Source organism: Streptomyces sp. GESEQ-4, from assembly GCF_017948455.1.
Lineage (GTDB): Bacteria > Actinomycetota > Actinomycetes > Streptomycetales > Streptomycetaceae > Streptomyces.
The window spans coordinates 1-57,671 of record NZ_JAFFSU010000032.1; the positions used below are offsets into that span (position 1 = coordinate 1).

At 69.4% G+C, this 57,671-nt stretch carries 47 protein-coding genes and 1 pseudogene (1 of these 48 running past the window's edge); 23 read left to right on the forward strand and 25 right to left on the reverse strand.

Annotated elements, in window-relative coordinates; genetic code table 11:
- The first annotated feature begins 260 nt into the window (after positions 1-260).
- The gene (locus KCH48_RS37065; protein ID WP_210581630.1) at positions 261-2,072 is read left to right on the forward strand and encodes a glycosyltransferase family 2 protein; all 1,812 of its coding nucleotides are present in this window, start codon (positions 261-263) and stop codon (positions 2,070-2,072) included.
- 3 nt (positions 2,073-2,075) lie between these two features.
- Entirely contained in the window at positions 2,076-4,040 is a 1,965-nt protein-coding gene (locus tag KCH48_RS37070) for a kelch motif-containing protein (protein WP_210581633.1), read from the forward strand.
- On the opposite strand, the gene KCH48_RS37075 is transcribed toward KCH48_RS37070, so the two are convergent.
- Complete coding sequence (locus KCH48_RS37075; RefSeq protein WP_210581635.1) at positions 4,037-5,041, reverse strand: glycoside hydrolase family 6 protein; 1,005 nt, start codon at positions 5,039-5,041, stop codon at positions 4,037-4,039. The genes KCH48_RS37070 and KCH48_RS37075 overlap by 4 nt on opposite strands.
- A 158-nt stretch (positions 5,042-5,199) precedes the next feature.
- On the opposite strand from KCH48_RS37075, the gene KCH48_RS37080 reads away from it, so the two are divergent.
- The 5 genes and pseudogenes from KCH48_RS37080 to KCH48_RS37100 form a co-directional block, all read left to right on the forward strand.
- Positions 5,200-5,709: a MarR family winged helix-turn-helix transcriptional regulator gene (locus tag KCH48_RS37080; RefSeq protein ID WP_210581636.1), complete on the forward strand. Its 510-nt coding sequence runs from the start codon at positions 5,200-5,202 to the stop codon at positions 5,707-5,709.
- 43 nt (positions 5,710-5,752) lie between these two features.
- Complete coding sequence (locus KCH48_RS37085; RefSeq protein WP_210581638.1) at positions 5,753-6,085, forward strand: DUF3817 domain-containing protein; 333 nt, start codon at positions 5,753-5,755, stop codon at positions 6,083-6,085.
- A 73-nt stretch (positions 6,086-6,158) separates the two neighbouring features.
- A complete protein-coding gene (locus KCH48_RS37090; protein ID WP_210581640.1) occupies positions 6,159-7,859 on the forward strand; it encodes a methylmalonyl-CoA mutase in 1,701 nt (566 codons plus the stop codon).
- A 155-nt stretch (positions 7,860-8,014) separates the two neighbouring features.
- Positions 8,015-8,539 carry a hypothetical protein gene (locus tag KCH48_RS37095; RefSeq protein ID WP_210581642.1) on the forward strand — a complete coding sequence of 175 codons (525 nt, stop codon included), beginning with the start codon at positions 8,015-8,017 and terminating at the stop codon, positions 8,537-8,539.
- Between the two features lies 1 nt (position 8,540).
- Positions 8,541-8,806 (forward strand): annotated as a pseudogene (locus KCH48_RS37100) (transposase); the annotation flags it as partial.
- Between the two features lie 87 nt (positions 8,807-8,893).
- On the opposite strand, the gene KCH48_RS37105 reads toward KCH48_RS37100, so the two are convergent.
- The 6 genes from KCH48_RS37105 to KCH48_RS37130 form a co-directional block, all read right to left on the reverse strand.
- On the reverse strand, positions 8,894-9,283 hold the full coding sequence (locus KCH48_RS37105; protein WP_210581645.1) for a hypothetical protein: 390 nt from the start codon (positions 9,281-9,283) through the stop codon (positions 8,894-8,896).
- A 17-nt stretch (positions 9,284-9,300) separates the two neighbouring features.
- On the reverse strand, positions 9,301-13,104 hold the full coding sequence (locus KCH48_RS37110) for a hypothetical protein (RefSeq protein ID WP_210581647.1): 3,804 nt from the start codon (positions 13,102-13,104) through the stop codon (positions 9,301-9,303).
- Positions 13,105-13,529: 425 nt separating this feature from the next.
- Positions 13,530-14,855: a hypothetical protein gene (locus KCH48_RS37115; RefSeq protein WP_210581649.1), complete on the reverse strand. Its 1,326-nt coding sequence runs from the start codon at positions 14,853-14,855 to the stop codon at positions 13,530-13,532.
- The gene (locus KCH48_RS37120; protein WP_210581651.1) at positions 14,845-15,390 is read right to left on the reverse strand and encodes a DUF6114 domain-containing protein; all 546 of its coding nucleotides are present in this window, start codon (positions 15,388-15,390) and stop codon (positions 14,845-14,847) included. The genes KCH48_RS37115 and KCH48_RS37120 overlap by 11 nt, the downstream gene beginning before the upstream one ends.
- Positions 15,391-15,507: 117 nt before the next feature.
- Positions 15,508-16,140, reverse strand: a complete 633-nt coding sequence (locus KCH48_RS37125) for a DUF6230 family protein (protein ID WP_210581653.1) — start codon at positions 16,138-16,140, stop codon at positions 15,508-15,510.
- A 649-nt stretch (positions 16,141-16,789) separates the two neighbouring features.
- Positions 16,790-17,773 carry a tetratricopeptide repeat protein gene (locus KCH48_RS37130; protein ID WP_210581655.1) on the reverse strand — a complete coding sequence of 328 codons (984 nt, stop codon included), beginning with the start codon at positions 17,771-17,773 and terminating at the stop codon, positions 16,790-16,792.
- Positions 17,774-17,976: 203 nt separating this feature from the next.
- On the opposite strand from KCH48_RS37130, the gene KCH48_RS37135 reads away from it, so the two are divergent.
- On the forward strand, positions 17,977-18,663 hold the full coding sequence (locus tag KCH48_RS37135) for a TetR/AcrR family transcriptional regulator (protein ID WP_210581657.1): 687 nt from the start codon (positions 17,977-17,979) through the stop codon (positions 18,661-18,663).
- On the opposite strand, the gene KCH48_RS37140 is transcribed toward KCH48_RS37135, so the two are convergent.
- Positions 18,603-19,004, reverse strand: a complete 402-nt coding sequence (locus tag KCH48_RS37140; RefSeq protein WP_210581659.1) for an ATP-binding protein — start codon at positions 19,002-19,004, stop codon at positions 18,603-18,605. The genes KCH48_RS37135 and KCH48_RS37140 overlap by 61 nt on opposite strands.
- A gap of 142 nt (positions 19,005-19,146) precedes the next feature.
- On the opposite strand from KCH48_RS37140, the gene KCH48_RS37145 reads away from it, so the two are divergent.
- The 3 genes from KCH48_RS37145 to KCH48_RS37155 all read left to right on the forward strand — a co-directional run bounded on the left by KCH48_RS37145 (position 19,147) and on the right by KCH48_RS37155 (position 20,779).
- A complete protein-coding gene (locus KCH48_RS37145) occupies positions 19,147-20,031 on the forward strand; it encodes a helix-turn-helix transcriptional regulator (protein ID WP_210581661.1) in 885 nt (294 codons plus the stop codon).
- Between the two features lie 11 nt (positions 20,032-20,042).
- Positions 20,043-20,249: a DUF397 domain-containing protein gene (locus tag KCH48_RS37150; RefSeq protein ID WP_210581663.1), complete on the forward strand. Its 207-nt coding sequence runs from the start codon at positions 20,043-20,045 to the stop codon at positions 20,247-20,249.
- Positions 20,250-20,386: 137 nt separating this feature from the next.
- Entirely contained in the window at positions 20,387-20,779 is a 393-nt protein-coding gene (locus tag KCH48_RS37155) for a hypothetical protein (RefSeq protein ID WP_210581665.1), read from the forward strand.
- A gap of 83 nt (positions 20,780-20,862) precedes the next feature.
- On the opposite strand, the gene pyk is transcribed toward KCH48_RS37155, so the two are convergent.
- The 3 genes from pyk to pta all read right to left on the reverse strand — a co-directional run bounded on the left by pyk (position 20,863) and on the right by pta (position 25,669).
- Positions 20,863-22,290 (reverse strand): pyruvate kinase, encoded by a 1,428-nt coding sequence (gene pyk, locus KCH48_RS37160; RefSeq protein WP_210581667.1) that lies wholly within the window; start codon positions 22,288-22,290, stop codon positions 20,863-20,865.
- 74 nt (positions 22,291-22,364) lie between these two features.
- Entirely contained in the window at positions 22,365-23,582 is a 1,218-nt protein-coding gene (locus KCH48_RS37165) for an acetate kinase (protein WP_210581669.1), read from the reverse strand.
- Positions 23,579-25,669: a phosphate acetyltransferase gene (pta, locus tag KCH48_RS37170; RefSeq protein WP_210581670.1), complete on the reverse strand. Its 2,091-nt coding sequence runs from the start codon at positions 25,667-25,669 to the stop codon at positions 23,579-23,581. Before pta ends, KCH48_RS37165 begins: the two co-directional genes overlap by 4 nt.
- A 209-nt stretch (positions 25,670-25,878) precedes the next feature.
- Between pta and KCH48_RS37175 the strand changes: the two genes are divergently transcribed.
- The gene (locus KCH48_RS37175) at positions 25,879-26,904 is read left to right on the forward strand and encodes an ATP-dependent 6-phosphofructokinase (protein WP_210581672.1); all 1,026 of its coding nucleotides are present in this window, start codon (positions 25,879-25,881) and stop codon (positions 26,902-26,904) included.
- A gap of 7 nt (positions 26,905-26,911) precedes the next feature.
- Here the strand turns inward: KCH48_RS37175 and KCH48_RS37180 are convergent, their stop codons facing one another.
- The 6 genes from KCH48_RS37180 to KCH48_RS37205 form a co-directional block, all read right to left on the reverse strand.
- Complete coding sequence (locus tag KCH48_RS37180) at positions 26,912-27,625, reverse strand: XRE family transcriptional regulator (protein WP_307841054.1); 714 nt, start codon at positions 27,623-27,625, stop codon at positions 26,912-26,914.
- Between the two features lie 335 nt (positions 27,626-27,960).
- On the reverse strand, positions 27,961-28,800 hold the full coding sequence (locus KCH48_RS37185) for a carbohydrate ABC transporter permease (RefSeq protein WP_210581675.1): 840 nt from the start codon (positions 28,798-28,800) through the stop codon (positions 27,961-27,963).
- A 4-nt stretch (positions 28,801-28,804) separates the two neighbouring features.
- A complete protein-coding gene (locus tag KCH48_RS37190; protein ID WP_210581677.1) occupies positions 28,805-29,752 on the reverse strand; it encodes a carbohydrate ABC transporter permease in 948 nt (315 codons plus the stop codon).
- A 16-nt stretch (positions 29,753-29,768) separates the two neighbouring features.
- Positions 29,769-31,142 (reverse strand): extracellular solute-binding protein, encoded by a 1,374-nt coding sequence (locus KCH48_RS37195; protein WP_210581678.1) that lies wholly within the window; start codon positions 31,140-31,142, stop codon positions 29,769-29,771.
- A 201-nt stretch (positions 31,143-31,343) separates the two neighbouring features.
- Positions 31,344-32,033 (reverse strand): response regulator, encoded by a 690-nt coding sequence (locus KCH48_RS37200; protein ID WP_210581680.1) that lies wholly within the window; start codon positions 32,031-32,033, stop codon positions 31,344-31,346.
- On the reverse strand, positions 32,030-33,661 hold the full coding sequence (locus KCH48_RS37205) for a sensor histidine kinase (RefSeq protein WP_210581682.1): 1,632 nt from the start codon (positions 33,659-33,661) through the stop codon (positions 32,030-32,032). Before KCH48_RS37205 ends, KCH48_RS37200 begins: the two co-directional genes overlap by 4 nt.
- Before the next feature lie 187 nt (positions 33,662-33,848).
- Here KCH48_RS37205 and KCH48_RS37210 point away from each other — a divergent pair, with 187 nt between their 5' ends.
- Complete coding sequence (locus KCH48_RS37210; RefSeq protein WP_210581684.1) at positions 33,849-35,225, forward strand: cation:dicarboxylate symporter family transporter; 1,377 nt, start codon at positions 33,849-33,851, stop codon at positions 35,223-35,225.
- Positions 35,226-35,291: 66 nt separating this feature from the next.
- Here KCH48_RS37210 and KCH48_RS37215 read toward each other — a convergent pair whose 3' ends face one another.
- Entirely contained in the window at positions 35,292-36,176 is an 885-nt protein-coding gene (locus KCH48_RS37215; protein ID WP_210581686.1) for an aldo/keto reductase, read from the reverse strand.
- Between the two features lies 1 nt (position 36,177).
- Entirely contained in the window at positions 36,178-37,089 is a 912-nt protein-coding gene (locus KCH48_RS37220; protein WP_210581688.1) for an NAD-dependent epimerase/dehydratase family protein, read from the reverse strand.
- Positions 37,090-37,134: 45 nt separating this feature from the next.
- Here KCH48_RS37220 and KCH48_RS37225 point away from each other — a divergent pair, with 45 nt between their 5' ends.
- The 4 genes from KCH48_RS37225 to KCH48_RS37240 all read left to right on the forward strand — a co-directional run bounded on the left by KCH48_RS37225 (position 37,135) and on the right by KCH48_RS37240 (position 40,780).
- Positions 37,135-37,644: an Lrp/AsnC family transcriptional regulator gene (locus KCH48_RS37225; RefSeq protein WP_210581690.1), complete on the forward strand. Its 510-nt coding sequence runs from the start codon at positions 37,135-37,137 to the stop codon at positions 37,642-37,644.
- A gap of 29 nt (positions 37,645-37,673) precedes the next feature.
- A complete protein-coding gene (locus KCH48_RS37230) occupies positions 37,674-38,060 on the forward strand; it encodes a MerR family transcriptional regulator (RefSeq protein ID WP_210581692.1) in 387 nt (128 codons plus the stop codon).
- A gap of 14 nt (positions 38,061-38,074) precedes the next feature.
- On the forward strand, positions 38,075-38,389 hold the full coding sequence (locus KCH48_RS37235; RefSeq protein WP_210581694.1) for a co-chaperone YbbN: 315 nt from the start codon (positions 38,075-38,077) through the stop codon (positions 38,387-38,389).
- Between the two features lie 168 nt (positions 38,390-38,557).
- Entirely contained in the window at positions 38,558-40,780 is a 2,223-nt protein-coding gene (locus tag KCH48_RS37240; protein WP_210581696.1) for a UvrD-helicase domain-containing protein, read from the forward strand.
- Positions 40,781-40,800: 20 nt separating this feature from the next.
- On the opposite strand, the gene KCH48_RS37245 is transcribed toward KCH48_RS37240, so the two are convergent.
- On the reverse strand, positions 40,801-42,009 hold the full coding sequence (locus KCH48_RS37245; RefSeq protein WP_210581698.1) for an ROK family transcriptional regulator: 1,209 nt from the start codon (positions 42,007-42,009) through the stop codon (positions 40,801-40,803).
- 147 nt (positions 42,010-42,156) lie between these two features.
- On the opposite strand from KCH48_RS37245, the gene KCH48_RS37250 reads away from it, so the two are divergent.
- Genes KCH48_RS37250 through KCH48_RS37270 form a run of 5 tightly spaced genes read left to right on the forward strand, consistent with a single transcriptional unit; the run spans position 42,157 to position 47,418 of the window.
- Positions 42,157-43,494 carry an ABC transporter substrate-binding protein gene (locus tag KCH48_RS37250; RefSeq protein ID WP_210581700.1) on the forward strand — a complete coding sequence of 446 codons (1,338 nt, stop codon included), beginning with the start codon at positions 42,157-42,159 and terminating at the stop codon, positions 43,492-43,494.
- A complete protein-coding gene (locus tag KCH48_RS37255) occupies positions 43,491-44,471 on the forward strand; it encodes a carbohydrate ABC transporter permease (protein ID WP_210581702.1) in 981 nt (326 codons plus the stop codon). Before KCH48_RS37250 ends, KCH48_RS37255 begins: the two co-directional genes overlap by 4 nt.
- Complete coding sequence (locus tag KCH48_RS37260) at positions 44,468-45,301, forward strand: carbohydrate ABC transporter permease (RefSeq protein ID WP_307841055.1); 834 nt, start codon at positions 44,468-44,470, stop codon at positions 45,299-45,301. The genes KCH48_RS37255 and KCH48_RS37260 overlap by 4 nt, the downstream gene beginning before the upstream one ends.
- A 51-nt stretch (positions 45,302-45,352) precedes the next feature.
- Positions 45,353-46,381, forward strand: a complete 1,029-nt coding sequence (locus KCH48_RS37265) for a Gfo/Idh/MocA family protein (protein WP_210581704.1) — start codon at positions 45,353-45,355, stop codon at positions 46,379-46,381.
- The gene (locus KCH48_RS37270) at positions 46,378-47,418 is read left to right on the forward strand and encodes a Gfo/Idh/MocA family protein (protein ID WP_210581706.1); all 1,041 of its coding nucleotides are present in this window, start codon (positions 46,378-46,380) and stop codon (positions 47,416-47,418) included. Before KCH48_RS37265 ends, KCH48_RS37270 begins: the two co-directional genes overlap by 4 nt.
- A gap of 6 nt (positions 47,419-47,424) precedes the next feature.
- Here the strand turns inward: KCH48_RS37270 and glgB are convergent, their stop codons facing one another.
- The 5 genes from glgB to KCH48_RS37295 all read right to left on the reverse strand — a co-directional run bounded on the left by glgB (position 47,425) and on the right by KCH48_RS37295 (position 56,837).
- Positions 47,425-50,046, reverse strand: a complete 2,622-nt coding sequence (gene glgB, locus KCH48_RS37275; protein ID WP_210581708.1) for a 1,4-alpha-glucan branching enzyme — start codon at positions 50,044-50,046, stop codon at positions 47,425-47,427.
- A gap of 61 nt (positions 50,047-50,107) precedes the next feature.
- Positions 50,108-51,490 (reverse strand): maltokinase, encoded by a 1,383-nt coding sequence (locus KCH48_RS37280; RefSeq protein ID WP_210581710.1) that lies wholly within the window; start codon positions 51,488-51,490, stop codon positions 50,108-50,110.
- Positions 51,491-51,586: 96 nt separating this feature from the next.
- A complete protein-coding gene (gene treS, locus KCH48_RS37285; protein WP_210581712.1) occupies positions 51,587-53,287 on the reverse strand; it encodes a maltose alpha-D-glucosyltransferase in 1,701 nt (566 codons plus the stop codon).
- Positions 53,287-55,383, reverse strand: a complete 2,097-nt coding sequence (locus tag KCH48_RS37290) for an alpha-1,4-glucan--maltose-1-phosphate maltosyltransferase (RefSeq protein ID WP_210581714.1) — start codon at positions 55,381-55,383, stop codon at positions 53,287-53,289. The genes treS and KCH48_RS37290 overlap by 1 nt, the downstream gene beginning before the upstream one ends.
- 254 nt (positions 55,384-55,637) lie before the next feature.
- On the reverse strand, positions 55,638-56,837 hold the full coding sequence (locus tag KCH48_RS37295; RefSeq protein WP_210581715.1) for a S8 family peptidase: 1,200 nt from the start codon (positions 56,835-56,837) through the stop codon (positions 55,638-55,640).
- 218 nt (positions 56,838-57,055) lie between these two features.
- Here KCH48_RS37295 and KCH48_RS37300 point away from each other — a divergent pair, with 218 nt between their 5' ends.
- A protein-coding gene (locus KCH48_RS37300; protein ID WP_210581717.1) for a glycosyltransferase family 1 protein crosses the window boundary here: on the forward strand, positions 57,056-57,671 show its start. The gene runs 2,003 nt beyond the window's last position; 616 of the gene's 2,619 nt are visible here — the first part of the coding sequence; it begins with the start codon at positions 57,056-57,058; its stop codon lies beyond the right edge, outside the window.

The window sequence follows — 57,671 nt, forward strand, 5'->3', positions numbered from 1 at the left end:
CCCCACCCCCCCGCCACCCCGCGCGCCGCCGCCACCCCCCCGCCCGCCCCGGGCGGCGCCCCGCCACCCCCGCCCCCCGGCCCCCGAGCGCACCCCCCCCCCGGCCCGGCGCGCGCCCCCCGAGGCCCCGCACCCCGACCCCGCCCCACCGCCGGAGGCACCGGCACCCACCTGGACGCGTCCAGTTCGACACACCCCCAAAACTCCACTTTTGTATGGGTATCGACTAGTTCGATCACCCCACACAACTGGAGGACGCTGTGCGGCAGCCGGAGGGCTACGACTACGACACCCACAGCCGACTGGCAGGACCGCTCACGGAGCCGTCGGACAAGGCGTACCGGGTCCAGTACATATCGCTCCTCGCCCGCGAGCCGCACCGAATACGGGCGATCCTGCTCATGACCCTCGCGCCGATCCTCACCGGCGCCCTCCTCGTGTACCTCGTATGGCCCAGCCACTGGGTGGACCGCGACGGCGGCGACGAGTGGCTGGCCGCCCTGGACGTCACCATGCTGATATCCATCGGCCTGATCGAACTCTTCATGGTCGTCAACGTCGCCTCCGTCGCCCACGCCACCATGGTCGCCCGCGACCCCGTCCCGGTCTTCCCCGAACCCGGCACCCGCGTCGCCTTCCTCACCACGTACGTCCCCGGCAAGGAACCCCTCGACATGGTCCGCGCCACCCTCGAAGGCGCGACCCGCATCCACCACCCCGGCCCCCTCGATGTCTGGCTCCTCGACGAGGGCGACGACGCCCAGGCCAAAGCCCTCTGCACCGAACTCGGCGTGCGGCACTTCACCCGCCGAGGCGTCCCCGAGTGGAACCGACCGGACGGCGTCCACAAGGCCCGCACCAAGCACGGCAACTACAACGCCTGGATCGCGATGCACGGCACGGAGTACGACTTCTTCGCCTCCGTCGACACCGACCACGTCCCGCTCCCCAACTTCCTGGAGCGGATGATGGGTTACTTCCGCGACCCGGACGTCGCCTTCGTCGTAGGCCCCCAGGTGTACGGCAACTACCACAACCCGGTCACCAAGGCGGCGGAGTCCCAGCAGTTCCTCTTCCACGCGCTGATACAACGCGCGGGCAACCGCTACCGAGCCCCCATGTTCGTAGGCACGAACAACGTCGTACGGATCTCAGCGGTAAAACAAATAGGCGGCCTCTACGACTCGATCACCGAAGACATGGCCACCGGCTTCGAACTGCACCGCACCCGCAACCCCCGAACCCGCAACCACTGGCGCAGCGTCTACACCCCCGACGTCCTCGCGGTCGGCGAGGGCCCCGCCTCCTGGACGGACTTCTTCACCCAGCAGATGCGCTGGTCACGCGGCACCTACGAGACGCTGATCAAGCAGTACTGGCGGGCCCCGGGCAAGATGCCCCCCGGCCGCTTCCTCTCGTACACGCTCATGCTGGTCTACTACCCGATGACGGCGGTCAACTGGTTCCTCGGCATCCTCAGCTGCGTCCTGTTCCTCTGGTTCGGCGCCTCCGGCACCCAAGTCGCCGCCTCGGTCTGGCTGATGCTCTACAGCGACGCCGCCGCCCTCCAGATCGGCCTCTACCTCTGGAACCGCCGCCACAACGTCTCCCCGCACGAACCACAGGGCTCCGGCGGCCTGGCCGGCATGGCGATGTCGGCGCTCTCGGCCCCCATCTACCTCAAGTCCTTCGGCGAGGCCCTCCTGCGCCGCCCCAGCCGCTTCGTGGTGACTCCGAAGGGCGACGACGCCAGCCCGGACCGCCTGCTCACCTTCCGCATCCACCTCTTCTGGGCGGGCCTCCTCGCGACCTCCCTCACCGCGTCGGTGATCCTCGACAACACCCACGCGGCGATGCGCACTTGGGCGCTCCTGGCCACGGCGATCTCCCTGGCACCGGTCGCCGTGTGGTGCTCCACCCTGCTCAAGGAGCGCAGGCAGCCCTCGCCGCTGCCCGTCCTGCACGCCCCGCCCCGCAGAGGCGAAGAAGCCGAACCCGCGCTCGCCGGCAACAGCGCGGGCGCCACGGTCTCCAGCACCACGGTCTCCAGTTCCACGACGGGAGGCAACTAGGCCATGCCCTACAAACCCTCGCAGAAGACCAAGAAGACCGTCCTCGGCATCGGCGGCATCGCCGTCCTGCTCAGTCTGAACGCCCCCGCCGCACTGGACTTCGCGGGCGAGCGGTACCACGCGTACAAGATCGCTCAACCCGGCTACCAGGCCCAGTACGGCAGTTGGAGCCAGGTCGACATCCCCGAGGAGTACCGCACCAACGCCATCCACGCGGCGCTGCTGCACACCGGCAAGGTCCTGATCGTCGCGGGCTCCGGCAACGAGCAGAAGAAGTTCGACAAGGGCGAGTTCGACACCGTCCTGTGGGACCCCAGGACCGACACCTTCAAGAAGATCCCCACCCCCGACGACTTCTTCTGCGCCGGCCACGCCCAACTCCCCGACGGCCGCCTCCTGGTGGCCGGCGGCACCGCCCGCTACGAACTCCTCGACGGCGAGGTGGAACGCGCCGCCGGCGGTATGCGCGTGAAGAACGAGAGCCCCGACAAGGAGGTGTTCCTGAAGAAGGGCACGGTCTTCCGCTCGCCCGCCGGAGTCGAGTACGTCACCCGCTTCGACGTCACGGTCCCGAGAGCCCAGGCGGTCACCGACCGCCGCACCGCCCGGACCCGGGTCACCGCGAGCGAGGCCCGCGTCTTCGTGGAGGCCGTCGAGAAGGGCCCGCTGTCCGTCACCGAGAACCAGGCCCAGTACGAGATCGTCGGCCTGACCGGCAAGGACGCGAACAACACCTACGGCCTCTCCGAGCGGATCAGCCTCGACAAGCAGGACTTCCAGGGCATCCGCGCCGCCTACGAGTTCGACCCCAAGTCCGAGCGGTACGTCCCGGTCGACCCGATGGACAAGGCCCGCTGGTACCCGACGCTGGTCGGCCTGGAGGACGGCCGGGTCCTCGCCGTCTCCGGCCTGGACGACCTGGGCAAGATCGACCCAGGTGACAACGAGATCTACGACCCCAAGACCAAGAAGTGGTCACCGGGCCCCAAGCGGTACTTCCCCACGTACCCCGCCCTCTTCCTCACCAAGGGCGGCAAGCTCTTCTACCCGGCCTCGAACGCCGGTTATGGCCCCGCCGACAGGGGCCGCAAGCCGGGCCTGTGGGACCTGCGGACCAACACCTTCCAGTACGTACCGGGCCTGCGCGACGCCGACCAGACCGAGACGTCGGCCTCCCTCCTGCTCCCGCCCGCGCAGGACCAGAAGGTGATGATCCTCGGCGGCGGAGGCGTCGGCGAGTCCAAGAAGGCGACCCCGCGCACCGCCGTCATCGACCTGAAGAAGGACAACCCGGTCTTCGAGGACGGCCCCGACCTCCCCCAGGGCACCCGCTACCTGAACAGCGTGATCATGCCCGACGACACCGTCTTCACCTCCAACGGCTCCGCGGACTACCGGGGCCGCAGCGCCAGCAACATCCTCAAGGCGCAGTTCTACGACCCGAAGGCCAACGCCTTCCGCGAGGCCGCCGCACCGACGGTCGGCCGCAACTACCACTCCGAGGCGCTGCTGCTGCCCGACGGCCGGGTCGCCACCTTCGGCTCAGACCCGCTCTTCGACGACCAGCAGAACACCAAGCTGGGCCACTTCGAGCAGCGCATGGAGATCTTCACGCCGCCCGCCCTGCACAAGAACAGCAAGCAGCGCCCCGTACTCGACCGAGGCCCGCAGACACTCGACAGCGACCACCGCGCGACCTTCACCACCGCCCACCCCGAACGGATCACCGCGGCCCGGCTCATGCGCCCCAGCGCGGTCACGCATACCACGGACGTGGAACAGCGCTCCATCGCACTCGACCTCACCAAGACAGGCGACTCGGTCACGGTCGACGTACCGAAGGACCCGACCCTGGTCCCGCCCGGCTGGTACATGCTGTTCGTGACGGACGCGCAGGGCACGCCGTCGGAGGCGAAGTGGATCCAGGTGAAGCAGCCGACCGCCCATCCAGGTGAAGCAGCCGACTAGGCCTGGGAGTTGCGCGCCAGCCCCAGCGCGTACTCCGGCCACCACTGCCCCGCCGCCGGTCCGCCCCCGCACGTCCCGTCCGACTCCCCGGGCCGCTTGACCCACAGATAGGCGTCCAGGGCGGGCTCGCCGGTGTCGAAGGTGGGCGGGGTGCCCAGCGCCCTGCCCGGCGGGTTGCACCAGGCGCCGGGCAGGGGCCCCTTGCCGTTGCGGCTGGTGTCGATGACGAAGTGCTTGCCGCCCAGGTCCTTGGAGAGCGTCAGGCCGTACTTCTTGGTGACCTCGTCGGTCTGGAAGTTGGAGACGTTGAGGGCGAAGCCGTCGGCGCGCGCGACGCCCGCCCGGTACAGGCGCTGGACCAGCTGGGCCACCTTCGGGGGCTCCTTGATCCAGGCCGGGTTGCCGGCGTCCAGGTACACCCTCGTGTTCGGCTGCCGCTTCAGCCGGTCGATCGCCTCGCCGAGCAGCTTCTCGCGCTCACCGTGGTACTCGCCGGGCGTGCAGCCGTCCACGACATGCGCGACCGCGTCGGGCTCGAGCACCACCACGGCCTTCGCCTTGCCCAGCGCGGCCGCGAACTTCCCGATCCAGGCCCGGTAGGCGCCCGCGCTCGTGGCCCCGCCCGCCGAGTGCTGCCCGCAGTCCCGGTGCGGGATGTTGTACGCCGTGAACACCGCCGTCCGCCCTTCCCGGAGCGCCGCCGCGGCGGCCGAGCCGACCACCGCCGTCGGGTCGGTCTCACCGGCCGGCCACAGCGCGACGGGCCGCTCGGCGATCCGCCTCAGCAGTTCGGCGTCCTCGGTACGGCCTTCCTGCCGCCACTTCTCGATCTGCTGGGCAGCCGGGCTCGCCGGGTCGACCCAGAACGGCGAGGAGCCGGGGTCCGCCTTCCTGGAGGCGGCGCCGGCGACGGAGGCCTCGTCGATGTCGGCCGCGGACGTACAGCCCGCCGCGAGTCCGAGCACCGCGAGAGCCGCGAGGGCGTGGATCAGCCGGGGCATGCTGCTCCCTTGGGCGAGAGTGACGTACAGTGACAAGTCATCGCTAATCGTTGCATAGCGGACACATCTCGACCGGTATCGCAATGCCGGAAAAGACCCACGGACCGAAGGGCGAGACGGGGCTGACCGCCATATGACCGGCCGGTAAGGTCTGGGGCGTGCCGAAGCCGCTCAGCCTTCCCTTCGACCCCATCGCCCGCGCCGACGAACACTGGAAGCAGCGCTGGGGAAACGTACCCTCCATGGCCGCGATCACCTCGATCATGCGGGCCCAGCAGATTCTGCTCGCCGAGGTCGACGCGGTGGTCAAGCCGTACGAGCTGACGTTCGCGCGCTACGAGGCACTGGTGCTGCTCACCTTCTCCAAGGCCGGCGAGCTGCCGATGTCCAAGATCGGCGAGCGGCTCATGGTGCATCCGACGTCCGTGACGAACACCGTGGACCGGCTGGTGAGGTCGGGCCTGGTGGAGAAGCGGCCCAACCCGAACGACGGCCGCGGCACCCTCGCCACCATCACCGACAAGGGCCGCGAGGTCGTCGAGGCCGCCACCCGCGACCTGATGGCGATGGACTTCGGACTCGGGGTGTACGACGCCGAGGAGTGCGCCGAGATCTTCGCGATGCTGCGGCCGCTGCGGGTGGCCGCCGGCGACTTCGAGGAGGGGTAACCCGGGGCAAGATCTCCCGGAACCGGCCGTTACGCTCGACGGCATGAAGAAAAGCGTGCTGACCCGCTACCGCGTCATGGCCTACGTCACCGCCGTCATGCTGCTTGTGCTGTGCACCTGCATGGTGTTCAAGTACGGCTTCGACATGGGCGAGGACGTCACCTTCGTGGTCTCGCAGGTCCACGGCATCCTCTACATGATCTACCTGGTCTTCGCCTTCGACCTCGGCTCCAAGGCCAAGTGGCCGTTCGGCAAGCTGCTGTGGGTGCTCCTGTCGGGAACCATCCCCCTCGCCGCGTTCTTCGTGGAGCGCAAGGTCACACGCTCGGTCGAGCCGCTGGTCAGCGGGCCCGTTCCGGCCGCCGCGAAGGCATAGCCCCACCGCCGTACCCATTCGTACGGCGGTCTGCCATCGACATTTACTTGGACGTCCTAGTAAATTCGAAGGTATGGACGCTGACGCCATAGAAGAAGGCCGCCGTCGCTGGCAGGCTCGCTACGACGCCGCGCGCAAGCGCGACGCGGACTTCACCACGCTCTCCGGCGATCCCGTGGAGCCGGTCTACGGGCCCCGGCCCGGGGACACGTACGAGGGCTTCGAGCGGATCGGCTGGCCCGGGGAGTACCCCTTCACCCGCGGTCTCTACCCGACCGGCTACCGCGGCCGCACCTGGACCATCCGCCAGTTCGCCGGCTTCGGCAACGCCGAGCAGACGAACGAGCGCTACAAGAAGATCCTCGCCAACGGCGGCGGCGGCCTGTCCGTTGCCTTCGACATGCCGACCCTCATGGGCCGCGACTCCGACGACCCGCGCTCCCTCGGCGAGGTCGGCCACTGCGGAGTGGCGATCGACTCGGCGGCCGACATGGAGGTCCTGTTCCAGGACATCCCGCTGGGCGACGTCACGACCTCGATGACGATCAGCGGCCCGGCCGTCCCGGTCTTCTGCATGTACCTGGTGGCGGCCGAGCGACAAGGCATCGACCCCTCTGTCCTCAACGGCACGCTCCAGACGGACATCTTCAAGGAGTACATCGCCCAGAAGGAGTGGCTCTTCCAGCCCGAGCCGCACCTGCGCCTCATCGGCGACCTGATGGAGCACTGCGCGTCGAAGATCCCCGCGTACAAGCCGCTGTCCGTCTCCGGCTACCACATCCGTGAGGCCGGTTCGACGGCCGCGCAGGAGTTGGCATACACGCTGGCGGACGGCTTCGGCTACGTCGAACTGGGCCTCTCCCGCGGCCTGGACGTGGACGTCTTCGCCCCCGGCCTCTCCTTCTTCTTCGACGCCCATGTCGATTTCTTCGAGGAGATCGCCAAGTTCCGCGCCGCACGGCGCATTTGGGCGCGCTGGATGCGGGACGTGTACGGCGCCCAGTCCGAGAAGGCCCAGTGGCTGCGCTTCCACACCCAGACCGCCGGCGTCTCCCTGACGGCCCAGCAGCCGTACAACAACGTGGTTCGTACGGCGGTCGAGGCGCTGGCAGCGGTGTTGGGCGGCACGAACTCCCTCCACACCAATGCCCTGGACGAAACCCTCGCCCTGCCCTCCGAGCAGGCCGCGGAGATCGCCCTGCGCACGCAGCAGGTACTGATGGAGGAGACCGGCGTCGCCAACGTGGCCGATCCGCTGGGCGGTTCGTGGTTCGTCGAGCAGCTGACGGACCGGATCGAGGCCGAAGCCGAGAAGATCTTCGACCAGATCAAGGAACGGGGCCTCAGGGCCCACCCCGACGGCCAACACCCGATCGGCCCGGTCACCTCCGGCATCCTGCGCGGCATCGAGGACGGCTGGTTCACCGGCGAAATCGCCGAGTCCGCCTTCCAGTACCAGAAGGCCCTGGAGAAGGGCGACAAGCGGGTCGTCGGCGTCAACGTTCACCACGGCTCGGTCACCGGCGACCTGGAGATTCTGCGGGTGAGCCATGAGGTGGAGCGGGAGCAGGTCCGAGCGCTCGGCGGACGGAAGGCGGCCCGCGACGACGCCACTGTGCGTTCCACGCTGGACGCGATGATCGCGGCGGCACGGAACGGCGGCAACATGATCGAGCCCATGCTGGAGGCGGTGCGCGCGGAGGCGACGCTGGGGGAGATCTGCGGGGTGCTGCGGGAGGAGTGGGGGGTGTATACGGAGCCGGCCGGGTTCTGAGACATGGTAAAGAGACGTTCAAATGGACGTCTCTTTTGCCCTTTGCGCTACCGCGTCAGCGCGGGCCTTGCTGTAGTCGTCCCGCCGAGTCGGCCTCGGAACGGGCATGGACAATGCCATCCGAATGCTGAGCTGAGAAAATTGGGGAGCGGTCGATGGGAGACCTGCACAACCTCTTCAAGCTGCTTGAGGGAGCTCGTGCTTGGGATGTCCACATTCCCGGCTTCATTGACCGGGACGGGAACGTCCCCAGGTTTACTCCACTGTCCGCCACGGTTTACATCGCCCTACAGAGCGGATACTTGAGCCTGGAATCTGTCGCGGATGAAGGGCAACTGGCACTACGTCTGGTCTCCGAGCCGGAGATCCCCGAACCCCTCAAAGGCGAGGACGAGGCATTTTCTCTCGGTTCCTACGGCCAGCTCTTCCTCCAGGACCCTCCCTCTCCGCGTCCCTTCACACGGATCCGGGCGGTCGTCGACGGCGGCTCGGCCCCGTCCCGCTCAATCGTCAGGTGCTTGGAGTTCACCTTCGGTGATTCACTGGTGCTCTTTGCGGACCCCGCGTACCACTTCGGTGTACGGCTGGAGGGAGTCGGAGCTTACGAGCGGTGGATTACGGACAACCAGGGGTCGTCTGACGTGTACGGCCCGATCCGTGAGCTGACCTGGACGTCCTGACCGGTGTGGTTCACAGGAAAGTGCCGCGTCCATACCGGCCCGCTTGCGGCGTTCCTTCATCTGCGACCACGGCTCAGAGATGGCTCTCCACCAGGCATTCGCCGTCGCCACCGACATCCCGGTCAATTTCTGGAACCCAGTCAGCCCCAGGCAGCGCGGCTCCAACGAAAACACCAACGGCCTGCTGCGGCTCGCCCACACTGCCCACGCAAAACGCTCGGCTGGGAAACCCCAGCCGAGCGCCTGCATGAACTGCTCACGGCATGATCAACGCGACCACGTGTTGCAATGACCCCTCGAATTCGCCCCGAGGGGCGCCCTCGTCGCCGTGTGCTCAGTGGCTTGCGCCGGGTGTCACGCCTCGGCAGCCGCTTGGACAAGCGCATGCGCCAAGACGTCGAAGTTCTCCCGGTAGAAGCCCAGCCGGATGTGGAACGGTTCCTCCGCGAAGACACCGTCGCGCACGAGGAACATGGTGGGTGCGGCGGTCAGCGCGCTGTACACCATGTGGAGTTCCTCCGCGGCGAGACGGTAATCGCGTGACTCCCTGTGCGGTCCGGCCAGGCGTTCCAGGAGGGCGTCGACCGCCTCCCGGCCCGCGCCGACCAGCAGGGCCAGTCCCGCGTCACCGGAGCCCCGCTCGCGCAGATAGCTCAGCGCCTCATACATCGCTGACGCCTGGGAGGGCGCGAGCCGGGCGATGAACGCGTCGCCGTCGCGGGTCAGCTTCAACTGTGTTCTCAACTGTCTCTCCTTCCCCGTCAGCTTTTCTTGATGGCCTCGTAGCGGCCGCCGTTGGCGAACTTCTCCCATTGCAGCCTGTAGGCGTGAATGCGGTAGTTCTGGATGATGACGATCAAACCCTTGTCCTCATCGTAGGCGACGGGGTGCTTCGTCTTCGTGTCGATATGGGTCGCTTTGCCCTGCCACTTCTTGAAGTAGTCGGCCATGTCCTTTAGGTTGCGGCCGACACCCGGAAGGTCGTGGTCCGCCGCCTCGTCGGCGTCAGGGCTGCGCATCCGCTTCCACTGGTACTCGACGCCTCCCGACACGTCCTGGCCGTACTTGTCGTCAATGTCATCCAGCACCTCATAGGGCAGGTCCTCTGCCAGGTCGAAATCGCAACTCAGGTCGATCTCGTCGTCATCGTCCGAGGCAGCGGCGGCCGATGAGACTGTCGCAAACGCAGCCGTCCGCACGGTCCCGGCGCTCCCGACGGACGCGGCGCTCTTCAAAGACTTCTTCTTGCAGGCCGGGAGGTCCGGTTCCTTCTTCGCCTTCTCGGCCAGATCGCGGAGCTTGTCGAGGGTCTTCTTCGCCTTCGCCGACTTCTCGAAGAACCCGACGACACCCGCGGCGATCCGGACGATCGCCTTGCCCACTCCGACGATCTTGCTGGCCGGGACCGCCTTGACCAGCGTCCACAGGCAAGCCTCGACATCGCCCTTGGTCAGGCAGTTCTTGAGGTCGGTCCAGCCGATCTCGTCGAGGAGGATCTGCCCGCCGTTCTGCTTGACCCAGTCCAGCAGGCTCAGGGACGCCAGGGCGAGGGCGGACCGGTACTGGTCCACGCACTCCTGCCCGCACATGCGCAGCAGCGCCGCCTCGTCGTCGGCGGACAGGCCGGGACCCGGGTTTGCCGCCTGCTCGGCCTGCGCCTTGCGGAGTTCCTCCAGCCGCTTGCGTTCTTCTTCCTCGGCACGAGTGGCGGCCGCGTCCGCCTCCTTCGCCGCGCTGTCAGCGTTGGAGGCTGCCTTCTCGGCCTTGACCGCGTCCGACTCGGCGTGCGTGGCGACCCGATCCGCGACGGCAGCGTCGGACTCGGCGGCGGAAGCAGCGGAACGGGCGCCGGCCGCGTCCTTCTCAGCCTCCGTGGCGTCGCGGTCGGCCTGGGCGGCCGCCGATTCAGCGTCGTTCGCGGCGAAGTTGGCGTAGAAGGCGTCGGTGCCCGCCTGCTGGTCGTACTTCTGGGCGTTCGCGTCGGCCTTCTTCGCGGCTGCCGCGTCGGTCGCCGCCGCGGCGGCGGAAGCGTTGGCCGCCGCAGCGGAGTTGACCGCTTGCACCGCGTAGTCCGCAGCGTCGGCCGCCGCCTGGAGGGCTATCTTCGCGTCGCCGGCAGCCCGGTCGGCGAGCGCCTTGGCCTGCGCCGCAGCCTTCTTCGCCTCGTCCGACTTGGCCTTGGCCGCGCTGGCCTGCTGTTCGGCGATCGTCTTGGACGTCTGCCCGATCAGCACCGCGTACGCGGCCGAGGCATCGGTCTCGATGTACGGGGAACCGATGCTGATCGCCTCGTTGGCCGCCTTGGTCACAGCGGTCGCTGCGTCCCGGGCGGCCTGTGCGTACTGGGCCGTGGCGGCCGCGTACCCGGCGGTCTTCGCCGCCCACGCGGCCGTCTTGGCAGCCTCGGCCACCGCCGCGGTGGCTTCCTTACGCGCGGTGATCGCGGCGGCCTGGGCCTTCTTGGCCTCGGCGTCCGCCTTCTTGGCCTTCTCCTTCGCCGACGCGGCCGCGTCGATCGCTTCGGCCGCCGCGGCGTGCGCGGTGGCAGCAGCCGCATGGGTCTTCGTGTACGCCGCCTGGGCCGCGTCGGCAGCGGACCGGGAACGCTTGGCTGCACCTTCCGCACGGGTCGCCGCCGCTCGGGCGTTCACCGCCGCCGTGGTCGCCTCGTTCGCGGCCGTACGGGCCCGGGTCGCCGCGCCCGCCGCGTCGTTGGCGGCGGCACGTGCCTCGGTGGCTGCCTGCCGGGTCTCGGCCGCGGCCGCGGTGCCCTCAGCGGCGGCTGCGGCGGACTCCAGGGCCGCCGCTCGGGAGGCGGTGGCGTTCTTCTCCTGCTCGGCCTTAACCGCCGCGTTGCGGGCCTTGTAGGCGCGCTGTTCGGCGCTCAGCGCCGCCGCCAGCTTCGCCGTCGCGGTCGAGCCGGCCGTCTCCGCGTTCGTGCGGGCCTCGCTGGCCTTGTTCCGCTCGCCCTGCGCCCGCTTCTCGGCCGCGTCGGCCTTCGCACGCTCGCTCGCCGCCAAGTCGCGCTCACGCTCGGCCGTGGCCTTCTCGGCCTCCGCGATACCGCGCTGCCGCTTCGCCTCCGCCGCCTGGTCCTTGGCAGTCTTCTCAGCCTTCTCGGCCGTCGCACGGGCCTTCTTCGCGGTGGTGGCGTCGGCCGCCGCCTCGGCGGCCAGCTTGGCCGCAGACTCGGCGGCCGCCTTGGCCTGCGCCTTCGCCTCCAGTGCCGCCGTCTTGCGGAACTCCGTGTTCAGCGCGTGTGTCTGGGTCTTCGCCAGCGCCAGGAGCGCCTGGGAGTCCGCCACCGTGGCCTTCGCCGCGTTCGACGCCGTGAGCGTGGCCTTCGCAGCCGCCTGAGCGGCCGCGGCCGATGCCTTGGTGACCTGCACGGACTGCTGCGCATAGAGCAGGCCCCGGCCGCGCGGCCACTTCGCGGCGTCGGCGATCGTCCACGCCTTCGTCTGCTCGGTCCCCGCGGTGTTCGCGGCCGTCTTGGCCCGGGCGGCCGCCGCGTCCGCGATGGCCACCTGGGCGGCAGCCTTGGCCTTCGCCGCGTTCAGGTCCTTCGTGGCCTTGGTGAACTCAGCCGTCGTCGGGTAGTTGATCGAGTCCTTGTGCGCGGCCCAGTACTTCTGCCAGTACAGGATCTGGTCCGCCTGCCAGGCCTGCCGGACCGCCTCGATCATCGCGCCGGTGGCGGCCCGCGTCTCCTTCGCCGCGGCAGCCTCGGCGGTGACGATCGCCTTGCGCTGCTCGGCCTGGCCGGAATACTCCGCCTCCCACTCCGAGTACGCCTGCACGACCGTCCCGGTGAGCACCCGGTAGTGGTCGATCGGATTGGCGCTGTCACAGGCCGCCCAAGCCTGCTTCAGCGCTTCGACCTCGGTGCGGAACTCCAGCGAGTCCGGCTCGGGGGCCTTCGTCGGGAAGCCGCCGAACCGCAGGAAGGTGGCGACGTCGTTGGCCGAGGAGTAGCCAAGGTTGGTCGTGTCGAGCAGTTCCTTCCCGGCGACGTCCTTGTACGCGGCGGCCCACGTGTCGTCGCCGGTCTCGAACGCGTCGAGCACCTTCTTGGCCTGGTCCAGCGAAGCCTGGCCGGGCCTCGGTGTCGGGTTCTCCCAGGTCTTGTCATACAGGTCGCGCTGGGTGCCGAGGGTGAAGGCGACGATGTCCTTGCCGAAGTCCGGCGCGTGGTAGTCCCGACCGCCCGAGGAGTTCGCGGCGGCGTACGGCTTGTTCGCGGCGTTCAGCTTGTCGTGGCGGTCACGGTTGGCGTTCAGGTCCGCCAGACCCGTGTCCCAGTCCCGTTGGTGGGCCTCGCCCAGTTCACCGAAGGTCCAGTTCGCCACGACCGTGCGCAGTTCGGCGTCCGGGCCCGCGAGTTTGGTTGCCGCGTACTTCTTCATCTCTGACCCGCCGAAGTGCACTGCCCGTGCCACCTGGCAGCGGTCTTTGCGGGCCTGCGCGCCTAGGCTGATGCGCAGGGTGCGTTCGTAGGGGTTGGCCGGGTTGTCACCGGGTTCGTCGGCGGCTGCAGGGGCCGCGGAGATGAGTCCGCCGAGCACGGCTGCCGCGGTCGTGAGCGCGACGGCAGCGAACGCTCGCTGTGCGCGCCCTGCCCGGAGTCGTCTCTGTAATCTTCTTCGTGTCGTTCGCACGTCGATGCCTACCTGGATGGTCTGTCCGGATGGTCGGTCCGTACACACAGGAAGAAGGCACGCCAAAGCGTCAGCGAGAAAAGCCAGGAAGTGAAGAGATCCCCGTCCGTACCGCGTGCGGTCAACACGCGCCCCCCCCCGCGCCCCCTCCCCATGGGGACGCGATCATCATGACAGTGGGAAAGCGTTTACGGAACCCTCGATTCGCTCGCAGGTTCGACCCGAGAATCAACAAGGCTGTGCCCCCGCCGGGTCGAAACCCGGCGGGGGCACAGCCTTTTGCGGCTCCCGGAGAGGACTCGAGAGGGTGGCGCTTCGGCCGGTCCCGGCGTTCAGTCCTGCCAGCTGTGCAGGCCGGGGACGGTCAGGTCGCCGCCGAACTGGCCGGCCTGCACGACCTTCACGTTGGTGAAGATGATGAGCGGGATGTTCAGCGGCGGCGGGTGCTCCGGGTCGAAGGTGAGCGGGATCAGACCGAGCAGGTTGCCGGAGATGCTCTCGGTGTACATCACCGTCTTGCCGCCGGTGATCGTGGACGTCGAGCCCTTGGCCGCCTGCACGTGGTAGGTCTTGCCGGACTGCTTGTCCTTGACCGTCTGGTGCAGGTCGCCGATGTCGGTGCCGTCTGAGATGACGTACTTCAGCACCTTCTTCTTGGTGCCGTTGGCGGTCCTCACCTCGACGATGCCCTGGTAGTCCGCACCCCTCAGGGTCAGCGAACTGGCGTCCAGGTACCAGGGGTCGTCGGGCAGCGGCACCGTGTTGTCGACGCCGCCCTCCTCGTCCGTGGCGACCGGACAGCCATCGGCGTCCGTGGTGGCGCTCGCGGACGGGCTCGGCGTGGCCGACTCGGTGGCCTGTCCGGCAGCCTCGGCCGCCTCCTTGACCGCCTCCTGCTTCTCCTCGGCCGCCTTCGACGCCGTGTCGGTCGTGTCCTTCACGGTGTCCTCGACCGTGTCGGTGACCTTCTCGGTGGTCTCCTTGACGGCGTCGGACGACGAGGACTTGGCGCTCTCGGAGGCGGACGCCGACGGGGTGGCGGACGGTGACGGGCTCGCGCTCGCCGACGCGCCCTGACCGCCGGTGAAGATGTCGGAGATCGCGTCGCCGATGTCCTCCAGCAGGCCGCCGCCGCTCTCCGACGGCGAGGGGCTCGGCGTGGCGGCGTCGCCGCCCGACTCCGAGCCGCCCGAGCCGCTCGCGGAGGCCGACGGCGTCGGCGTGGGCTCGTCGTCGGAACCTGAATCCGACGAAGAGTCCTTGCCGCCCGAGGAGTTGCCCTCCGTGGAGCCCGAAGTCCCGGTGTCCCCGGTCGAGGACTCCGACGGCGACGGCTCCGCCTCGTCGGACTCGCTCGCAGACGCGGACGGTGACGGGCTCGCGCTCGCCGACGCCTCGTCCTCGAGGGCCGCGACACATTCCTTGTACTCGTCCGCCGTGAGGCTCTTGGACGTCGGCTGGTCCTCAGCGAGTGCCAGCTTCGGTGTGAACCCCATGCCCATGAGGACAGCCGTCGGCATCGCCGCCAGGGCTATCGCCTTCCCGGCCGGCATCTGAAACCTGGTGAACAGCGGCTTCTTGGGTGCCGCATGGCGCGGCCCGGTTCTCACACGGGACTTGTCCACCTCAGTCCCGTGGGTCACCTCGTCAGCCGGCACTGTGCCTCCCGTTCGCCCCGTTCGCCGGGCTCGTTCCTGACAGATCGATCGGCTCACCCAGCGGATCGGCGCTCGGACCGGTCAGGCCCTCGGGCGCGTCGCCCTCGCCCTTCCCGGTCTCCTCCGCCTCCGGCGCCGGCGGCTCACCCGGCACCCAGGCCACTGCCATCGCACCGCCGACCATCGCCAGCAGGAAGCCGATGAGGAAGCCACCAATGTTGGACACCGGGATGGAGACCAGGGCCAGCAGGATCGCCGCTACGCCCGCGAAGGTGCGTACGTGCTTCTGAAACCAGAGGCTGATGCCGAGCACAACGAGCAGCACGCCGATGATCAGGGACCCGGCGCCCGCGGTGGTCGCCATCGCCAGCGTCAGGTGCCCGATCTTCAGATTGGCGTACGGGAAGTAAGCGATAGGGATTCCGCCGAGGAGGACGAACAGCCCGGCCCAGAACGGCCGGGTGCCCCGCCAGGCGCGGAACTGCAGCCTCCGGCGGCTGAACTGGCCGGTGGCGGCAGGAGTCTCGGCGCTCATGGAAAACAGCTCCCTGGTGCGGCTTTGCTGTGGTGGTGAGTTGTACTGGGTGTGAAGATTCCGCTTCTACGGTGACGGGCGGGGGCGCCATCGGCTCCCCCGCCCGTCATGGAGTGCTTAGTAGCACTCCTTGACACCCGTCGACAGCGACATCTTCAGGCCGCTGAGCTTGAAGGTTCCGGCGGTGGTCGCCCACGCCGTCTGCTTCACATCGGTCAGCGTGGCCCGATCGGCCTGCTGCGCGAACCCGAACGGGTTCGAGGTCTCGTTTTCCTTCATGCCAGGACCCTTTTTGGCGTCCTTGGCGGCAACGCCGATGTCGATGTTCTCGAAGGTCGCGTTCGCCTCGAGTTCCTCGACGTCGATGTACAGGTTCTCGGCCTGAACCGGCGTACCGCCGCCGCCCGCCTTCAGCGTCAGGCTGACGGAACCGAGCAGCGGGATGTTCGGCGTGACCACGGACTGGCACATGTTCGTGATCGAGGCCTGCTTGAAGGCCGAGACCGCGACGGGGTGAGCCGTCTTCTTGCCGTCGAGGGTGGTCCCCGAGTCAATGGCCCCGTACTGGGAGAAGCCTGTGCCGACGAGCTTGTCGGCCGTGACCTTGAACGACTGCCCCGACACACTGAACGACGCGGCGAGAGCGCCCTGCGCGAGAGCGATACCTATACACGCCGTGGCGGCGACGCTGGGCACCATGACCACAGCGAACCGCTTCCATCTGGTCCCGCCACGCACCTGGGACTCCATATTTCCTCCTTCTCGGACGTACATCTCCTGGCCCTGGCTGCCCCTGTCGAGTCGACGATTCAGCCGGGCAGGGATGGGAGAAGTGCTACGTCCTCGGGAAGGGGAGCGCCCGCGCTCGGAAGCGCGAAACGCGCCTCGATCACCGGCGATCACCCCCGAGCGACAACCACTGGTCGCGCCTGACACGCATCACGCACAACCTTGCTGGACAGGCTTCGCCGGTAAGCGAAGACCCCCCTGCCCAAGAGCCGGCGCCACTGCCGCCGGCTCTACTCGGTGGGGACCCTTGACTCCCGTCGACCCAACCGGCTGTCGGGGTACGGGAATGGACCGAGCGTCGCCGATCGTGGTGCATTCTCGCCGCCCGCACAAGGGGGTTCGTTACTCACTAGTAACGGCCGGATAACCGAACAACGACCCTCGGGTCTCGGGTGGCAACGCTGGGTCGATCCTGGGGGATGGACAAAGCCGTTGATCGTTGGACAGATTCTGACAGATCAACGGCTCTGACTTACTCGCAGTAACAGCGGCCGCGATTACCAAGATTTGGTAAAGCGCGGCCGCTCTGGTCCTCTGTCAGCCAATCTTTCACTCGGGCATCACATGCCCCGGCGTTTAGCGACTGGTCAGAACCGGGCCCCCACCCCGGTCAGAACAGGGCGCGCGCCAGCGCCCTGCGCGCCGCGACGACTCGCGGATCCTCGGCGCCGACCACCTCGAAGAGTTCGAGCAGCCGCACCCGTACGCCCTCCCGCTCCTCGCCCGCCGTGCGCTGCACGGTGTCGATGAGCCGTCCGAACGCGTCCTCGACATGACCGCCCACCAGATCCAGGTCGGCGGCGGCGACCTGCGCCCTCGCATCACCCGGCTTGTCGGCGGCGTCCTTGCGTACCTGCGCCGGGTCGAGCCCCTGCACCCGCTGGAGCAACTCGGCCTGGGCAAGGCCGAGTTTGGCCTCCATGTTGCCCGGGTCGTCGCTCAGCACGTTCTTGTACGCCTGTACGGCACCGCCCAAGTCGCCCGCGTCCAGGGCCTGTACGGCGGCTTCGAGCAAGGCGTCGTACGGCCCCGCCGGCACCGTGGGAGCCTGCTGCTGTTCGGCGGCGCCGGGGTCGGCCTCCGGGTCGACGGCCAGGCCGGTGAGGCCGAACCGCTGTTCGGCGACCTGGACGAGCTGGTCGAGCGTCTGCCGGATCTGCGCCTCGCCGGCGGCCCCCTGGAAGAGCGGCAGCGCCTGTCCCGCCACCACGGCGAAGACGGCGGGAATCCCCTGGATCCCGAACTGCTGCATCAGCATCTGATTGGCGTCGACGTCGATCTTGGCAAGGACGAAGCGCCCGTTGTACTCGACCGCCAGCCGCTCCAGGACCGGGCTCAGCTGCTTGCAGGGCTCACACCACTCGGCCCAGAAGTCGATGACGACCGGTACCTCGGTGGACCGTTGGAGGACATCGCGCTCGAATCCGGCCTCGTCGACATCGATGACGAGGTCGGCCGGGGAGACGGCTCCTCCCCCGCCGCCCTGCCGGGCCGCTTCGGCGCGCGCCTGCTCCGCCTTCGCCTTGGCCTCCTGGGCCGCCTTCACCGCGGCGAGGTCGACGACTCCGCTCATGGACATGTTCCGTGGCTGCATGCGTCTATCCTCCCCCGTTCTCGCGTGTGTGTGAAAAGCGTTGAGAAAGCCGGTCGCGCAGTCTTCGTTTCGGCGCCGGGTCCCCACCCCGCACCCATGGTTTCGCTACGACCCGTAGCGTAATGGCACCGAGTGCCTCCGCGGTACTCCGCCCCGGTGATCTCCCTCACGGCCTCACAGGCACCGCCGGTTATGGTCAGGGGATGCAGAGCCCCACTTCCGCCCCACGCGCCACAGGACGCCCGCGCAGCACCACCGCGGACACCGCGATCCTCGCGGCCACACGGGAGGCCCTGGTGGATCTGGGCTGGTCGAAGCTCACGCTGGGAGACGTGGCGACGCGGGCGGGGGTTGCGAAGACGACGCTCTATCGCCGCTGGGCGGGCAAGAACGAGCTCGTAGTCGATGCCGTCGCGGCACTCTTCGACGAGCTGGAGCTCCCGGACCGGGGAAACCTCGCGGCCGACGTCGAGGGCGTGGTGCTCCAATTCGCCGGGCTGCTGGAGCGCCCCGAGACGAAGACGGCGCTGATGGCGTTGATCGCCGAGTCGACAACAGACGACGCGCTGCGTGCTCGCGTCCGCTCATCGATCGTCGACCGCCAGAAGCGGCTCGTACTGGAAGGCCGTGCCCGGGCCGAGAGTCGCGGGGAGCTGCCGAAGGAGAGCGATCCCGAAGTTGCCGCCCGCACGGCAGACCTCATCTTCGACGTGATCGCGGGCGCCGTGGTGCATCGGGCCCTGGTAAGTGCGGAGCCCGTGGACATGGAATGGGCGCAGGACTTCACCAGGCTGCTACTGAACGGCCTGAGCTCGTCCGCGACGGCGCGTCACGCACCCAGCTCGCACCAGACCAGCTTCCCGCCGACTCCGGGCACCCCCAGGGAGTAATGCCCCCACCGATCGGCCAGTTCGTCCACGATCCCCATCCCTCGCCCCTCCTCACGGTCCGTGCCGTGCGGGCGTGGCGGCCGGGGCGGTTCACTGCTGGTGTCCCATACCGAGAGGCGCAGCCATTTCCCCGACCGTCGCACGCGCAGGCAGGACGGGCCGGGCGCGTGTAGATGCGCGTTGGTGACCAGCTCGGAGGCCAACAGCTCAGCTGTGACGAGGAGTTCAGCGAGTCCGTGCGCCCGGAGGATCAACCGCAGTGCGCCTCTCGCGACGCCGACCGCGAGGGGGCTGTGCGGGAGGTTGATGCTGTACTCCCAGTCGTCCTCGTTTTTGTTCATGAGGCCTCCCCCAAGGTGAAGAGTCACAACTCGACTGCGCACAACCTGTGTTGGCTGCGATACTGACGGTAGAGGGCAGAGGGTAGTTTTTCTACTTGGCTCCTCGAATGAGTGACGGCCACTTTCCGGAGAGGGACGGACTTTGGCGCTACGGACCAGGATCAGCGAACGACAGCGGCGCCTTGGGGCCGAGCTGCGCAGGATTCGCGAGGCTCGCGAGATCAGCACAAATGAGGCCGCTGCGATGACAGGCCTCAGGCCCCCTTTCATGAGCAACATCGAGGGCGGGCGCACTGCCATCTCCACTGAGCGGCTCCGCAGACTCCTCGAGCACTACGGTGATATTTCTACCCCCTACCTTGAGGCTCTGGTCACGATGTCCGAGTCCAGCGGCAAGGGATGGTGGAGCGCCTACCAAGAACGGGTGCACCAGCACCCTCTCAACCTCGCGGAGCTGGAGGCTGGTTCAGTCACCCTCTGGTCATACGAGCCTCTGCTTGTCCCCGGTCTGTTTCAGACGGAGGAATACATCCGGGCGCTGTTCGGGGACGCACGCCCCCAGCACGCCACCACCGAGGATGCCGTCTCCTTCCGACTGGATCGCCAGAGGATCCTCACAGGTGAGAACGCCCCTGCCGTCCACGCGGTGATTCACGAGGCCGCCCTGCGCATGCACTACGGCGGTCCAGATGTCATGCGCAGGCAGCTGCTACATCTCATCGAGCTGGCACGACTGCCCAACGTGACCATCCAGGTCTTTCCGTTCCGCGCGCGGAGGTACTACTCGGGCGCCAGTGCCCCCTTCCTGTATCTGGTTCCTCCCATCGAGGAGTTGGCCACTGTCGTACTGGACCACCCAGCACACCTGCTCTACCGTGACTCGCCGGAACACCTGTCCCAATACCGTGCGCTCTTCGAGCGGTTGAAGGGGACTGCGCTCCCGCCGATCGCCCCATCGACCGCACCGGAAGCACAGCCGGTGACTGGCTCTCTGATGCTGATCCAGCACCTCCTGTACGACCTGTAGGAAGGCCCGCAGTGCCCCAACTCGCCTGGCAGAAATCCTCGTTCAGCGGTGACGAGAACAACAACTGCCTCTACCTCGCCGCCGCCCCCGACGGCACCCTCCGTCTCCGCGAGAGCGACACCCCGCACGAGATCATCGCCACCACGCCCGCGCCCCTGGGTCACCTCATACGTGCAGTCGGAGCAGGCCGCTGGCGGGGGAGCGGAACGGCTCGGTAAGGAGGCGTTCGAAGCGGCCGGGGTGATGTTCGGGTGACCGGGTGTTTCGACGGCCTCGACCGGCTCGACCTCGACGGTCGTGTGCGGCGCAGCAGTTCGCCGCGCGGCTCCAGGACGATCCGACCAGGCTGACCCGGTTGACCGATGAGCGGTGGCAGGCGGTCGATCAGGCCTGGACGGCGCTGCTGACGGGCGCCGAGCGGGCGACCGGGGCACAGAGCGGCGAGTGGCTGTTGCGGGATCTGCACCTGCGGTCCTGGCTGTTGGAGCACGTGGGCCCGGGTGCGGGCGTCGCGCTGCTCGATCCAGCGGCCGTGTTGGAGCGCGCACTCGCGGCCATGCCCATGTCCGTGCAGGAGGCCGCCCGGTCGGCTCCGCGTTGGCGGGAACTCGACCGCGAGCGGATGCTGGCTCTCCGGATGATCCGGCGCCTGCTCGCGCCGGTTCGGCCGCTGGCCCTGCTTCTCGAGGATCACCCCCGCTGGAGTGAGGTCCAGGAGTGGGAGCGGCTGGCCGGCGACCTGCCGTAGCCCCAGTTGAGAACAGCTGAGGGCGCCCCCTGCTGAAAAGGGGCGCCCTCAGAGTCGTACAAGCCCCTTGCAGGGCCCCCGCGTTACTTAGCCGCCCCGCCCAAATGATGCACCCGCACCATGTTCGTCGTCCCCGGCACCCCAGGAGGCGACCCCGCCGTGATGATCAGAGTGTCGCCGGCGTTGAAGCGGCCCAGCTTCAGGACTTCGCCGTCGACCAGGTCGACCATTTCGTCGGTGCTGTTGACGAAGGGGACGACGTGGGACTCGACGCCCCAGCTCAGCGTGAGCTGGTTGCGGGTGGACTCGTCTGTCGTGAAGGCGAGGATCGGCTGGGAAGCGCGGTAGCGGCACAGGCGGCGGGCCGTGTCGCCGGACTGGGTGAAGGCGATCAGGCCCCTGCCGCCGAGGAAGTCGGCGATCTCGCAGGCGGCGCGGGCGACCGAACCGCCCTGCGTGCGCGGCTTCTTGCCGGGGACGAGGGGCTGGAGGCCCTTCGACATCAGCTCCTGCTCGGCCGCGACGACGATCTTCGACATCGTCTTCACGGTCTCGATCGGGTAGGCGCCCACGCTCGACTCCGCCGACAGCATCACCGCGTCCGCGCCGTCCAGGATCGCGTTGGCCACGTCGGAGGCCTCGGCGCGGGTCGGGCGGGAGTTGGTGATCATCGACTCCATCATCTGGGTCGCCACGATCACCGGCTTGGCGTTGCGCCGGCACAGCTCGATCAGGCGCTTCTGCACCATCGGGACCTTCTCGAGCGGGTACTCGACGGCCAGGTCACCGCGGGCCACCATGACGGCGTCGAACGCCATCACGACGCCCTCCATGTTCTCCACCGCCTGCGGCTTCTCCACCTTGGCGATGACGGGGACCCGGCGGCCCTCCTCGTCCATCACCTTGTGGACGTCCTCGACGTCCTTGGCGTCCCGCACGAAGGACAGGGCGACCATGTCGCAGCCCATGCGGAGGGCGAAGCGGAGGTCCTCGACGTCCTTGTCGGACAGCGCCGGGACGTTGACGGCCGCGCCGGGCAGGTTGATGCCCTTGTGGTCGGAGACGACACCGCCCTCGATGACGATGCTCTTGACCCGCGGGCCCTCGACGTCCAGCACCTTCAGCTCGACGTTGCCGTCGTTGATCAGGATCTGGTCGCCGCGGGAGACGTCACCGGGCAGGCCCTTGTAGGTCGTCCCGCAGATCTGCTTGTCGCCCGGGACGTCCTCGGTGGTGATGACGAACTCGTCACCGCGCTCCAGCTCCACCGGGCCCTCGGCGAAGGTCTCCAGCCGGATCTTGGGGCCCTGCAGGTCGGCGAGGACGCCGACCGCGCGGCCGGTCTCCTTGGACGCGGCGCGGACACGGTCGTACCGGCCCTGGTGCTCGGCGTGGGTGCCGTGGCTGAAGTTGAAGCGGGCCACATTCATGCCGGCTTCGATCAGCGCGACAAGTTGTTCATGGGAGTCGACCGCGGGGCCGAGAGTACAGACGATTTTCGAACGGCGCATGGGGGCGATCCTATCGGTTTGTTTCGCTGCGGAATATTCCGTCTGGCGGAAAGTGCAAAGGGGCGGGATGCCGCTCAGGTGAGATTCCGAGAATCGTTTACGAGCGCGTACGTCTGTGTCGCAATCTCCAGTTCCTCATCGGTCGGCACCACGGCTACGGCGACCCGCGCGGACTGAGGCGAGATCAGCCGCGGCTCGTCACTCCGTACGGCGTTCAGCTCGCTGTCGACGGCCAGTCCCAGCGCCTCCAGGCCCGCCACGGCAGCTTCCCGCACCGGGCTCGCGTTTTCCCCGACTCCCGCTGTGAAGGCGACCGCGTCCACCCGTCCGAGTACGGCGTAATAGGCGCCGATGTACTTCTTCAGCCGGTGAATGTAGATGTCGAAGGCCAGCTTCGCCTGTTCGTCACCTTCGTCGATCCGGCGGCGGATCTCCCGCATGTCGTTGTCCCCGCACAGACCGATCAGCCCACTCTTCTTGTTGAGAAGAGTGTCGATCTCGTCCGTGGACATTCCGCCAACACGCATCAAATGGAAGATGACGGCAGGATCCATGTCCCCGGACCGCGTACCCATCACCAGCCCCTCCAAAGGCGTCAGCCCCATGGAGGTGTCGACACATCGACCGCCCTCGACCGCGGAGGCGGACGCACCGTTTCCGAGGTGCAGGACGATCACATTGACCTCGGAAGGGTCCTTGCCCAGCAGCTTCGCGGTCGCCCGGGAGACGTACGCGTGCGACGTCCCGTGGAAGCCGTACCGGCGGATCCGGTGCTCGTCGGCGGTCTTCACGTCGATCGCGTAGCGCGCCGCCGACTCCGGCATCGTGGTGTGGAACGCGGTGTCGAAGACGGCGACCTGGGGCAGGTCGGGGCGCAGCGCCTGGGCGGTGCGGATGCCGGTGAGGTTGGCGGGGTTGTGCAGCGGGGCGACCGGGATCAGCCGCTCGATCTCGGCGAGGACGGCGTCGTCGATCACGGTCGGCTCGGTGAAGTGCAGCCCGCCGTGCACCACCCGGTGGCCGATCGCGGCCAGCTCCGGCGAATCGAGGCCGAGCCCGTCCCTCGTCAGTTCTTCCGATACGGCCTTCAGCGCGGCCTCGTGGTCGGCCATCGGCCCGGTCCACTCACGGGACTCGCCGGTCGCGAGAGGGGTGTGCTTGAGCCGCGACGTCTCCTCACCGATCCGCTCGACCAGGCCCACCGCCAGCCGGCTGCCGTCGCGCATGTCGATCAGCTGGTACTTCACCGACGAGGAGCCGGAGTTGAGGACGAGGACACGGGACGAGCTCACTGTGCGGTTGCCTTCTCGCTGGGGGTCTGGGCCTGGATCGCCGTGATGGCGACGGTGTTGACGATGTCCTGGACGAGGGCGCCGCGGGAGAGGTCGTTGACCGGCTTGCGCAGACCCTGGAGGACCGGGCCGACGGCGATCGCGCCGGCCGAACGTTGCACGGCCTTGTAGGTGTTGTTGCCGGTGTTCAGGTCGGGGAAGATCAACACGCTGGCCTGACCGGCGACTTCGGACTCCGGCAGCTTGGTGCGGGCGACGGTCGGCTCCACGGCGGCGTCGTACTGGATCGGCCCCTCGATCTTGAGGTCGGGACGCCTCTCCCGTACCAGCTCGGTCGCCTCGCGCACCTTGTCGACGTCGGCGCCCGAGCCCGACGTACCGGTCGAGTACGACAGCATCGCGATCCGCGGCTCCACGCCGAACTGCTGGGCGGTCGCGGCGGACTGGATGGCGATGTCGGCGAGCTGCTCGGCGTTCGGGTCGGGGTTGACCGCGCAGTCGCCGTAGACGAGGACCTTGTCGGCGAGGCACATGAAGAAGACCGAGGAGACGATCGAGGCGTCCGGCTTGGTCTTGATGATCTCGAAGCCGGGGCGGATCGTGGCCGCCGTGGAGTGGACCGAGCCCGACACCATGCCGTCGGCCAGGCCCTCCTGCACCATCAGCGTGCCGAAGTAGTTCACGTCGGAGACCACGTCGTACGCCAGCTCCACCGTCACGCCCTTGTGGGCGCGCAGGGCCGCGTACTGCTCGGCGAAGCCGTCGCGCAGTTCGCTGGTGGCCGGGTCGATTAGCTGGGATTCGCCGAGGTCGATGCCGAGGTCGGCGGCCTTCTTGCGGATCTGGTCGACCGGGCCGAGGAGGGTGAGGTCGCAGACGCCGCGGCGCAGCAGCACCTCGGCGGCGTGCAGGACGCGGGGCTCGGTGCCCTCCGGGAGGACGACTCGGCGCATGTCGGAGCGGGCCTGTTCGAGGAGCTTGTGCTCGAACATCATCGGGGTGACGCGGTCGCTGCTGGGGGCGCTGACCCGCTTCAGCAGGTCGCCGGTGTCGGCGTACCGCTCGAACAGACCGAGCGCGGTCTCCGCCTTGCGCGGGGTGGCCGCGTTCAACTTCCCTTCCATGCCGAAGAGTTCGGCTGCGGTCGGGAAGCTGTTGCCGGAGACCGAGAGGACCGGGGTGCCGGGGGCAAGGCGGGCGGCGAGGGTGAGGATCTCGTCGCTGGGCACCTCGTTGAGCGTCAGCAGTACGCCGGCTATGGGCGGGGTGCCGGCGCTGTGCGCGGCGAGCGAGCCGACGACCAGGTCGGCGCGGTCGCCCGGCGTGACGACCAGGCAGCCCGGGGTCAGGGCGCTCAGGAAGTTGGGCAGCATCGCGCCGCCGAAGACGAAGTCGAGCGCGTCACGGGCGAGCCCGGAGTCGTCGCCGAGCACCACCTTGGCGCCGAGGGCGTGACTGATCTGGGCCACGGTCGGCGCGGACAGGGCGGGCTCGTCCGGCACGACGTAGCAGGGCACCGGCAGCCGGTCGGTGAGCCGCTCGGCGATGCCGTCACGGTCCTCGCGGGCGACGCGGTTTGTGACCATGGCGAGGACGTCGCAGCCGAGGCCGTCGTAGGCGCGGTAGGCGTTGCGGGTCTCGGCGAGCACGGACTCGGCACTCTGCCCCCGGCCGCCGACCACCGGGATCACGGACGCGCCGAACTCGTTCGCCAGCCGGGCGTTGAGGGACAGCTCGTCCGGGAACTGGGTGTCGGCGTAGTCGGTGCCGAGGACGAGGACGACGTCGTAGTCCCGGGCGACGAGATGGAAGCGGTCGACGAGGGTGGAGACCAGCTCGTCCGCGCCCCGCTCGGCCTGGAGCGCGGACGCCTCGTGGTAGTCCATGCCGTAGACCGTCGCCGGGTCCTGCGAGAGCCGGTACCGTGCGCGCAGCAGCTCGAACAGCCGGTCCGGTCCGTCGTGGACGAGGGGGCGGAAGACGCCCACCCGGTCGACCTGCCGGGTCAGCAGCTCCATGACTCCCAGCTCGACGACCTGGCGGCCGTCGCCGCGGTCGATACCGGTCACGTACACGCTGCGCGTCACGCGTGCTCTCCGTTTCGTCTGCTGGGGTGTGTTTTGGCCTGTTTTATGGCTCACAAAAATCGCCCACCGGGGTGAGCAGAACCCTCTTGACAATACCCTTGCCGGTGGATAAGGCGCCCTCCGGCTTTGGGGAAGTCGGGTCCCCCTGGGCGACGTGAAACAATCGGACTGGCTCACCGGTGTCAACAGCGAGCAGGAGACACAGCACGATGCGTATCGGAGTTCTCACCGCAGGCGGCGACTGCCCCGGCCTGAACGCCGTGATCCGGTCGGTCGTGCACCGAGCGGTCGCGCACTACGGCGACGAGGTGATCGGTTTCGAGGACGGTTACGCGGGACTGCTCGACGGCCGCTTCCGCAACCTCGACCTGGACGCGGTCAGCGGCATCCTCGCCCGCGGTGGCACCATCCTCGGCTCCTCCCGCCTCCAGCGCGACCGACTGCGCGAGGCCTGCGAGGGGGCCGAGGACGAGATGCGCGAGTTCGGCATCGACGCGCTCATCCCGATCGGCGGCGAGGGCACGCTGACGGCGGCACGCATGCTGTCGGACGTGGGCCTGCCGGTCGTCGGCGTACCGAAGACGATCGACAACGACATCTCGTCCACCGACCGCACCTTCGGCTTCGACACCGCGGTCGGCGTCGCCACGGAGGCGATGGACCGCCTCAAGACCACCGCCGAGTCGCACCAGCGCGTCATGGTCGTCGAGGTCATGGGCCGGCACGCCGGCTGGATCGCGCTGGAGTCCGGCATGGCCGCCGGCGCCCACGGCATCTGCCTGCCCGAGCGGGCCTTCGACCCGGGCGACCTGGTCAAGATGGTCGAGGAGCGCTTCGCCCGCGGCAAGAAGTTCGCGGTCCTGTGTGTGGCCGAGGGCGCCCACCCCGCCGAGGGCAGCATGGACTACGGCAAGGGCGCCATCGACCAGTTCGGACACGAGCGCTTCCAGGGCATCGGTACGGCGCTGGCGTACGAGCTGGAAAGGCGGCTCGGCAAGGAGGCCAAGCCGGTCATCCTCGGCCACGTCCAGCGTGGCGGCACACCGACCGCGTACGACCGTGTCCTCGCCACCCGCTTCGGCTGGCACGCGGTCGAGGCCGCGCACCGGGGCGAGTTCGGCAAGATGACCGCGCTGCGCGGCACGGACATCAAGATGGTGCCGCTGGCGGAAGCGGTGACCGAGCTGAAAACGGTGCCGAAGGACCGTATGGACGAGGCGGAGTCGGTGTTCTAGACACGTTTCAAAGACCCGGCGATCGATCACCGACCCTGGTCCAGAAGAGGTCCAGGATCCGGTCGAGGAACTCGCGGCCGTACCGGTCCGAGCCGTCGCTGCCGCCGCCCCAGCTGAGCGTGGCGACCATCCGCCCCTGATAGTCGTCGTACAGCTCCTGGAGCGTGACCTCCAGGAGCCGCCGGTCCAGGGGCAGCAGCTTCGCGACCGGCCGGACGTACGCCTGCCAGCGTGTCGTCACCGCGCTGCGCAGCAGCTCCGCCAGCTTCGGGTCACGGCCGGTGACCGTGGCGAAGTCGGGGATCGACAGGTCGAGCAGGGAGGCGAGAACGGCGGCCTGGCGGTCGGTGCCGCGCCAGTCGCCGGTCTCCTCCATCCGGAGATACGCAGCGAGTTCAAGGCCGAGGGTGCGGGCGACGTCGTCGGGCGCGATCCCACGGGCGATGCGGTGCTCGCGCAGGGTCCGCGGCTGCCCGATCAGCTCACCCTGCGAGCACCACAACACGCCCGCGAGCGCGCTGAGTTCGGTGCTGGTGGGGGAGAGGGTGCCGTGTTCCCAGGCGATGACGAGATCCGGGGTGGCGTACGGCATGCCGTACGAGGCCCGCAAGTCGCGGGCGACATGTTCGGGGCCCATGCCGAGGGCGGCACGGAGTCTTTGGGCGGCGGAGGCGTTGAAGGGAGGACCGGGCTGGTTCGGCAGAGCGGGGGGTCGGCGCACGCGCCACAAGCTAGGGGCGCGGCGATGCGGTGACTACGGTCTGTTCGGCCAGGATCACGGATTGTAGGAACGTACGGTTTCGGTCAGGTGTCCGAAACTGTCGAGGTGGCCGAAGGGTGCCCGGTGAGGTGCCGGTACGGTCCTCCGGTCGCTCGGGATGCGGGCGGCCGCCTTGCGAACGGCAAGGTAGAGGGGCATATGCGCGCGCCTTGCCCCGTGCCGCCGGTCCGGCCCTTCGTGACGGCGGCTCCGGTGGCCCGCTCCCCACGACACCGCACGGATCGCACATCTGTCGGGCATGTGCGCGGGAAAGCCCGCGGCGCAAACCGAACCCTTCACCCCTTGACCGCCCCGCCCAGCGCGAACCCGCCCCCCAGTCGGCGGGCGACCAGTACGTACAGCAGGATCACCGGCGTCGAGTAGACGATCGAGAACGCCGCCAGCTGCCCGTACACGACCGTCCCGCGGTTGCCGAAGAACTCGTTGATGCTCACCGCCGCCGGCATCTGGTCCGGCGTGAGCAGCAGCATGAAGGGGACGAAGAAGTTCCCCCACATCATCACGAAGGAGAACACGGTCACCACCGACACCCCGGGACCCATCAGCGGCAGCACGATCCGGATCAGCGACTGGAAGGACGACGCCCCGTCCGTCCACGCGGCCTCCTCCAGCTCCTTCGGCACGCCGTCCATGAAGTTCTTCATCAGCCAGATGGCGAAGGGGAGTTGGGAGGCGGCGAAGAAGAAGATCGTGCCCTGCATGGTGTCGATCAGATCGACCTGTACGAACAGCGCGTACACCGGCACCATGATCGCCGTGATCGGCAGGCTGGTCGCGAAGAGGATCGTCAGCAGGAAGGGGCGGTTCAGACGGGAGCGGAAGCGGGACAAGGGGTAGGCCGCCAGTGCCGCGCAGACCACGGTCAGCAGGGTCGCGCCGCCGCACAGGATCAGGCTGTTCAGCAGCGGGGTGAAGGTGATGTCCTGGGTCAGGATCGCGTCGAAGTTGTCGAAGGTGACGCCGTCGGGGGCCTTCACCTGAAGGTTCGCTTCAGGGTCCACGGCGGACAGGACCACCCAGGCCAGCGGCAGGCAGAAGGCCGCGGCGACCACCAGCAGACCCGCGTCGGCGGCCAGCTTGTGCCGCTTGCGGCGGGACGTGAGCGTGAGTGCCATGGCGTCAGACCTCCGTCCGCAGCAGGCGCATGTACACGAGGGAGAAGGCGGAGCCGACCAGCAGCAGGAGCAGGGCGACCGCGGTGCCGTAGCCGATCAGGCTGTTCTGGAAGGCCTGCTCGTACATGAACAGCGGCAGCGTCTGGCTCTTGCCGCCCGGCCCGCCCCGGGTCATCACCCAGATCAGGCCGAACACGGACAGCGTCTGGAGGGTGTTGAGCATCAGGTTCGTGCCGATCGAACGGCGGATCATCGGCAGCGTGATGTGCCACATACGGCGCCAGCCGCTCGCCCCGTCCACCTCGGCGGCCTCGGTGATCTCCTTGGGGATCTCGTTCAGCGCGGCCGAGTAGACCAGCATCGAGAACGCCGTGCCGCGCCATACGTTGGCGAAGGACACCGCGAGGATCGGCAGCGTGAACAGCCAGTTCTGGGAAGGCAGATGGAGCCAGTCCAGGATGGCGTTCAGCGTGCCCTCGCGGCGGAAGAACGCGTACAGCAGAAAGCCGGCGACTACCTCCGGCAGCACCCACGCCGTGATCACGATGCCGCCGACCAGGGTGCGGACGGGTTTGGAGGCGCGTTGCATCAGCGCCGCCAGCGCCAGCCCCAGCGTGTTCTGGCCGACCAGTGACGACAGCACCGTGAACACCAGCGTCAGCCATACGGCGTTGAGGAACGCCTCGTCCTGGAACGCCTTGCGGAAGTTCTCGAACCCGACGAAGGACGACTCGGCCTGTCCGGTGAGCTGGAGGTCGGTGAAGGCGATGTAGGCGCAGTAGGCGATCGGGCCCGCGAGGAAGAGGACCAGCAGGACGAGGGCGGGGGAGACGGGGAGGGCGCGGGTCAGGGTCCGGCGGAAGTTGTTGCCTGGTGGCGCGGGGGGTGAACCCGGCGGGCCCGGAGGGGACTTGGCGGTCTCCGGGCCCGCGTGCGGTGCGGCGGCTGTCATGTGCGGTCGCCGCCGTTCACTTCTCGACGACCTGGTCGTCGGTGGCCGCCTTGAGCGCTTCGGCGTAGCCGCTAGCCGCCTCGTCCACCGACATGTCACCCGTCGTCACGCCCTCCATCGCCTCCTGGATGGCGGTGGACACCTGCGGATACGCCTTGAAGGCGGGCCGGTAGTGCGTGCTGGAGACGAGGTCGGTGAAGAACTTGATGCCGGGCTGCGCCTTGACGTACTCGGGGTCGGCGGCGACGTCCTTGCGTACGGCGATTCCGGAGTTGGCGATGTACCACTTCTTGGCGTTCGCCTTGGTCTGCATCGTCTCGATGAACTGGAAGGCGAGATCGGGGTTGGCCGCCTTGTCCGGGATCGCCCAGGTCCAGCCGCCGGACATGCTGACCTTGCCGGGTGCCTGGCCGTTCTGCGTGGGCATGGCGGCGAGTCCGAGTTTCTCCGACCACTCGGGCCACTCGTGCCCGCTGCCCTCCAGCCAGTCCTGCGGCAGCCAGGAGCCGTCTAGGTTGATACCGAGCTTGCCCTCGGGGAGCAGCTCGCCGCGGACGCGGGTGCCGAAGTTCGGGTCGAGGGCGTCGGCGACGTCCGGGCCGAGCTTCTCCTTGTAGACGGTCTCCACGAACGCCAGCGCGTCCTTGAAGCCCTGGCTGCCCGCGATCCACTTCTTCGACGACTCGTCGTACAGCGGATCGGACGTGCCGTCGTTCGTGCCGTACAGCAGCATCTCGAAGCCCTGCATCGTCGCGGCCTCGCCGACGGGCTTGCCCGTGTAGACGTTGAGCGGGGTGACGCCGGGGACCTTCTCCTTGATGGTCCGGGCGGCTTCGAGGACGTCGTCCCAGGTCTTCGGCTGCCAGTTCGCGGGCAGGCCGGCCTTCGCGAAGATCGCCTTGTCGAACCAGAGTCCGCGGGTGTCGGTACCGTCCGGGACGCCGTACGTCTTCCCGTCCTCGCCCCGGGCCGCGGCCTTCGCCGTGTCGATGAACTGGTTCCAGTCCGGCCACTTGGCGAGATAGTCGTCCAGGGGTTTCAGATACCCGCTGACGATGTCGGAGTTGATGAGGAAGGTGTCCTCATAGACCAGGTCGGGGGCCGTCTTGGGGGAGCGGAGCATCTGCTGGACCTTGGTGTAGTACTCCGCGTCCGGGGCCTTGATCGGGACGAGCTCGACCTTCTTGCCGGGGTTCTCCTTCTCGAACTGCTTCTTGATGTCCCCGAGGAACGTGTCCAGCACCTTGATGTTGTTGTCCGTGGACTGCTTGAAGGACACCTTCACGGTGTCGGGGTCACTGCCGGATCCACCACCGCAGGCGGTGAGAGAGGCGGCGGCGAGGGCGGTGGCTACGAGGGCGGGCAGAACGGCGGTGGGGCGCACGGGCATGACCTCCTACGGGCTCACTTCGTCGTGGCGCCGGGATGGCTGCGAGGTGAACGTAAGAGGAGTGGTCTAGTCAGGTCAATGACCTTGCGGTAACGCTCCGCTAGGGGCGCGGGTTTGCATCTGCGGGCCGGTGGGGGCTGGTCGCGCAGTTCCCCGCGCCCCTTACGGGGCGCTTGCAGCACCGGACTCGATCAGAGCCGCTTACTGCCCCTTCACCCAGCGGTACTGCAACTCCGGGCGCCCGACCGTCCCGTACTGCGGGCTCCGGGCCGCCCTTCCCGCGTCCACCAGGTGTTCCAGATAGCGGCGGGCGGTGATGCGTGAGATGCCCACCTCCTCGGCGACGCCCGTTGCTGTCAGGCCGTCGGCGCAGTCGCGCAGGACCACCGAGACCCGCTCCAGTGTCGGGGCGCTCAGCCCCTTCGGCAGGGCGGCCGGGCTCGGGGCGCGCAGGGTCGCCAGGGCGCGGTCGACCTCGTCCTGGCCGCTCGCCTCGCCCGCGGCCGCGTGGAACTCGGCGTATCTCACGAGCCGGTCCCGCAGGGTGGCGAAGGTGAAGGGCTTGAGGACGTACTGCACGACGCCCAGCGAGACGCCCTCGCGGACGACCGTCAGATCCCGTGCCGACGTCACCGCTATCACGTCCGCGTGATGCCCGGCCGCCCGCAGCGAGCGGGCCAGCTGCAGCCCGTGCACATCCGGCAGGTGCAGGTCGAGGAGCAGCAGATCCACCGGCATACGGTCCAGCGCGCGCCGCGCCTCCGCACCGGTGTGCGCCTTGCCGACCGCGACGAAGCCGGGGACACGGCCGACGTACAGGACGTGCGCGTCGGCGGCGACCGGGTCGTCCTCCACGACCAGGACCCGGATCGGCTGCTGGGCCGCTGTCATCCGCCACCTCCCGTCACCGCACGCTCGGACACCGGGCTATTCAACGGCAACCGCACCTGGAACTGGGCGCCGCCCCCGGCCGCCTCCGTCACCGTCAGCTCTCCCTCGTGCCGGGTGACCGCCTGCCGTACCAGGGCCAGGCCGAGACCCCGCCCGCCCGGCCCGGCCGGCTTGGTCGAGAAGCCGCGCTGGAAGACCTCCTCCGCGTGCGCGGGATCGACGCCCGCACCCGTGTCGCACACCCGCAGCACCAGCTCCGAGCCGCCTTCCGTGTACGCCGTCACCGTCACCCGCGCCCGCACGCTGCCCTGCGCCGCGTCCACCGCGTTGTCGATGAGGTTGCCCAGGATGGTCACCAGGTCCCGCGCGGGCAGGGACTCAGGGAGCAGCCCGTCGTCCATGCGGCTGTCCTCCGACACCACCAGCTCCACGCCCCGCTCGTTCGCCTGGGCCGTCTTGCCGAGCAGCAGGGCCGCGAGGACCGGCTCGCTCACCGCGGCCACCACCTGGTCGGTCAGCGCCTGCGCCAGCTCCAGCTCGGCCGTCGCGAAGTCCACGGCCTGCTGCGCGCGGCCCAGCTCGATCAGCGAGACCACCGTGTGGAGCCGGTTCGCCGCCTCGTGGGCCTGCGAGCGCAGCGCCTGGGTGAAGCCGCGTTCGGAGTTCAACTCGCCCATGAGGGACTGGAGTTCGGTGACGTCGCGCAAGGTCACCACGGTTCCGCGGCGCTCCCCGCCGGACACCGGAGAGGTGTTCACCACGAGCACCCGGTCCGCCGTCAGATGCACCTCGTCCACCCGCGGCTCCGACGCGAGCAGCGCGCCGGTGAGCGGCGCGGGCAGCCCCAGCTCGGCGACCGAGCGGTCGATCACCTCCTCGCTCACCCCGAGCAGCTCCCGCGCCCCGTCGTTGATCAGCGCGACGCGGTACTGCCCGTCGAGCATCAGCAGACCTTCGCGTACGGCGTGCAGGGCGGCCTGGTGGTAGTCGTGCATGTTGCTCAGCTCGGCCGCGTTCATGCCGTGGGTGTGGCGGCGCAGCCGGGCATTGACGACGTACGTGCCGACCGCGCCCAGGGCGAGCGCGCCGGCCGCGACACCGATGAGCGCGGTCAGCTGGCCCTGGACCCGCTTGCTGATCGCCTCGACCTTGATGCCGGCGCTGACCAGTCCGACGACCTTCCCGCCGTCCTCGACCGGGGTGACCGCCCGCACCGACGGACCGAGCGTGCCCGTGTAGGTCTCGGTGAAGGACTCGCCCCGCAGCGCGCGGGCGATGTGACCGAGGAACGGCTGGCCGATCTGGGCCGGGTCGGGGTGGGTCCAGCGGATGCCTTTCGTGTTCATGATCGTCACGAAGTCGACGTCGGCGTCCTCTATGACCTGCAGCGCGTACGGCTGGAGCCGGGCGCTGGGGTCGGGGGTGCGGATCGCCTCCCGTACGGAGGGGGAGTCGGCGACCGAGCGGGCCACCCCCATGGCCTGGCGCCGCGCCGCGTCCTCGGCCTGGTCGCGGTCGCTGAAGTAGGTGAACAGCGCATACCCGAGGACCACGACCGTGAGCAGCACGGCCTGCACGGCGAAGAGCTGGCCGGCCAGGCTGCGGGGGAGCGGGAGGCGCACGTGCATGTCGTCAGTGTGCCCCCCGGGTTAAGCATGAACTAAATGAACGGAAGGGTGACCGCCCTCACAGGGCGGGAGATAGTCACGGCAGTCCGCAGGGCACCACCCCCGGGCAGATCCCCATAAATCTCCGCAATCTCCCGGACGTGAGCCGCACGCCGGTGATGCCGACGACGACGTCAAGGAGGCCGCTGTGACCAGCGCAGCCGATAAGGCACCTGCCGCACCCCGAGCCAAACGGGACCGGACCCACTACCTCTACATCGCGGTGATCGCCGCGGTGGCCGCAGGCATCACCGTCGGTCTCGTCGCCCCCGACTTCGCGGTCGAGCTGAAGCCGATCGGTACCGGCTTCGTGAACCTGATCAAGATGATGATCTCGCCGATCATCTTCTGCACCATCGTGCTGGGCATCGGCTCGGTACGGAAGGCCGCGAAGGTCGGCGCGGTGGGTGGCATCGCGCTCGCCTACTTCACGGTGATGTCGCTGGTCGCGCTCGGCATCGGCCTGGTCGTCGGCAACATCGTCGAGCCGGGCACGGGCCTCGCGGTGACCGAGGCGGTCAAGGAGACCGGACAGGCGCAGGTCACGGAGGCCAAGACCACCGAGGAGTTCCTGCTCGGCATCATCCCGACCACGATCGTCTCCGCCTTCACCGGCGGCGAGGTCCTGCAGACCCTCCTCGTCGCCCTGCTCGTCGGCTTCGCGCTGCAGGCCATGGGGGACACCGGCGCACCGATCCTGCGCGGCGTCGAGCACATCCAGCGCCTCGTCTTCCGCGTCCTCGCCATGGTGATGTGGGCCGCCCCGATCGGTGCCTTCGGTGCCATCGCCGCGGTCACCGGCTCCGCGGGTCTCGACGCGCTCAAGAGTCTCGCCGTGCTGATGCTCGGCTTCTACACCACCTGCTTCCTCTTCGTCTTCATCGTGCTCGCCGCACTACTGCGAGTGGTGGCGGGCATGAACATCCTCTCGCTCTTCAAGTACCTGGGCCGTGAGTTCCTGCTGATCCTGTCCACCTCCTCCTCCGAGTCCGCGCTGCCGCGGCTCATCGCGAAGATGGAGCACCTGGGTGTCAGCAAGCCGGTGGTCGGCATCACCGTCCCGACCGGCTACTCCTTCAACCTCGACGGCACCATGATCTACATGACCATGGCGTCCCTGTTCATCGCCGACGCCATGGGTACGCCGATGTCGATCGGCGAGCAGATCCCGCTGCTGCTGTTCCTGCTGGTCGCCTCGAAGGGCGCGGCGGGTGTCACCGGCGCCGGGCTCGCCACCCTCGCGGGAGGCCTCCAGTCCCACAAGCCCGCCCTTGTCGACGGCATCGGTCTCATCGTCGGCATCGACCGCTTCATGAGCGAGGCCCGCGCCCTGACGAACTTCGCCGGCAACGCGGTCGCCACGGTCCTGATCGGCACGTGGACCAAGGAGATCGACCGCGAGCGCGTCGACCAGGTCCTCGCCGGCCACGCCCCGTTCGACGAGCAGACCCTGCTGGACGACGGCCATGGCACACAGGCCGAGGTGCCCGAGCAGGGCGGCGAGAAGGAGCTGGCGAAGGCATAGCAGCACCCCGAAGAAAGCCCCGAGCGGCCAGGCGCCCCCCGTAGCCTGGCCGCTCGGTCTATTGCCCTAACCCGCCGCGTCCAGCCGGGCCAGCTCCTCCGTGTTCAGCACCAGGTCCGCCGCTGCCGCCGAGTCTCTGATGGTCTCCGGTCGGCTCGCGCCCGGGATCGGGATCACGGTCGGGGACGCGGCCAACAGCCAGGCCAGACAGACCTGTTGAGGAGTGACCCCGCGCTCCCTGGCCACGGCATGGAACGCGCCGAAGCGGTCGCTCCCCTCCAGGAGGGACGGTCCGTCCAGCGAACTGCGGGAGATGCCGCCGAGGGGGCTCCACGGCAGGAACGCCAGTCCCAGCTCGGCACAGAGCCGTAGCTCTGCCTCGCTGTCGCGCACGGCCGGCGAGTACTGGTTCTGCACCGAGACCAGCCGGTCCCCGAGGATGGCGCGGGCCCGGCGGATCTGGCCCGCGTCCGCGTTGGACACTCCCGCCAGCCGGATCTTGCCCTCGTCGAGCAGCTCGCGCAGCGCGCCGACGGACTCCTCGAAGGGGACCGAGGGGTCCGGCTTGTGCAGCTGATAGAGGCCGATCGCTTCCACCCCGAGCCGCTTCAGCGAAGCCTCGGCGGCGGCCTTCAGATGCCGCCTAGAGCCCGTCACCGTCCAGGTGCCGTCGGCGGGGCGGCCACGCCCGCCCTTCGTGGTCACCAGCACGTCCGCCGTGTCACCGCCGTATGTCGCGAGGGCCCGGGCGACCAGCTCCTCGTTGTGGCCGGGGTCATCGCCGGGCAGGTGATAGGAGTCAGCCGTGTCCAGCAGCGTCACGCCCGCGTCGAGCGCCGCGTGCACCGTGGCCAGGGCCCGTGTCTCGTCCGGGCGGCCCTCGATGGACAGCGGCATGGCGCCGAGCCCGACCGCGCTCACGCGCAGGCCGCCAAGTGTGCGGTACCGCATGTCAGTCGCCCTTTCCCAGCGTCTCCGCGACCGCCTTCGGCAGCCACTGCCGTACGTCGCCGAAGGTGAAACCGAGCCGGGTGGCCCGGGAGTTGTCCATGCCGTAGGAGCGGAAGAAGGAGAGCGGTGAGACCTCGCCGACCTCCACCCACTGGAGGACGACCTTGCCCTCGGGCAGCCGCGCGCTCACCGCCTGGCACAGCTCCTCGGTGGTGAGGACGCCGTGGGAGGCGGCGTTCACCGGACCGGTGAAGTCCTCGCCGGCGGCCCACGCCAGGAAGTCGGCGATCTCCTCGACGTGGATGCAGGTGGCGGGCTGGTTCGCGGCGGGCACGGCGATCGGCGCACCGGTCCGGATGCGGGAGGCGTAATGCTCCAGCCTGCCCGTGAAGTCGTCGTCCCCGCCCAGCACATGGGCCACACGGACGGCCGTGTACGGGAAGTCCGGGGCGGCGGCGAACACGGCCTCGGCCTGCCGCTTGCCCTCGCCGTAGTGGCGTTCGAGGAACTCCGGGTCGTCCCAGGGGAGTTGGAGATCGACGGGCATCTCGCGAGCGTCGACGGCGTCTTCCCGTACGAGCGCGATCGAGTCCTCGTACTCGTACACCTCGACCGTGGACGTCATCACATAGCGCCCGGTGCGGCCGGCGAAGACCCGGCGGGCGAGCGCCGCCTGCCGTGGGGTGTAGCAGACCTGGTCGACGACGACGTCGAAGGTGCGCGAACCGAGCGCGTCCGTGAGGGACTTCTCGTCGTTCCGGTCGGCGACGAGGTGCAGCGCGCCGGGCGGAGGCGCCGACGAGCCGCGGTTGAGGACCGTCACTCGGTCCCCGGCGGCCAGCAACCGTGCGACGAGCCGCTTGCCGAAGTAGCGGCTCCCGCCGATGACCAGTACCTCTCGGGCGTTTTCCATGACCATAATTCTCCCGGCGTATCCGCACGCCCTGAAGGGGGAAGCATGGGAGTTCCGGCCGCAGCGCCGAAAGAACCTCGGCATCTGCGCACGACGGCCGACGAAACATCGGTGGCCCTCGACACGCTGGACCGGCAGATCCTGGAGCTCCTCCAGACCGACGGCCGGATCAAGCTCAGCGAACTGGGCCGCCGGGTCCGGCTCAGCCCGGCGGCGGTCACCGAGCGGGTACGCCGCCTGGAGGCGGCGGGTGTGATCAGCGGCTACGGCGCCCATGTCGCCCCGGCCCGCCTCGGCTACGGCATCCAGGCGTTCATCCGCGTGAACCCGCACGGCGGCTACAACTTGAAGCACCCCAGGACCCTGGAGCTGATGGAGCGTCCCGAGATCACCGAGGTGCACCATGTGGTCGGCGAGGACTGCTGGATCCTCAAGGTCGCCGTCCGGGACACGGTCCACCTGGAGGAGGTTCTCGAAGCGGTATCCGCCCTGGGACGCACGACGACGTCGATCGTCCTCACCTCCCCGGTGCAGCGGAAACCGCTGTTGCCTTGACGTCGGCGTCAAGGACTACGTTCGTACGCATGCGAATCGGCGAGCTGGCCGCACGGGCCGGGACCACGACGCGGACGCTGCGGTACTACGAGTCGCGGGGGCTGCTGACCGTGCGGCGCGGGAGCAACGGATACCGGACGTACGACGAGGACGACCTGAAGCTGCTTCGGCAGATCCGTACGCTGCAGGACTTCGGGTTCGACCTGGAGGAGACACGGCCCTTCGTGGAGTGCCTGCGCGCCGGGCACTCCGAGGGCGACGAGTGCCCTGCGTCGATCGCGGTCTATCGGCGGAAGTTGGACGAGCTGGACGCGTTGATCGGCGAGTTGCGGGCGGTGCGGGCGAAGATCGGCGCGCGGCTGGCCCTGGCCGAGGGTGAATCACCGTTGTGCGAACTGGGAGGGCAGGGGCTGTGATCAAGGCGGCGGGTGTGGCTGAAGTGACGGATGCGGACTTCGAGGCAGAGGTGATCGGGGCGGAATTGCCGGTGCTGGTCGAGTTCACGGCCGACTGGTGTCCGCCCTGCCGGCAGATGGGGCCGGTGCTCAGCGCGCTCGCCGCCGAGCAGGGCGAGCGGCTCAAGGTGGTCCAGCTGGACGTGGACACCAACCCGGAGACCACGAACGCGTACAAGGTGCTGTCGATGCCGACCTTCATGGTCTTCCGGGGCGGCGAGCCCGTGAAGGCGATGGTGGGAGCCCGGCCCAAGCGCCGGCTCCTTGAGGAGCTGGCGGACGTCATCTGACCTGACGCAATACAAAGAAATCCCCCGGGCAATTGCGTCCCGGGGGATTTCTTTGCGTATACTCAATGGTTCGCGACTTCAGGGCAATTAAGTCGCGGAGAAGTTCAACGAGCACAGTATATCCGGGCGGGAGTGGAATTGTCAAACAGCGAATTTCCAGACGATGAAATGCGCCGCGAGCAGGAATTCATGGACAACCTGTACGCGCGCGTGGACGCGCTGCGCGGCGACACCGAGGACTCCGTCACGGACGCGCTCGCCCAGGGCAACACGCCCCAGCAGGCCCGCCTGGAGCGGGACATCCTGGTCGCCGAACGCTCGGGTCTGCTCGCCGCGCTGAACGCGGTGGACGGCTCGCTCTGCTTCGGCCGGATCGACCTCACCTCCGGCGTCAGCCACCACATCGGCCGCATCGGCCTGCGCACCGACGACGCCGAACGCACCCCGGTCCTGATCGACTGGCGAGCCGATGTCGCCCGCCCCTTCTATCTGGCCACCGGCCACACCCCGATGGGCCTGCGCCGCCGCCGGCACATCAGCACCGACGGCCGCAGGGTCACCGACCTGCACGACGAGTTCCTCGACGTCGGCGACGCCACCCGCACCGGCCACGAGGACCCGGCCGGCGACGCGGTCCTGCTCGCCGCCCTCACCTCGGCCCGCACCGGCCGGATGACCGACATCGTGCAGACCATCCAGGCCGAGCAGGACGAGATCATCCGCGCACCGCACCGCGGGGTGCTGGTGGTGGAGGGCGGCCCGGGCACCGGCAAGACGGCGGTGGCCCTGCACCGGGCGGCCTATCTCCTCTACGAGCACCGCGAACTGCTCGCCAAGCGGGCCGTCCTGATCGTCGGCCCCAACCCCGCCTTCCTCGGCTACATCGGCGAGGTGCTGCCCTCGCTGGGCGAGACCGGCGTGCTCCTCGCGACGGTGGGCGAGCTGTTCCCCGGCGTGAAGGCGACGGCGACGGACACGCCCGAGGCGGCTGCGGTGAAGGGCCGCGCGGAGATGGCCGACGTACTGGCAAGGGTCGTACGCGACCGCCAAGCCCTGCCCGACCCGGTGATCGCGATCGCGCACGACCGCGAGATCCTGATGCTCGACGACGGCCTGGTCGGCGTCGCCCGCGAGCGCACCCGCGCCGCCAAGCTCCCGCACAACGCGGCCCGCGAGCACTTCGAGGGCCATGTCCTCAACACGCTCACCGAGCTGTACGCCGAGCGCGTGGGCACCGACCCGTACGACGGCACGAGCCTCCTCGACGCCGCCGACATCACCCAGATCCGCGACGAACTCGCCGAGAACCCCGAAGTCTGGTCCGCCATCGACCAGTTGTGGCCCAGGATCACCCCGCGCCGTCTGGTCGCGGACTTCCTGGCCGAGCCCGAGGGGTACGTCTCCGACGTCGACGCGGCCGCCATCCGCCGCCCGGTCACACGCGCGTGGACGGTGGCGGACGTACCGCTGCTCGACGAGGCGGCCGAACTGCTGGGCGAGGACGACCGGTTGGCGCGGGCGCGCGCGGAACGGGAACGCGAGCGGCAGGTGTCGTACGCGCAGGGCGTGCTGGACGTGTCGTACGCGTCGCGTACGTACGAGTTCGACGACAAGCACGACGAGGACTCCGAGGTGCTGTCCGCGCACGACATCATCGACGCCGAGCGGTTCGCCGAGCGCCAGGAGGAGGACGACCACCGCAGCGCCGCCGAGCGCGCGGCGGCCGACCGGACCTGGGCGTTCGGGCACATCATCGTCGACGAGGCGCAGGAGCTGTCGCCGATGGCGTGGCGGCTGCTGATGCGGCGCAGCCCGACCCGGTCGATGACGCTGGTCGGCGATCCGGCGCAGACGGCGGAGGCGGCGGGGGTGGGTTCCTGGGCGAAGATCCTGGAGCCCTATGTCGAGGACCGCTGGGAGCACACCCGCCTCGGCGTCAACTACCGCACACCCGCCGAGATCATGGACGTGGCGGCGGCCGTCGTACGGGCCGAGCATCCCGGCTTCGAGCCGCCGAGTTCGGTGCGGTCCACGGGGGTACGGCCCTGGGCGCGCGCCACCGACGACCTGCCCGAAGCCGTGGCCAAGGCGGTCGGGGAACTCACCCCTGCCGAGGGCCGCCTCGCGGTCATCGCCCCGCGCGTCCTGCACCGCCGACTGGCCGCCCGGCTGGACGGAGTGACGGCGGACGCGGAGCCCGATCTGACCCGGACCGTCGTCCTCCTCGACCCCCGGCAGTCGAAGGGCCTGGAGTTCGACTCGGTGCTGGTGGTCGAGCCCGCGCACTACGGCACGAGCGACCTGTATGTCGCGCTGACCCGGGCGACCCAGCGGCTCGGGGTGCTGCACACCGGACAACTGCCGAAGGCGCTGGCCGAGGCGTTCGGGTAGGAACGCCCCCGCCCCCCGGCCTATGCCTTCCCACCACCCGACCGGGTCGGCATGACAGGAAGGTTGGTGGGGCGGGTGCGCAGCACCTCTTCGACCGAGGAGAGGGCGAAGCGGACCGCGCCGGTGATCACGGCCTCGTCGCCCAGGGCGGACAACTGCCACCGCGGCAGGTCGACGAGGAGCTTGCCGGCTTCCTCCTCGGCGGCGCTCAACAGGAGTTCCGCCGCCGGGCGCAGGCCGGGGTCGGGGAAGAGGCCGGTGCCGAGCACGACCAGTGCCGGGTCCAGGGCCAGCAGCACGGGGGCGATCCCGGCGGCCAGTCTCCGCCCGTATGACGTGATGGCCGCCACCGCGTCCGGGTCCGGGACCAGGGGTTCGAGGCCGGGCTGTGACGAGGTGCTGCCGGGGAAGCGGATGAAGCCGATCTCCCCGGCCGCGCCGCGGTGTCCGCGCAGCAGGCGCCCCCCGGTGATGACACCGGCACCGAGGCGTTCGCCGAGCAGCACGAAGACCATCTCGTCGGCCTCGCCGCCGACCCCGCGCCACTGTTCGCCGAGCGCGGCGAGGTTGGCGTCGTTCTCCACGGCGACCGGGCAGCCGAGGGCGTCGCGGAGGACGGTGACGATGTCCGCCTCGGCCCAGTCCTTGAGGTTGTCGGCCTGCCGGATGCGGGTGTTGCTCCGGTCCACCAGGCCGGGGGTGCCCACGGTCGCGGCCCACACCCTCCGGGCATCGGCTCCGGAGCGCTCGATCGCGCGCCGCAGCACCGCCACGACGGCGCGGGCGCGGGCCGGGCCACCCAGGTCGGCGCGGACCGCCTTGCGTTCGACGGCCACCGGCCGGCCGTCGAGGTCGGCCAGGCAGGCGCTCACCGAGCGGGCCCGTACGTCCACGCCGACGACGAACCCGGCGTGCGGGCAAAAGCGGAACCGGCGGGCCGGGCGGCCGGGCGACCGCTGGCCACGGGCGGAGACGGCCGGGGCGACCTCGATGAGCCCGCGGTCGGTGAGTTCCTCGACGATCGCCTCGACGGTGGGGCGGGAGAGCTTGGTCGCCTCGGCCAGTGTGGAGAGCCGGGGGTGCGGGTCGGCCGAGCGGACAGCGGCGAGGATGGCCGCGGCGTTCGTGGCGCGCAGGTCTGCCACGCCCACCACCGCGGGGAGTTCATGGTCGGGGGAGTGCGGCTGCGGCAGCCCGCCGAGCGGCCACCGGTCCCTGGACGTGGCCAATGATCAACCTCCTGTGGAGCGGCGCGGGGACCGGTGCGGACCGACCCGACGATAACAATCCAGCCATGAGTCCTTGACGCGTACCGGGCTCGCTCTGATTATAAAACGCAACTGCGTTATCGAATTAATCGAACGCCAGGAGCCCCCGTGAGCCCCAGCCCGTCGTCCCTGTCCAGACGTACCTTCCTCGCGGCCACCGGCGCGGTCGGCGCCGCGGCACTCGCCGCGTGCAGCGATCTGACCCCGGGCGCCTCGTCCGCCGAGAAGAGCAGCTCCGGCCCCGTCTCCACGGCGGTACCGGCCGACAAGATCACGCTGGTGGTCGCCGACGCCGACGACACCAGCATGACCCCGGGCCTCATCGCGGCCTTCCGCGAGAAGCACCCCAACATCACGGTCAAGCGCCAGTACACGGGCTGGGACGACTACCTCAAGAGCATCAACACCACCATGTCGGCCGACAGCGCCCCCGACATCGCGCAGTTCACCTCCGGCATGCAGAACCTCGTCCCCGGACGGCTGCTGCTCAAGGTCGGCGAGTACGGCAAGGCGTACGGCTGGGCCGAGAAGTTCCCCGGCCTGGACCAGATCACCCTCACCCCGGACGGCAAGACCGTCGGCACCGGTGACCTGTACGGCGTCGGCGCGGGCCTGTCCTTCGAAGGCGTCTACTACAACAAGGCCAAGGCGCGGAAGCTGGGCCTGACCGTTCCCCCGGCCACCCTGGAGGACCTGGAAGCCCTGTTCGCCAAGGCTGAAGCGGCCGGTGAGACCGCGCTGGTCGCCGGCAACCTCGACGGCGGTCTCAACCACCCCTTCAACGTGCTGCTCTCGGCCTACCTGACGCCGAAGGACCGCGAGGCGTGGGCTTTCGGCCACCCGAGCGCCACCATCGTGCTGCCGGAGGCCGAGAAGGCGGCCGAGACGCTCCAGCGGTGGGTGGACAAGGGGTACGTCACCCCCAAGGTCAACGGCGTCAGCGACAACGACGCCACCGCCGCGTTCGCCAAGGGCGAGGGCGTCTTCAGGATCAGCGGCAACTGGGCGGCGGCCGCGGTGGCCAAGGGCCTGGGGGAGGGGGCCGGCTACTTCAACATGCCGCCCGTAACCGCGGGCGGGAAGGTCCGCACTACCGGCGCCGGGGTGTACTACTGCGTGTCCGGCAAGTCGAAGAACGCCGCCGCGGCCGCCGCCTTCCTCGACTTCGCCGCCGGTGCCCAGGCCGCAGCGATCACCGCCAAGGCGGGCTTCATGGCTCCCGACGCGGGCGCCATGCCGAGCCAGAGCGGACTGCTGGGCGATGTCCAGACGGGCTGGCAGACCGTCGTCAAGGACGCCGGCCTGCAGCCGTTCATCCAGAACGCCTCCAGCCCGACGATGGGCGACACCCTCACCACCCAGCTGCAGTTGCTCGCCGGAGGCAAGGCCACCCCCGAGAAGTTCCTGGCCGGCCTCCAGACGGACTTCGAGAACTACCACAAATGACCACGGCCGACCGACTGACCGAGCCCGCCCCCGCACCCCGCACCGCGCGTCCGGCGAAGCGGGGAGCGGGCCCCGCCGCGCACCGGCGCCCCCGCACGGTACGGTCCGGCCGCCGCCGGCGCCGGGCCGTGGCGTTGCTGTACCTGCTGCCGGCTCTGCTGCCCTACACGCTCTTCGCCGTGCTGCCGCTGCTGCACACCGCGTACCTCTCCCTGTTCGACTGGGACGGGGTGACCCTGCCGTCCTTCGTCGGCCTCGACAACTACCGCCGTATCGGCACCGACCCGCAACTGCGCGCCGCCGCCTGGCACGCGGGCGCCCTGATCCTGTTCTTCTCCGTCCTGCCGATCTGCGTGGGGCTGGTCTCGGCGGCGATCGTGTCCCGGCGTGCCGGGCGCCGGGGCACCGCGCTTGTGCGCACGGTGCTGTTCCTGCCCCAGGTCATCCCGCTGGTCGCGGTCGGCATCCTCTGGCGGTGGGTGTACGGCGAGGACGGCACCCTCAACCAGGCGCTGCGGGCGGTCGGCCTCGGCGGCCTCACCGACGCCTGGCTGGGCAGTTTCACCTGGGCCCTGCCGGCCGTCGGACTGATCGGGACCTGGGTCGTCTCGGGCCTGTGCATGGTGCTGTTCCTGTCCGGGACCCAGCGCATCGACCAGGAGATCTACGAGGCGGCACGGATGGACGGGGCGGGCCCCATACGCGAGTTCACGGCCATCACCGTCCCGCTGCTGCGGCCGGAGTTCGCCGTCGCGCTGTCCATCACCGTGATCGCCGCCCTGTCCAGCTTCGACCTCATCTACATCACCACCGGAGGAGGCCCGGGCAACAGCACCGTCGTCCCCGGCATCCTCATCTACCGCCTCGCCTTCGGGGGCGGCGCCGTCGGTGTGGCCAGTGCCCTGGCGATCGTGCTGACGGTGGTCATCTCCCTCGCCGTCCTGGTGATCAACCGGCTGTCCAGGGAGGCACCGTGACCACATCAGCGAGAGCGGTCACCGGGCGGCTCGCGGCGCCCCTCGTGCTCGCGCTGTTCATGGCCGCCGTCCTCGTGCCGTTCGCCTCCCTGCTGCTGGCCTCCCTCCAGCCGGCGGGCGCCCCGCTGACCGGCTTCGCCCTGCCCGACGGGCTGCACTTCGAGAACTTCTCCCGCGCCTGGTCCGCGGCGGGCTTCGGCACGCTGCTGCGGTCGAGCGTGGTGATCGCGCTGTGCGTGGTGCCGGCCGCGGTGGTGTGCGCGACCCTGGCCGGGTACGCGCTGGCGACCCTCGAAGTCCCCGGCCGCGGAAGGCTCTACGCGTATCTGCTGCTCGGCCTGTCCATCCCCACCGAGGGCACGATCATCCCGCTCTACTACGACATGCGTGCCCTGGGACTGACCAACACGGTGCCCGGTCTCGCCCTCGCGGAGATCGGCGCGTTCATGCCGTTCGGGGTGTTCTGGATGCGCGCCCACTTCGCGACCATGCCACGCAGCCTGATCGAAGCGGCCAGGCTGGACGGCGCCTCGTCGTGGGTGACCCTCTGGCGGATCCTGCTGCCCAGCTCCCGCCCGGCGGTGACCACGCTGGGCGTCCTGTACTTCGTGTGGAGCTGGAACCAGTTCCTGCTCCCGCTCATTCTCATCCAGGACCCGGCCCGCCGTACGGCCCCCGCCGGACTGGGCTTCTTCACCGGGCAGTACGGCGTCGACGTGCCGCTGCTCGCCGCGGCCACCCTGATCGTGATCGCCCCGGTGGTGCTCGTCTACCTGTTCTTCCAGCGGCACTTCATCAGTGGCGTCCTCAGCGGCGCCCTCAAGGGCTGACTTCACAGGCCGTACAGAAGACACCGGACATACAGGAGGTCGGAGAATTTCATGGCAGAACTCGAAGTCGCGCTGATCGGCGCGGGCGGCATCGCCCGCACGCATCTGCCCGCGTGGGTCGCCCTCGGCGCGCGCGTACGCCTCTACGCCCCCGACGGCCACGCCCCCGCCCTGGCCCGCGAGTTCGGCGCGACGTCCGTGGGCTCCCTGCGTGAGGCGATCGCCGGGGCCAACGTGGTGGATGTGTGCACGCCGACCGACACCCACCGGGAGATCACTCTGGCCGCCGTCGCGGCCGGGGCCCACGTCCTGTGCGAGAAGCCGCTGGCGCTCGGCGCGGCCGAGGCCGCGGAGATGGCCGACGCGGCGGAAGCGGCCGGGGTGCGGCTGTACCCGGGACACGTCGTGCGCTACTTCCCCGCCTACGCCCGCCTGCGCGCCCTCGTCGCCGGGGGCGGCCTGGGCCGGGTGGCGGTCGCCCGGTTCACCCGTACCGGCCGCTATCCCACCTGGAGCGGCTGGTTCGCCGACCCGGCACGGTCCGGCGGGATCCTGACGGACCAGATGCTCCACGACATGGACATGGCCCGCTGGCTCTTCGGAGACGTCGTCCGGGTCCACGCCCGGCAGCAGGGGCATCTCACCGCCCCGGCCCCGGAAGGCGCGGTCGCCACCGGAACCGCCGTCCTCACCCACGCGGGCGGCACCCTCACCCAGGTCGTAGGGGTGTGGGGGCCGCCCGCGACGCCCTTCCGCACCACGTTCCACGTGTCGGGCACCGGCGGTACCGTCCAGCACGACTCCCAGGCCCACCTCGACCTGCGGATCACCGGCGCGGCGTCCGGCGGCCCGGCGGAGGGCATACCTGGCGGGGACTTCGGGGAGTCGCCCTATCTCACCCAGATCCGCGAGTTCGCCGAGGCGTTCGCGGGCGGCCCGGAACCACGGGTGAGCGGCCGGGACGGCGTGGCGGCCGTCCGCATCGCCGAGGCCGCGGCCGAGTCCGCCCGTACCGGACGGACCGTGGAGCTCGTCCCGCAGGCAGCAACCACCGTACCCACAGGGGGAATCGACCAGTGAGAGTCGCCGTACTGTCCTTCGCCCATGTGCACGCCGCGACCTACATCGGGCTGCTGCGCGACCGCGAGGACATCGAGTTGATCACCGCCGACCCCGACGCCCCGCCGGACGACCCCACCCGCGGCCGGGACCTCGCCGAACGACTGGGCGCGGCCTACGTCGACACCTGGGACGAGGTGTTCGCCCTGAGCCCCGACGCCGTGGTGGTCACCAGCGAGAACGCCCGGCACCGGCACCTGGTCGAGCGGGCCGCCGCGACCGGGGCGCACGTGCTGTGCGAGAAGCCCCTCGCGACGACGGAGGCGGACGCCCGGGCCATGATCGACGCCTGCGCACGCGCCGGGGTCGGGCTGATGACCGCCTATCCCGTACGGTTCAGCCCGGCCTTCGTCGCCCTGCGCCGCGCGCTGGCCGACGGCCTGCTCGGCGGGCTGATCAGCGTCCACGGGGCCAACAACGGCTCGAACCCGGCCCGCTCGCGCCCCTGGTTCGCCGACCCGGAACTGGCGGGTGGCGGAGCGCTGGCCGACCACACCGTCCACCTCGCCGACCTCGTGGACGCACTGCTGGACGGCGAGCAGGCCGCGGAGGTGTACGCCCAGGCCAACGGCATCCTGGACGACGGCGGTCCCGCACCGGACGTCGAGACCGCGGGCCTGGTCACCATCCGCTACCCGGGCGGGGTGGTCGCCGCCGTGGACGCCAGCTGGAGCCATCCGCCCGACCACCCGACCTGGGGCGGGCTCGCCATGACCTGCGTCGGAGAGAAGGCGATCGTGGAGTTCGACGCCTTCCCCCCGCTGCTCGGCGGCTTCGACTCCGCCACCGGCCGCGACCGCTGGGAGGCGGGCGGGGCCGATCTGGACGCCGCGATGCTCGACGAGTTCCTCGACGCCGTACGCACCGGACGGCGCCCGTCCCCCGACGGCGAGTCGGGCCTGCGCACCCTCCGGATCGTGCTGGCCGCCTACGAGTCCCTGCGTACCGGACAGCCCGTGGAACTGTCGGATGCCGTCGTCGGGACGACAGCCGACTGACGACCGCTAGGCAGGCCGTAGCCACACGGTGGCCAGCGGTGGCAGGGTCACGCGGATGCTAGCCGCGCGGCCGTGCCACCCCTGTGGCTCCGGTTTGATCGGGTCGGGGTGGGTGACGTCGCTGCCGCCGTACTTCGCCGCGTCCGTGTTGAGGGTTTCGTGCCAGGCGGGGATGGTGTCGGGGACGCCGAGGCGGTAGTCGTGGCGGACCACCGGGGAGAAGTTGGAGACCGAGAGGAGCGGGACGCCCTCCGTGTCGTACCTCAGGAACGCGAAGACGTTGTCCTCGGCGGCGTCACCGACCACCCACTCGAAGCCGGACGGTGCGGTGTCGAGCTGCCAGAGGGGCGGGGTGGCGCGGTAGACGGTGTTGAGGTCGCGGACCAGGTCCCGGACGCCGCGGTGGTCGGCCTCCGCGCCGTACGCCGGGTCCAGCAGCCACCAGTCGGGGCCGTGGGCCTCGGACCACTCGGCGCCCTGGGCGAACTCCTGGCCCATGAAGAGGAGTTGCTTGCCGGGGTGGGCCCACATGAAGCCCAGGTACGCACGGTGGTTGGCGCGCTGCTGCCACCAGTCGCCGGGCATTTTCGACACGAGGGATCGTTTGCCGTGGACGACCTCGTCGTGGGAGATCGGCAGGACGTAGTTCTCGCTGTACGCGTAGACCATCGAGAAGGTCATCTCGTGGTGGTGGTGCTTGCGATGGACCGGCTCGTGGGCCATGTAGTCCAGCGAGTCGTGCATCCAGCCCATGTTCCACTTCAGACCGAAGCCGAGGCCCCCGAAGCCGCCCGGGCCCATGTGGTGCGTGGCGCGGGTGACGCCGTCCCAGGCCGTCGACTCCTCCGCGATCGTCACCACGCCCGGCACCCGCCGGTAGACCGTGGCGTTCATCTCCTGGAGGAAGGCGACCGCGTCCAGGTTCTCCCGGCCGCCGTGCTCGTTCGGCAGCCACTGGCCCGGCTCGCGCGAGTAGTCGAGGTAGAGCATGGAGGCGACGGCGTCCACCCGCAGCCCGTCGATGTGGAACTCCTCGCACCAGTAGACGGCGTTGGCGACCAGGAAGTTGCGCACCTCGCGCCGGCCGTAGTCGAACTCGAGGGTGCCCCAGTCGGGGTGGGCGGACCGCAGCGGGTCCTCGTGCTCGTACAGCGTGCGGCCGTCGAACTCGGCCAGCGCCCAGTCGTCACGCGGGAAGTGTGCCGGGACCCAGTCCATCAGGACGCCGATGCCGGCCTGGTGCAGGGCGTCCACCAGGTACTTGAAGTCGTCGGGGGTGCCGAGGCGGGCGGTCGGTGCGTAGAAGCCGGTGACCTGGTAGCCCCAGGAGCCGCCGAAGGGGTGCTCGGCGACCGGCATCAGCTCGACGTGGGTGAAGCCGAGGTCCTTGACGTACGCCGGTAGCTGCTCGGCGAGTTGACGGTACGTCAGGCCGGGGCGCCAGGACGGGAGATGGATCTCGTAGACGGAGAAGGGCGCCTCGTGTGCGGGCACCTGGGCGCGCCTCGCCAGCCACTCCTCGTCGCCCCACTCGTGGTGCGAGGCGTCCACGATGGAGGACGTGTTCGGCGGGGTCTCCGTGCGGCGGGCCATCGGGTCGGCGCGCAGGGTCCTGGAACCGTCGGGGCGGGTGATCTCGAACTTGTACAGCTCACCCTCTCCTATGCCGGGCACGAACAGCTCCCAGATCCCGGACGAGCCGAGCGAGCGCATCGGGTACCCGGTGCCGTCCCAGAAGTTGAAGGTGCCGGCCAGACTGACGGCGCGCGCGTTCGGCGCCCAGACCGTGAAGCGGGTCCCGGCCACGCCCTGGTGCGTCATCGGCTGCGCGCCGAGCGCCGTCCACAGCTGCTCGTGCCGGCCCTCGCCGATCAGATGCAGATCGAGATCGCCCAGCGCGGGCAGGAAGCGGTACGCGTCCTCGGTGTCCTGGACCGTCCCCTCGTACGCCACCAGCAGGCGGTACGCCGGCACCTCCCGCAGCGGCAGCAGCCCCGAGAAGAACCCGTCCCCGTCGTCGTGCAGCTCCGCCCGCAGCTCACCGGCGACGACCGTCACGGACAGCGCATACGGCCTGAAGGCGCGGAACGCGACACCGCCGGGGACCGGGTGGGCGCCGAGCACGGAGTGCGGGGAGTGGTGCGTGCCGCTCAGCAGACGCTCGCGGTCACCGGCGTCGAGGGCGGGCGAGACGGGTGCCTCCGGCGGGGGAGCGGAGTTCGGCGCGGGTTCCTTCCCGGCGGTGACCTTCGTCGGTGAGGCCTTCCGGACGGCCGCTTTCTGCGCCGGAATCTTCTTGGCAGCAGCCTTCTTCGTGGTGGTCCGCTGAGCCGGGGGCTGCTGCGCGGCAGCTTTCTGTGCGAGGGCCTTCTTCGCCGTGGTCTTCTTGGTCGCCGCGGTCTTCTTGGAGTCCGCCTTCTTCGTTGCCGCGGTCTTCTTCCCTGCGGTCTTCTTGACAGCCGCCTTCTGGGCCGTGGCCTTTTTCGCCGCCTTCTTCGCGGGGGAAGCCGCCTTCTCCACCGCCGTCTCCGCGGCCTTCTTCACACGCTTCGCCGCCTTCGTCTCCTGCGCGGCGCTGTTCTTCTCTGCGCTCTTCTTCGAATCGTCGGACGGGGTGCGGGGGGTCACGGGCGGCGCCTCCTCGGCGAAGATCAAGTGAGGTGGATCTGGTGTGTCTGGTCGGGGCGGGTCAGTCGGACGCGGCGAGGCGGCGTACCGCGGACATCGGTACCGGGAGCCAGTCGGGGCGGTGCCGGGCCTCGTAGACGACTTCGTAGATCGCCTTGTCGGTCTCGTAGGCGCGCAGCAGCACCGCGTCGGTGCGCGGATCGCCGCCGGCGGCCTCGGCGTACCCGGCGCAGTAAGCGGCCCGGCACGTCCGTGCCCAGTCCGGTGCGGGCGGGTCGGCCGAGTGGGCGGCGTAGTCGAAGGAGCGGAGCATCCCCGCGATGTCCCGCACGGTCGGCTGCGGCATCCGGCGTTCGGCGAGCGGCTTTGACGGTTCGCCCTCGAAGTCGATCAGCCGCCACTGACCGGCGGGCGAGCGCAGGCACTGGCCGAGATGGAGGTCGCCGTGGATGCGCTGGGCGGTCCAGGTGCGGCCCTCGGCGGCCAAGTGGGCCAGCGCCTCGAAGGCGGAGCGCAGCCCGGGCGCGTACGGACGCAGCGTCGGCACCGCCTGCGCGGCCGCGTCGAGCCGCTCGACCATGCCGTCGACCAGCAGCTCCAGCTGCGCATGGCCGAGTGTCACCGTGGGCAGCGCCCGGGCCAGCGCGGTGTGCACCTCGGCCGTGGCACGCCCCAGCGCCCGGGCCTCGCCGCCGAAGTCCTCGCCCTTCGCCAGCTCGCGCAGCGCCAGCTCCCAGCCGTCCGCCGCGCCCTGTATGAACGGCTGGAGCACGCCCAGCACATACGTCTGGTCGGCGAGGTCCGCCAGCATCCACGCGGTCGGCGCGGGCACCCGGGGGCAGTCCTCGCGAGCCAGCGCCAGCGGGAGCTCCAGGTCGGGATTGACGCCGGGCACGATCCGGCGCAGCAGCTTGAGAATGAACGTATCTCCGTAGACGACCGACGAGTTGGACTGCTCGGCGGTCACCAGCCGGGGGACCAGACCGGAGCGGATCTCCTGGTGCACGTCCCGTTCGAAGCGCAGGGGGCCGACGCGGGCGCGGGTGCGCAGCGCCTCCAGGAGAACGTCGCCCGGCCGGGGGTCGTAGAGGGCGTCGTACACCGTGCGTCCGGCGAGCGGGCCCTCGGTCACATGCCCGATCAGCGCGGGCGCCAGCCGCGGCGGAAGCGCCTCGCGCTCCCCTATCAGCAGCTGGTAGCAGTCTCCGGGGTGGGGCGGGGCGCCCAGCGTGAGCGGCTGGTGGGCGCGCACCAGCAGATGGTGCAGGCCCAGCTTTCCGCCGGCCGGCAGCAGCTCGGTGGCCGCCACCGGCGAGAACCCGGTGACCGGGCGTCCCTTCCCCGCGAACCAGCGCTGTCGCGGCAGCCACTCCCTGAGCAGGGGATCCAGTGACGCAAGGAGACCTGACTCGGTCGTGACGGAACGGGTGACGGCTTCCGACATGGCGTCGCGTCCTTTCCCCGGAGTGGTCGGGGTGTTACTGATGCGTGCCCCGGGCGGGACGGGAGAAACCGCCCCGCCCGGGTTGTTCGGCGGTGGCTACGCGGGGTCCTTGCGCAGCCGGAACCAGTAGAAGCCGTGACCCCCGAGGGTCAGCAGGTACGGCAGGTCACCGACGGCCGGGAAGCGCACGCCGCCGAACAGCTCGACCGGGTGGCGTCCCTTGAACCGGCTCAGGTCCAGCTCGGTGGGCTGGGCGAACCGGGAGAAGTTGTTCACGCACAGGACGAGGTCGTCCTCGTACTCGCGCAGGAACGCGATCACCGCCGGGTTGGAGGACGGCAGCTCGGTGTACGAGCCGAGGCCGAACGCCGGGTTCTGCTTGCGGATCTCGATCATGCGGCGGGTCCAGTGCAGCAGCGAGGAGGGCGACGACATCGACGCCTCGACGTTGGTGACCTGGTAGCCGTAGACGGGGTCCATGATCGTCGGCAGGGACAGCCGGCCCGGGTCGCACGACGAGAAGCCCGCGTTGCGGTCCGGGGTCCACTGCATCGGCGTGCGGACGGCGTCGCGGTCGCCGAGCCAGATGTTGTCGCCCATGCCGATCTCGTCGCCGTAGTACAGGATCGGGCTGCCCGGGAGGGACAGCAGCAGGGCCGTGAACAGCTCGATCTGGTTGCGGTCGTTGTCCAGCAGCGGGGCGAGCCGGCGGCGGATGCCGATGTTGGCGCGCATGCGGGGGTCCTTCGCGTACTCCGCCCACATGTAGTCGCGTTCCTCGTCGGTGACCATCTCCAGGGTCAGCTCGTCGTGGTTGCGCAGGAAGATGCCCCACTGGCAGTTGGCGGGAATCGCCGGGGTCTTCGCGAGGATTTCCGAGACCGGGTAGCGGGATTCCCGGCGTACGGCCATGAAGATCCGCGGCATCACCGGGAAATGGAACGCCATATGGCATTCGTCGCCGCCCGACGCGTAGTCGCCGAAGTAGTCGACGACGTCCTCCGGCCACTGGTTCGCCTCCGCCAGCAGCACCGTGTCCGGGTAGGAGGCGTCGATCTCCTTGCGGACCCGCTTGAGGAAATCATGGGTCGCCGGAAGGTTCTCGCAGTTGGTGCCCTCCTGCTGGTACAGATACGGCACCGCGTCGAGGCGGAAGCCGTCGATACCGAGGTCCAGCCAGAACCGCAGGGCGGAGATCATCTCCTCCTGCACATTGGGGTTCTCGTAGTTCAGGTCCGGCTGGTGGGAGAAGAAGCGGTGCCAGTAGTACTGCTTGCGGACCGGGTCGAAGGTCCAGTTGGAGGCCTCGGTATCGACGAAGATGATCCGGGCGTCCTGGAACTGCTTGTCGTCGTCGGCCCAGACGTAATAGTCGCCGTAGGGACCGTCGGGGTTGGCGCGGGACTCCTGGAACCACGGGTGCTGGTCGCTGGTGTGGTTCATGACGAAGTCGATGATGACGCGCATACCGCGCTGGTGGGCGGCGTCGACGAATTCCACGAAGTCGGCGAGGTCGCCGAATTCCGGCAGGACGGCCGTGTAGTCGGAGACGTCATAGCCGCCGTCCCTGAGCGGTGACTTGAAGAACGGCGGCAGCCACAGGCAGTCCACGCCGAGCCACTGGAGATAGTCCAGCTTGGCGGTGATGCCCTTCAGGTCACCGACGCCGTCGCCGTTGCTGTCCTGGAAGGAGCGGACCAGGACCTCGTAGAAGACGGCTCGTTTGAACCAGTCGGGGTCGCGGTCCCTGGCCGGAGTGTCCTCGAAGGTGTCCGGGACGGGCTCGTTGACGATCATTATGTGGGTGACCCTCCGATCTGCGGGGTGGACGGTCGCAGGACGGTCAGGATGTGCGCGGGCCTCCTGCCCGGCTCGAGACGCACATAGTTGGCCCTGCCCCAGTGATAGGTCTCGCCGGTGAGCTCGTCGCGCACCGGCACGGACTCGTGCCAGTCCAGCCCGAGTTGCGGCATGTCCAACGAGACCGTGGCCTCCTGGGTGTGGTGCGGGTCGAGGTTCGCGACCACCAGAACCGTGTTCGATCCGCTCCGCTTCGAGTACGCGATCACCGAATCCTGGTCGGCGTGGTGGAAATGGATATCGCGCAATTGCCGCAGCGCCGGATTCGCCCGGCGGATGGTGTTGAGCTGGGTGATCAGCGGGGCGATGGTGGTCCCCGCGCGTTCGGCCGCTTCCCAGTCACGGGGCTTGAGCTGGTACTTCTCCGAGTCGAGGTACTCCTCGCTGCCCTCACGCAGCGGCACGTTCTCACACAGCTCGTAGCCGCTGTACACGCCCCAGGTCGGCGACAGGGTGGCCGCCAGTACCGCCCGCACCTCGAACGCCGGCGGCCCGCCGCGCTGCAGATACGCATGCAGAATGTCCGGCGTATTGACGAAGAAGTTCGGCCGCATATACGAGGCCGCCTCACCCGACAGCTCGGTCAGATACTCCGTCAGCTCCTGCTTGCTGTTACGCCAGGTGAAATACGTGTACGACTGCTGGAACCCGATCTGCGCCAGCGTGTGCATCATCGCCGGACGGGTGAACGCCTCCGCCAGGAAGATCACATCCGGGTCGGTCCGCCCGATGTCCGCCAGCACCCGCTGCCAGAACACCACCGGCTTGGTATGCGGATTGTCCACCCGGAAAATCCGCACCCCGTGCGCCATCCACACCCGCAGCACCCGCAGCGTCTCCGCGACCAGCCCGTCCATGTCCGCGTCGAACGCGATCGGATAGATGTCCTGGTACTTCTTCGGCGGATTCTCCGCATACGCGATCGACCCGTCCGGGCGGTGATGGAACCACTGCGGATGCTTGTCCACCCACGGATGATCCGGCGAACACTGCAACGCGAAGTCCAGCGCCACCTCCATGCCGAGAGAGCGCGCTTGGGCCACGAACCAGTCGAAGTCCTCGAACGTCCCCAGCTGCGGATGGATCGCGTCGTGCCCGCCCTCCGGCGACCCGATCGCCCACGGCACCCCCACATCCTCAGCAGACGGGTTGAGGGTGTTGTTGCGGCCCTTGCGGAACGTGGACCCGATCGGATGGATCGGCGGCAGGTACACCACGTCGAAGCCCATCGACGCGATCACCGGCAGCCGCCGCGCGGCCGTCCGGAACGTCCCGTGCGGATGCTTGGGCGTGCCCTCCGACCGCGGGAAGAACTCGTACCACGACCCGAACAGCGCCCGCTCCCGCTCCACCAGCAACGGCAACGGCTCCGACGCCGTCACCAACTCCCGCAGCGGATACCGCCCCAGCACCGCGTCGACCTCGGGCGTCAGGGCCGCGGCCAGCCGGGAGGAGGCCGGACGGGTCTCGTCCCTGAGGGCGTCGACGGCGGCGAGGAGAACCTCGCGCTCGCCGCCGGCCCTGGGCACACCGGTGGCGGCACGTTCGTACAGCTGGGCGCCGTCCTCCAGGACCAGGTCGGTGTCGATCCCGGCGGGGATCTTGATGTGGGCGTGGTGCCGCCAGGTGGTGACGGGATCGCCCCAGGCCTCCACCGTGAACGACCACAGGCCGGTCCGGTCGGCGACGACCTCGGCTCCCCAGCGGTCGGTTCCCGGCGCGAGCTCTCGCATCGGGGTCCACGGTCCGGGTCGGCCGTCCGGATCCTTCAGTACGACATTGGCGGCGACCGCGTCGTGGCCCTCGCGGAACACGGTGGCCGAGACCTCGAACGCCTCACCGGTGACGGCCTTCGCGGGCCGGCGCCCGAGCTGGACGATCGGGCGGACGTCGAGGACGGGTATGCGCCCGACGCCGGGTGTGCCGCCCGCGGAGGGTGGCTCCGGGGCCGGTGCGGCGGCGCCGTCGGGGCGCGCGGCAAGTGATTCTGTGCTGGTTGTCGGGGGTGGTGACGAGTGGTGCGTGGCGGGCATGACCGCTCCTGTCCGCGTCAACGTTGGGTGCGGGCGGATGGGGGTGGGGGAGGTGGTCCTGCGGACGTCTTCCAGGGTGCTGCTGTGGCATGACAGTGGTGTGACTGTGACGTGTACCGCAGGAGCCTTCCCACCCTATTCGGGTGGGCAATCCGGCACTTTGGTAACTACTCACGCGTATGTCTACACACAAGTCCGGCCCCGTTCGAGAGGAACGGAGCCGGTCCTGGGAATCTGAACGCAACTTGTCGCAATCAGCGCGGTACTTGCAGGAGCCTGTTCGGCGAACCGAGTCCCCGCCCGGAGACCTTGCCGGACACCGCCCCGGAAACCATCGCCTTGGCGACCTGTGAAGGCGGCGCCTTCCGGTGGTCCGCGAGATACAGCGCGGCCACGCCCGCGGCGTGCGGCGCCGCCATCGACGTACCGGAGTAGGTCACCCGGCCGGTGTTGCTCGCTATGGACGCCGAGGTGATCGACACGCCCGGGGCGAACAGGTCGAGGGCGGAGCCGAAGTTGGAGAAGCCCGCCCGCGCGTCCTTCTTGTCGCTCGCGCCGACCGTGATCGCCTCCTGTACGCCCGCGGGGGAGTAGAGGGAGGCCGGCAGCCCGTCGTTGCCGGCCGCGACGGTGTACGTCACGCCGGACCTGATGGAGTTGCGTACGGCCGCGTCGAGCTGGGCGTTGTAGGCGCCGCCCAGGCTGAGGTTGGCGACCGCGGGCTTCCTCGCGTGCTTCGTCACCCAGTCGATGCCCGCGATGACCTGGGCCGTCGTGCCCGCGCCCGAGTTGTCGAGGACGCGTACGGCGACGACCCTGGCCTTCTTGGCGACGCCGTAGGTCTTGCCCGCGGCGATGCCGGCGACATGCGTGCCGTGTCCGTTGCCGTCACCTGCGGACTTGTCCTTGCCGACGAAGTCCCAGCCGTAGCTCGCCCGTCCGCCGAAGTCCTTGTGGCCGATCCGGATGCCGGTGTCGATGACGTACACGGTCACACCGCTGCCCGCGGACTTGGGCGAGGTGTACGACTTGTTCAGCGGCAGGTTCTTCTGGTCGATGCGGTCGAGCCCCCAGGACGGCGGGTTCCGCTGCGTGTGGTCCAGGGTCACCCGGGTGTCCTGGACGACCGAGGCGACGCGGGAGTCCGCCGCGAGCCGCCTCGCCTGTCTCTCGTCGGCCCGTACGGCATAGCCGTTGAGCACAGTGCCGTAGGTGTGGCTTATTTTCGCCCCGTACTTTTCGGCGAGGCTCTTTCCGGCCGCCGACGGAGCCGTGGTTCCCCCCTTGAGCGTGACCAGATAACTTCCGCCCACGGAGCCGGGTGCACCGGCGCCGAGTATGTGCCCCTCGGGTGCGGCGTGCGCGGGCAGGGTCGTGGCCGAGATCGCCGCGGCACAGGTCACCGCGGTCAGGCCCCCCACCCAGCGCAGACGCCGAGTTCGCGTCCGTGTCATGTTCGGGTCCCCCTCCTCAACTCCACTGGGCAGCCTCTCGTGCGGTGTGAAGCGCCACAAGATGGCCTGGGGTGGGGGAATCGGCCATATCGGTCATGGGGTATCCGTGTCGTTTGCGCAGAGTGGTCCTGCCCCGCTGTGGGAGCAACACCGGTACCGTCGTCGGGGACGCTGACGCACACCGCCGTGCGTCATCCAGCGAAGCGTTGAGGTGGAATGTGAAGGCGATCCGTCGATTCACCGTCCGACCCGTTCTCCCCGAATCCCTCCAGCCGCTCAGCGATCTCGCGCGGAATCTCCGCTGGTCCTGGCATACGGAGACGCGCGACCTCTTCCAGTCCGTCGACCCGGAGCGCTGGGCCGCCTCCGACGGCGACCCGGTACGTCTCCTCGGCAGCGTGCCGACCGACCGGCTCGCCGAACTCGCCGAGGACCGCCCCTTTCTGCGCCGCCTCACCGCGGTCGCCGACGACCTGAACGACTATGTGACCGGCGACCGCTGGTACCAGACCCAGTCCGCCGAACTGCCCACCGCCGTCGCCTACTTCTCCCCGGAGTTCGGCATCACGGCCGCCCTGCCCCAGTACTCCGGCGGTCTCGGCATCCTCGCCGGCGACCATCTCAAGGCGGCCAGCGACCTGGGCGTCCCGCTGATCGGCGTGGGCCTCCTCTACCGCCACGGCTACTTCCGCCAGACCCTCTCCCGGGACGGCTGGCAGCAGGAGCACTACCCCGTCCTCGACCCCAACGAGCTGCCGGTCGCCCTCCTCAAGGAACCCGACGGCACCCCCGCCCAGGTCTCGATCGCCCTGCCCGGCGGCCGCTCGCTGCACG

Bases quoted from the DNA above. Each gene is read 5' to 3' on its own strand.
- KCH48_RS37190 (WP_210581677.1), bottom strand. From the start codon at position 29,752: ATGACAGCCGCCGCACCGCACGCGGGCCCGGAGACCGCCAAGTCCCCT.
- KCH48_RS37075 (WP_210581635.1), bottom strand. From the start codon at position 5,041: ATGCCCCGGCTGATCCACGCCCTCGCGGCTCTCGCGGTGCTCGGACTC.
- KCH48_RS37290 (WP_210581714.1), bottom strand. From the start codon at position 55,383: ATGCCCGCCACGCACCACTCGTCACCACCCCCGACAACCAGCACAGAA.
- KCH48_RS37265 (WP_210581704.1), top strand. From the start codon at position 45,353: ATGGCAGAACTCGAAGTCGCGCTGATCGGCGCGGGCGGCATCGCCCGC.
- KCH48_RS37255 (WP_210581702.1), top strand. From the start codon at position 43,491: ATGACCACGGCCGACCGACTGACCGAGCCCGCCCCCGCACCCCGCACC.
- KCH48_RS37070 (WP_210581633.1), top strand. From the start codon at position 2,076: ATGCCCTACAAACCCTCGCAGAAGACCAAGAAGACCGTCCTCGGCATC.
- KCH48_RS37095 (WP_210581642.1), top strand. From the start codon at position 8,015: ATGGGAGACCTGCACAACCTCTTCAAGCTGCTTGAGGGAGCTCGTGCT.
- KCH48_RS37085 (WP_210581638.1), top strand. From the start codon at position 5,753: ATGAAGAAAAGCGTGCTGACCCGCTACCGCGTCATGGCCTACGTCACC.
- KCH48_RS37135 (WP_210581657.1), top strand. From the start codon at position 17,977: ATGCAGAGCCCCACTTCCGCCCCACGCGCCACAGGACGCCCGCGCAGC.
- KCH48_RS37215 (WP_210581686.1), bottom strand. From the start codon at position 36,176: ATGCGGTACCGCACACTTGGCGGCCTGCGCGTGAGCGCGGTCGGGCTC.
- KCH48_RS37225 (WP_210581690.1), top strand. From the start codon at position 37,135: ATGGGAGTTCCGGCCGCAGCGCCGAAAGAACCTCGGCATCTGCGCACG.
- KCH48_RS37120 (WP_210581651.1), bottom strand. From the start codon at position 15,390: ATGAGCGCCGAGACTCCTGCCGCCACCGGCCAGTTCAGCCGCCGGAGG.
- KCH48_RS37130 (WP_210581655.1), bottom strand. From the start codon at position 17,773: ATGCAGCCACGGAACATGTCCATGAGCGGAGTCGTCGACCTCGCCGCG.
- KCH48_RS37240 (WP_210581696.1), top strand. From the start codon at position 38,558: ATGCGCCGCGAGCAGGAATTCATGGACAACCTGTACGCGCGCGTGGAC.
- KCH48_RS37280 (WP_210581710.1), bottom strand. From the start codon at position 51,490: ATGTCGGAAGCCGTCACCCGTTCCGTCACGACCGAGTCAGGTCTCCTT.
- KCH48_RS37295 (WP_210581715.1), bottom strand. From the start codon at position 56,837: ATGACACGGACGCGAACTCGGCGTCTGCGCTGGGTGGGGGGCCTGACC.
- treS (WP_210581712.1), bottom strand. From the start codon at position 53,287: ATGATCGTCAACGAGCCCGTCCCGGACACCTTCGAGGACACTCCGGCC.
- KCH48_RS37220 (WP_210581688.1), bottom strand. From the start codon at position 37,089: ATGGAAAACGCCCGAGAGGTACTGGTCATCGGCGGGAGCCGCTACTTC.
- KCH48_RS37200 (WP_210581680.1), bottom strand. From the start codon at position 32,033: ATGACAGCGGCCCAGCAGCCGATCCGGGTCCTGGTCGTGGAGGACGAC.
- KCH48_RS37185 (WP_210581675.1), bottom strand. From the start codon at position 28,800: ATGGCACTCACGCTCACGTCCCGCCGCAAGCGGCACAAGCTGGCCGCC.
- KCH48_RS37090 (WP_210581640.1), top strand. From the start codon at position 6,159: ATGGACGCTGACGCCATAGAAGAAGGCCGCCGTCGCTGGCAGGCTCGC.
- KCH48_RS37230 (WP_210581692.1), top strand. From the start codon at position 37,674: ATGCGAATCGGCGAGCTGGCCGCACGGGCCGGGACCACGACGCGGACG.
- KCH48_RS37175 (WP_210581672.1), top strand. From the start codon at position 25,879: ATGCGTATCGGAGTTCTCACCGCAGGCGGCGACTGCCCCGGCCTGAAC.
- KCH48_RS37125 (WP_210581653.1), bottom strand. From the start codon at position 16,140: ATGGAGTCCCAGGTGCGTGGCGGGACCAGATGGAAGCGGTTCGCTGTG.
- KCH48_RS37140 (WP_210581659.1), bottom strand. From the start codon at position 19,004: ATGAACAAAAACGAGGACGACTGGGAGTACAGCATCAACCTCCCGCAC.
- KCH48_RS37205 (WP_210581682.1), bottom strand. From the start codon at position 33,661: ATGCACGTGCGCCTCCCGCTCCCCCGCAGCCTGGCCGGCCAGCTCTTC.
- pyk (WP_210581667.1), bottom strand. From the start codon at position 22,290: ATGCGCCGTTCGAAAATCGTCTGTACTCTCGGCCCCGCGGTCGACTCC.
- KCH48_RS37195 (WP_210581678.1), bottom strand. From the start codon at position 31,142: ATGCCCGTGCGCCCCACCGCCGTTCTGCCCGCCCTCGTAGCCACCGCC.